Annotated in this window: 50 protein-coding genes, 1 pseudogene and 1 riboswitch (1 of these 52 only partly in view); of the genes and pseudogenes, 28 read left to right on the plus strand and 23 right to left on the minus strand. The window is 71.0% G+C overall.

Annotation, left to right across the window (positions count from 1 at the left end; translation table 11 throughout):
- Positions 1-143: 143 nt before the first annotated feature.
- Complete coding sequence (locus ACFV57_RS37280) at positions 144-1,010, minus strand: NmrA family NAD(P)-binding protein (protein ID WP_385241987.1); 867 nt, start codon at positions 1,008-1,010, stop codon at positions 144-146.
- Between the two features lie 189 nt (positions 1,011-1,199).
- Between ACFV57_RS37280 and ACFV57_RS37285 the strand changes: the two genes are divergently transcribed.
- A complete protein-coding gene (locus ACFV57_RS37285; protein ID WP_385241856.1) occupies positions 1,200-1,976 on the plus strand; it encodes a TetR/AcrR family transcriptional regulator in 777 nt (258 codons plus the stop codon).
- Between the two features lie 252 nt (positions 1,977-2,228).
- Here the strand turns inward: ACFV57_RS37285 and ACFV57_RS37290 are convergent, their stop codons facing one another.
- A complete protein-coding gene (locus ACFV57_RS37290; protein ID WP_385241859.1) occupies positions 2,229-2,681 on the minus strand; it encodes a GNAT family N-acetyltransferase in 453 nt (150 codons plus the stop codon).
- Between the two features lie 24 nt (positions 2,682-2,705).
- A complete protein-coding gene (locus tag ACFV57_RS37295; RefSeq protein WP_385241990.1) occupies positions 2,706-3,194 on the minus strand; it encodes a MarR family winged helix-turn-helix transcriptional regulator in 489 nt (162 codons plus the stop codon).
- Between the two features lie 304 nt (positions 3,195-3,498).
- Here ACFV57_RS37295 and ACFV57_RS37300 point away from each other — a divergent pair, with 304 nt between their 5' ends.
- Positions 3,499-4,785, plus strand: a complete 1,287-nt coding sequence (locus ACFV57_RS37300; protein ID WP_385241862.1) for an MFS transporter — start codon at positions 3,499-3,501, stop codon at positions 4,783-4,785.
- Between the two features lie 339 nt (positions 4,786-5,124).
- Positions 5,125-5,553 carry a heme-binding protein gene (locus ACFV57_RS37305; RefSeq protein WP_385241865.1) on the plus strand — a complete coding sequence of 143 codons (429 nt, stop codon included), beginning with the start codon at positions 5,125-5,127 and terminating at the stop codon, positions 5,551-5,553.
- Here ACFV57_RS37305 and ACFV57_RS37310 read toward each other — a convergent pair.
- Positions 5,546-6,100 (minus strand): DUF2269 domain-containing protein, encoded by a 555-nt coding sequence (locus tag ACFV57_RS37310; protein ID WP_385241868.1) that lies wholly within the window; start codon positions 6,098-6,100, stop codon positions 5,546-5,548. The genes ACFV57_RS37305 and ACFV57_RS37310 overlap by 8 nt on opposite strands.
- Positions 6,101-6,314: 214 nt before the next feature.
- Between ACFV57_RS37310 and ACFV57_RS37315 the strand changes: the two genes are divergently transcribed.
- Positions 6,315-6,947 carry an HAD family hydrolase gene (locus tag ACFV57_RS37315; protein WP_385241871.1) on the plus strand — a complete coding sequence of 211 codons (633 nt, stop codon included), beginning with the start codon at positions 6,315-6,317 and terminating at the stop codon, positions 6,945-6,947.
- A gap of 115 nt (positions 6,948-7,062) precedes the next feature.
- On the opposite strand, the gene ACFV57_RS37320 is transcribed toward ACFV57_RS37315, so the two are convergent.
- Positions 7,063-7,977 carry a hypothetical protein gene (locus ACFV57_RS37320; protein WP_385242000.1) on the minus strand — a complete coding sequence of 305 codons (915 nt, stop codon included), beginning with the start codon at positions 7,975-7,977 and terminating at the stop codon, positions 7,063-7,065.
- Positions 7,978-8,040: 63 nt separating this feature from the next.
- Between ACFV57_RS37320 and ACFV57_RS37325 the strand changes: the two genes are divergently transcribed.
- Positions 8,041-9,969, plus strand: coding sequence for a globin domain-containing protein (locus ACFV57_RS37325; RefSeq protein WP_385241993.1), 1,929 nt, complete (start codon positions 8,041-8,043; stop codon positions 9,967-9,969).
- 327 nt (positions 9,970-10,296) lie between these two features.
- Positions 10,297-10,875 (plus strand): annotated as a pseudogene (locus tag ACFV57_RS37330) (pyridoxamine 5'-phosphate oxidase family protein); the annotation flags it as partial.
- Between the two features lie 1,049 nt (positions 10,876-11,924).
- Here ACFV57_RS37330 and ACFV57_RS37335 read toward each other — a convergent pair.
- The 5 genes from ACFV57_RS37335 to ACFV57_RS37355 form a co-directional block, all read right to left on the minus strand.
- Positions 11,925-12,404: an NUDIX domain-containing protein gene (locus tag ACFV57_RS37335; RefSeq protein WP_385241874.1), complete on the minus strand. Its 480-nt coding sequence runs from the start codon at positions 12,402-12,404 to the stop codon at positions 11,925-11,927.
- A gap of 244 nt (positions 12,405-12,648) precedes the next feature.
- Complete coding sequence (locus ACFV57_RS37340; protein WP_385241877.1) at positions 12,649-13,545, minus strand: LysR family transcriptional regulator; 897 nt, start codon at positions 13,543-13,545, stop codon at positions 12,649-12,651.
- A gap of 380 nt (positions 13,546-13,925) precedes the next feature.
- On the minus strand, positions 13,926-15,065 hold the full coding sequence (locus ACFV57_RS37345; RefSeq protein WP_385241880.1) for a cystathionine gamma-lyase: 1,140 nt from the start codon (positions 15,063-15,065) through the stop codon (positions 13,926-13,928).
- A 62-nt stretch (positions 15,066-15,127) separates the two neighbouring features.
- Positions 15,128-15,826, minus strand: coding sequence for a low molecular weight protein-tyrosine-phosphatase (locus ACFV57_RS37350; protein ID WP_385241883.1), 699 nt, complete (start codon positions 15,824-15,826; stop codon positions 15,128-15,130).
- A 94-nt stretch (positions 15,827-15,920) separates the two neighbouring features.
- The gene (locus tag ACFV57_RS37355; protein ID WP_385241886.1) at positions 15,921-16,301 is read right to left on the minus strand and encodes a phage holin family protein; all 381 of its coding nucleotides are present in this window, start codon (positions 16,299-16,301) and stop codon (positions 15,921-15,923) included.
- A gap of 48 nt (positions 16,302-16,349) precedes the next feature.
- On the opposite strand from ACFV57_RS37355, the gene ACFV57_RS37360 reads away from it, so the two are divergent.
- The 4 genes from ACFV57_RS37360 to ACFV57_RS37375 all read left to right on the plus strand — a co-directional run bounded on the left by ACFV57_RS37360 (position 16,350) and on the right by ACFV57_RS37375 (position 19,090).
- Positions 16,350-16,667 (plus strand): cupin domain-containing protein, encoded by a 318-nt coding sequence (locus ACFV57_RS37360; RefSeq protein ID WP_385241889.1) that lies wholly within the window; start codon positions 16,350-16,352, stop codon positions 16,665-16,667.
- A 248-nt stretch (positions 16,668-16,915) separates the two neighbouring features.
- Positions 16,916-17,140 carry a DUF5326 family protein gene (locus ACFV57_RS37365; RefSeq protein ID WP_385241891.1) on the plus strand — a complete coding sequence of 75 codons (225 nt, stop codon included), beginning with the start codon at positions 16,916-16,918 and terminating at the stop codon, positions 17,138-17,140.
- Between the two features lie 649 nt (positions 17,141-17,789).
- Positions 17,790-18,560 carry an IclR family transcriptional regulator gene (locus ACFV57_RS37370; RefSeq protein ID WP_385241894.1) on the plus strand — a complete coding sequence of 257 codons (771 nt, stop codon included), beginning with the start codon at positions 17,790-17,792 and terminating at the stop codon, positions 18,558-18,560.
- 104 nt (positions 18,561-18,664) lie between these two features.
- Positions 18,665-19,090 carry an SsgA family sporulation/cell division regulator gene (locus ACFV57_RS37375; RefSeq protein WP_385241897.1) on the plus strand — a complete coding sequence of 142 codons (426 nt, stop codon included), beginning with the start codon at positions 18,665-18,667 and terminating at the stop codon, positions 19,088-19,090.
- 252 nt (positions 19,091-19,342) lie between these two features.
- Here the strand turns inward: ACFV57_RS37375 and ACFV57_RS37380 are convergent, their stop codons facing one another.
- Positions 19,343-20,797 carry a YibE/F family protein gene (locus tag ACFV57_RS37380; RefSeq protein ID WP_385241900.1) on the minus strand — a complete coding sequence of 485 codons (1,455 nt, stop codon included), beginning with the start codon at positions 20,795-20,797 and terminating at the stop codon, positions 19,343-19,345.
- A 71-nt stretch (positions 20,798-20,868) separates the two neighbouring features.
- Positions 20,869-21,027, plus strand: a riboswitch (TPP riboswitch).
- Here ACFV57_RS37380 and thiC point away from each other — a divergent pair.
- Entirely contained in the window at positions 21,021-22,802 is a 1,782-nt protein-coding gene (thiC, locus tag ACFV57_RS37385; protein ID WP_385241903.1) for a phosphomethylpyrimidine synthase ThiC, read from the plus strand. (Overlaps the previous riboswitch by 7 nt.)
- Before the next feature lie 67 nt (positions 22,803-22,869).
- Here the strand turns inward: thiC and ACFV57_RS37390 are convergent, their stop codons facing one another.
- Positions 22,870-23,280, minus strand: coding sequence for a YybH family protein (locus ACFV57_RS37390; RefSeq protein ID WP_385241905.1), 411 nt, complete (start codon positions 23,278-23,280; stop codon positions 22,870-22,872).
- Between ACFV57_RS37390 and ACFV57_RS37395 the strand changes: the two genes are divergently transcribed.
- Positions 23,272-23,718, plus strand: coding sequence for a winged helix-turn-helix transcriptional regulator (locus ACFV57_RS37395; protein ID WP_385241908.1), 447 nt, complete (start codon positions 23,272-23,274; stop codon positions 23,716-23,718). The two genes, ACFV57_RS37390 and ACFV57_RS37395, sit on opposite strands and share 9 nt — an antisense overlap.
- A gap of 17 nt (positions 23,719-23,735) precedes the next feature.
- On the opposite strand, the gene ACFV57_RS37400 is transcribed toward ACFV57_RS37395, so the two are convergent.
- The 4 genes from ACFV57_RS37400 to ACFV57_RS37415 form a co-directional block, all read right to left on the minus strand.
- Entirely contained in the window at positions 23,736-24,671 is a 936-nt protein-coding gene (locus ACFV57_RS37400; RefSeq protein WP_385241911.1) for a Bro-N domain-containing protein, read from the minus strand.
- A 189-nt stretch (positions 24,672-24,860) separates the two neighbouring features.
- Positions 24,861-25,769, minus strand: coding sequence for a hypothetical protein (locus tag ACFV57_RS37405; protein WP_385241914.1), 909 nt, complete (start codon positions 25,767-25,769; stop codon positions 24,861-24,863).
- 204 nt (positions 25,770-25,973) lie between these two features.
- Complete coding sequence (locus ACFV57_RS37410) at positions 25,974-27,125, minus strand: metallophosphoesterase (protein ID WP_385241917.1); 1,152 nt, start codon at positions 27,123-27,125, stop codon at positions 25,974-25,976.
- 526 nt (positions 27,126-27,651) lie between these two features.
- Positions 27,652-28,752 carry a LacI family DNA-binding transcriptional regulator gene (locus ACFV57_RS37415; protein ID WP_385241920.1) on the minus strand — a complete coding sequence of 367 codons (1,101 nt, stop codon included), beginning with the start codon at positions 28,750-28,752 and terminating at the stop codon, positions 27,652-27,654.
- Between the two features lie 529 nt (positions 28,753-29,281).
- Between ACFV57_RS37415 and hisC the strand changes: the two genes are divergently transcribed.
- Positions 29,282-30,361, plus strand: a complete 1,080-nt coding sequence (hisC, locus tag ACFV57_RS37420) for a histidinol-phosphate transaminase (RefSeq protein WP_385241923.1) — start codon at positions 29,282-29,284, stop codon at positions 30,359-30,361.
- Between the two features lie 178 nt (positions 30,362-30,539).
- Here hisC and ACFV57_RS37425 read toward each other — a convergent pair whose 3' ends face one another.
- Positions 30,540-30,914 carry a cyclophilin-like fold protein gene (locus ACFV57_RS37425; protein ID WP_385241926.1) on the minus strand — a complete coding sequence of 125 codons (375 nt, stop codon included), beginning with the start codon at positions 30,912-30,914 and terminating at the stop codon, positions 30,540-30,542.
- 231 nt (positions 30,915-31,145) lie between these two features.
- Here ACFV57_RS37425 and ACFV57_RS37430 point away from each other — a divergent pair, with 231 nt between their 5' ends.
- The 5 genes from ACFV57_RS37430 (at position 31,146) to ACFV57_RS37450 (ending at position 40,853) form a co-directional block, all read left to right on the plus strand.
- Positions 31,146-32,654 (plus strand): cytochrome ubiquinol oxidase subunit I, encoded by a 1,509-nt coding sequence (locus ACFV57_RS37430; protein WP_385241929.1) that lies wholly within the window; start codon positions 31,146-31,148, stop codon positions 32,652-32,654.
- 9 nt (positions 32,655-32,663) lie between these two features.
- On the plus strand, positions 32,664-33,665 hold the full coding sequence (cydB, locus tag ACFV57_RS37435; RefSeq protein ID WP_385241932.1) for a cytochrome d ubiquinol oxidase subunit II: 1,002 nt from the start codon (positions 32,664-32,666) through the stop codon (positions 33,663-33,665).
- A gap of 71 nt (positions 33,666-33,736) precedes the next feature.
- On the plus strand, positions 33,737-37,399 hold the full coding sequence (gene cydD, locus ACFV57_RS37440) for a thiol reductant ABC exporter subunit CydD (RefSeq protein ID WP_385241935.1): 3,663 nt from the start codon (positions 33,737-33,739) through the stop codon (positions 37,397-37,399).
- Between the two features lie 270 nt (positions 37,400-37,669).
- Complete coding sequence (locus ACFV57_RS37445) at positions 37,670-39,349, plus strand: GAF domain-containing protein (protein ID WP_385241996.1); 1,680 nt, start codon at positions 37,670-37,672, stop codon at positions 39,347-39,349.
- 337 nt (positions 39,350-39,686) lie between these two features.
- Positions 39,687-40,853 (plus strand): M23 family metallopeptidase, encoded by a 1,167-nt coding sequence (locus ACFV57_RS37450; protein ID WP_385241938.1) that lies wholly within the window; start codon positions 39,687-39,689, stop codon positions 40,851-40,853.
- 34 nt (positions 40,854-40,887) lie between these two features.
- Here the strand turns inward: ACFV57_RS37450 and ACFV57_RS37455 are convergent, their stop codons facing one another.
- Positions 40,888-41,907 carry an HAD hydrolase family protein gene (locus tag ACFV57_RS37455; RefSeq protein ID WP_385241941.1) on the minus strand — a complete coding sequence of 340 codons (1,020 nt, stop codon included), beginning with the start codon at positions 41,905-41,907 and terminating at the stop codon, positions 40,888-40,890.
- A gap of 493 nt (positions 41,908-42,400) precedes the next feature.
- Between ACFV57_RS37455 and ACFV57_RS37460 the strand changes: the two genes are divergently transcribed.
- The 3 genes from ACFV57_RS37460 (at position 42,401) to ACFV57_RS37470 (ending at position 45,042) form a co-directional block, all read left to right on the plus strand.
- Entirely contained in the window at positions 42,401-43,294 is an 894-nt protein-coding gene (locus ACFV57_RS37460; protein ID WP_385241944.1) for an LLM class flavin-dependent oxidoreductase, read from the plus strand.
- 137 nt (positions 43,295-43,431) lie between these two features.
- The gene (gene htpX, locus ACFV57_RS37465; RefSeq protein ID WP_385241947.1) at positions 43,432-44,331 is read left to right on the plus strand and encodes a zinc metalloprotease HtpX; all 900 of its coding nucleotides are present in this window, start codon (positions 43,432-43,434) and stop codon (positions 44,329-44,331) included.
- A 138-nt stretch (positions 44,332-44,469) separates the two neighbouring features.
- Positions 44,470-45,042 carry a hypothetical protein gene (locus tag ACFV57_RS37470; protein ID WP_385241949.1) on the plus strand — a complete coding sequence of 191 codons (573 nt, stop codon included), beginning with the start codon at positions 44,470-44,472 and terminating at the stop codon, positions 45,040-45,042.
- Positions 45,043-45,137: 95 nt separating this feature from the next.
- Here ACFV57_RS37470 and ACFV57_RS37475 read toward each other — a convergent pair whose 3' ends face one another.
- Complete coding sequence (locus ACFV57_RS37475) at positions 45,138-45,851, minus strand: PadR family transcriptional regulator (RefSeq protein ID WP_385241952.1); 714 nt, start codon at positions 45,849-45,851, stop codon at positions 45,138-45,140.
- 103 nt (positions 45,852-45,954) lie between these two features.
- On the opposite strand from ACFV57_RS37475, the gene ACFV57_RS37480 reads away from it, so the two are divergent.
- The 4 genes from ACFV57_RS37480 (at position 45,955) to ACFV57_RS37495 (ending at position 49,286) form a co-directional block, all read left to right on the plus strand.
- Positions 45,955-46,545 carry a hypothetical protein gene (locus tag ACFV57_RS37480; protein WP_385241955.1) on the plus strand — a complete coding sequence of 197 codons (591 nt, stop codon included), beginning with the start codon at positions 45,955-45,957 and terminating at the stop codon, positions 46,543-46,545.
- Positions 46,542-47,906 (plus strand): carotenoid oxygenase family protein, encoded by a 1,365-nt coding sequence (locus tag ACFV57_RS37485; protein WP_385241958.1) that lies wholly within the window; start codon positions 46,542-46,544, stop codon positions 47,904-47,906. The genes ACFV57_RS37480 and ACFV57_RS37485 overlap by 4 nt, the downstream gene beginning before the upstream one ends.
- A 121-nt stretch (positions 47,907-48,027) precedes the next feature.
- Positions 48,028-48,444, plus strand: a complete 417-nt coding sequence (locus ACFV57_RS37490) for a hypothetical protein (RefSeq protein WP_385241961.1) — start codon at positions 48,028-48,030, stop codon at positions 48,442-48,444.
- 215 nt (positions 48,445-48,659) lie between these two features.
- A complete protein-coding gene (locus ACFV57_RS37495) occupies positions 48,660-49,286 on the plus strand; it encodes a hypothetical protein (protein WP_385241964.1) in 627 nt (208 codons plus the stop codon).
- Here ACFV57_RS37495 and ACFV57_RS37500 read toward each other — a convergent pair.
- The 4 genes from ACFV57_RS37500 to ACFV57_RS37515 all read right to left on the minus strand — a co-directional run bounded on the left by ACFV57_RS37500 (position 49,257) and on the right by ACFV57_RS37515 (position 54,109).
- Positions 49,257-50,426 (minus strand): MerR family transcriptional regulator, encoded by a 1,170-nt coding sequence (locus ACFV57_RS37500; RefSeq protein WP_385241967.1) that lies wholly within the window; start codon positions 50,424-50,426, stop codon positions 49,257-49,259. The genes ACFV57_RS37495 and ACFV57_RS37500 overlap by 30 nt on opposite strands.
- Before the next feature lie 11 nt (positions 50,427-50,437).
- Complete coding sequence (locus ACFV57_RS37505) at positions 50,438-51,361, minus strand: metal-dependent hydrolase (RefSeq protein WP_385241970.1); 924 nt, start codon at positions 51,359-51,361, stop codon at positions 50,438-50,440.
- Positions 51,362-51,455: 94 nt separating this feature from the next.
- Positions 51,456-53,234, minus strand: a complete 1,779-nt coding sequence (locus tag ACFV57_RS37510) for an SDR family oxidoreductase (RefSeq protein ID WP_385241973.1) — start codon at positions 53,232-53,234, stop codon at positions 51,456-51,458.
- Positions 53,231-54,109: a M24 family metallopeptidase gene (locus tag ACFV57_RS37515; RefSeq protein ID WP_385241976.1), complete on the minus strand. Its 879-nt coding sequence runs from the start codon at positions 54,107-54,109 to the stop codon at positions 53,231-53,233. Before ACFV57_RS37515 ends, ACFV57_RS37510 begins: the two co-directional genes overlap by 4 nt.
- Before the next feature lie 252 nt (positions 54,110-54,361).
- Between ACFV57_RS37515 and ACFV57_RS37520 the strand changes: the two genes are divergently transcribed.
- The 3 genes from ACFV57_RS37520 to ACFV57_RS37530 all read left to right on the plus strand — a co-directional run.
- On the plus strand, positions 54,362-55,516 hold the full coding sequence (locus tag ACFV57_RS37520; RefSeq protein WP_385241998.1) for an ABC transporter ATP-binding protein: 1,155 nt from the start codon (positions 54,362-54,364) through the stop codon (positions 55,514-55,516).
- Complete coding sequence (locus ACFV57_RS37525; protein ID WP_385241978.1) at positions 55,506-56,417, plus strand: ABC transporter permease; 912 nt, start codon at positions 55,506-55,508, stop codon at positions 56,415-56,417. The genes ACFV57_RS37520 and ACFV57_RS37525 overlap by 11 nt, the downstream gene beginning before the upstream one ends.
- 70 nt (positions 56,418-56,487) lie before the next feature.
- Positions 56,488-56,523 carry the 5' end (the start) of an ABC transporter ATP-binding protein gene (locus ACFV57_RS37530; RefSeq protein WP_385241981.1) on the plus strand. 876 nt of this gene lie beyond the right edge of the window, so 36 of the gene's 912 nt are visible here — the first part of the coding sequence; it begins with the start codon at positions 56,488-56,490; the stop codon falls past the right edge of the window.

Raw genomic sequence — 56,523 nt, forward strand, 5'->3', positions numbered from 1 at the left:
CACCTGCCCCCGGGCACGCCCCCCCCGCGGCCCGACCCGCCCGACGCCCCGCGGCCCCCCTGCCGGGGGTGCCCTCACACGGCCACCCCCACCCCCAACTGCTGTCTGGCTGAAGCTGTTTCACGTGAAACAGACGTCGTCGGCTACCGGGGGGGGGCCGACGACGAGCGGGGATCGTTTCCCGATCGCTGGTCGAGCAGGCGCTTCAGAAGGGTGGTGCCGCCTTGATGCAGCCAGGCTTCGAAGGTCAGCAGGCCGGGATGGAGTGCGCGTAGGGCGTCGATGTCCACGGCGAAGCTGCGGCGGTCGTTGAGCCATTGGATGCCTTCCGCCGCCTCGGGGCTCAACTCTCGCAGCGTGTCCATCGGGATGCGGACATAGGGCACCGTATGGCCGGTGGCCCGGCTGATGGCGGACGCGTTTTCCACGGGCGTCAGCGCGTCACCTGCCAATTCCAGAGCCTGGCCTGCGAATCGCCCGTGGTTGGCGAACGCCAGGGCGGCCAGGGCGGCAATGTCGTCCAGGGCGATCAGCTGCTGCGGGACCTCAGGGGCGATGGCCGAGGGCAGGGTGCCGTCGCGCAGGCCCCACACCGGATGCGCGTAGTTCTCCATGAAGGACGTGGGGCGTAGCACGGTGGCCGGTATGCCGAGGGTACGGATGTGCGCTTCGATGGCGCCCTTGCTCTCCAACACGCTTACTGATGAATGTAGTTGAGCGCTGTTGGCGGACGTGTAGACGAGTAGCCGCGCGCCGGCTGCGAGGGCCGCGTCCGCGACGCTGCGGCCATGGCGGATCTCCTCCTGTCGGCCGTACTCCGGTGGCAGGCCGGGTGTACCGGGCGCAGGCTGGACGCTGAAGACCCCGTACGGCCCCTCTAGGGCAGCTCCTAACGCGATGGGGTCGGCCATGTCGGCGGCCCGTACGTCCGCTCCGGCGGCTGCCAGGGAACGGGCTGCGGGGCCTGCCGGATTCCGGGTGAGCGCCCGGACGGACCAGCCGCTCGTCAGGCCCGGACGGACCGGCCGTTCGTCAGCAGGTGGCGCGCCACCGCGCCGCCTTGCTGTCCCGTCGCCCCGGTCGCCGCGATGACGCGGTCGTTGTCGATCATGATTTGAGGCTCCCGTAGAATCGGAACGAGTAACCCGTTTGAAAGTACGGAACGCTCTATCCGGAAGTCAACGGTTTCAGGAGGCTCGATGATGGCGAGCGGTGGTCCGGTCCCTGCGCGCGCGGACGCGCGACGCAACAGGGCGCTGGTGCTGCAGGCGGCTCGAACTGCGTTTGAGGAGCAGGGGTTGGGGGTCCCGCTCGGGGAGATCGCGCGGCGTGCCGGAGTCGGTGCGGGGACCGTCTACCGCCATTTCCCGTCCAAAGAAGCCCTGTTCAGGGCGACGATCGCCGATCGGATCGAGCTTTTCACCGACACCGCACGGGACTTGGCACATGCTGCCGACCCCGTCGGAGTCTTCTTTCGCTTCCTCGCCTCGGTGATACGGCTGGCGTCACGGAACAAGGCGTTGTGTGACGCGCTGGAGGCGGTCGGCGAGGGCGGCTTCGAGCCTTCGCCGGAGGTCGAGCGGGACTTCGGTGAAGCCCTTGCCGTGCTGCTGGCGCGGGCCCAAGAGGCGGGCGGCGTAAGGAAGGACGTCGACCTCGACGATGTCCGGGCGTTGCTGGTCGGGTGCCTGTCGATGGAGCAGCGGCGGGCGTCCTCGGGGGTGCCGCAAGGCCGGATGACGGCGCTGATGTGCGACGGATTGCGGGCAGGCAGAGACGTAACGAAACTGCCCCATCAAGCGTCGGCGCGTAACGAAACTCGCTGCGAGGTGTGTGGCGGGCCGGTTCCTCCGGCTCGCACGGGGCGGCCCGCCCGGTACTGCGGTGGGGCGTGCCGGCAGAAGGCGCACCGGGCCAGGGCCCGGGCGGCGCGGGAGCCCGTGCGCGTGCGGGACGGAAGCGGTGAGGGCGACTGAGGGGAGAGGGCGAAGGGCGTAGGGCGGAGGGGTGGGGTGTTATGGGCGTTCAGCGGGCGGCCTGGGCACGGCGGGCGGCCTGGACATCCAGGTGCTGGAACGTCTCGGAGCCCGAACGCTCCGGAGGCCGGACGCCCAGACGCCGGAACGTCTGGGTGTCGGAACGTCTGGGTGCTGGATCGCCTGAGGGCCGGAGCGTCTGAGCTGTTCGCGCGGGCGCGAGGGGGCGGGCGTGGTCAGAAGGCCCGCAGGTCAGAGCTGGAGCTTGAACCCCAGGTGGGACGCCTCGAAACCCAGACGCTCGTAGAAGCGGTGGGCGTCGATGCGCGTCGCGTCGGAGGTGAGCTGCACCAGGCGGCAGCCGAGGGTGCGTGACTCGGCCACCGCCCACTCGATCAGGCGAGTGCCCAGGCCGTTGCCCCGCTCGTCGGCGTGGATGCGTACCGCCTCGATGATCGAACGGCTGCTGCCGCGCCGGGAGAGCCCCGGAACGACCGTGAGCTGAAGCGTTCCCACCGGGCGGGCGTCGCGTACGGCGACGACCAGGTGCTGGTTGGGGTCGGCGGCCAGCAGCTCGTACGCCGCTTGGTACGGGGCCAGATCGTCGGGGGTCTCTCGGGTGGCGCCCAGCTCGTCGTCGGCCAGCATCGCGACGATGGCCGCAATGTCGTCCCCGGTCGCGGGGCGGATCTCGATGTCGCTCATGGGCGGGACCCTACGCACCCCCGCTCAGGCGGGCCGAGCGAGGGTTTCCACCGCGGTTACCAGAGGGGCCAGTTCGGGACGCTTTGCGGCGTCCTGGAGTGCTTCGCGCAGCGCCGCGTCGTGGGTGGGCCGGGCCTCTTCGAGCAACTGGAGGCCTTCGTCGGTGACGTTGGTGTAGATGCCGCGCCGGTCGTCGGGGCACAGATAGCGGGAGAGCAGCCGGCGCTCTTCCAGCCGGGTGACCAGCCGGGTGGTGGCGCTCTGGCTGAGCACGACGGAGTCCGCGACCTGGTGCATCCGCAGGTGGCCGCCCGGGCCGTCGTGCTGCTCGCTGAGCACGTTCAGTACGGAGAACTCCCGGACGCTCAGGTCGTGCCGGCCCTGCAACGCGCGCTCGATGTGCGACTCGATGCGGCCGTGCAGGGCGGAGAGGGCGCACCAGCCCTGGGCGAGGGCCGGGGCGCTTCCGGAGTCGGCCGGGCAGCCCTGGGTGGGCGGGGCCGGGTTCGTGATGTCGGTGCCGGAATCGGCATCGGTGCTGGTGCCGGAAGCCGTGGTGGCGGCCGTTTCGGGGTCCGTGCTCGTGCTCGTGCGCTGGTCCGTTGCCCGCTGCTGACGGTGCCGGCTGCCCTGTCCCGTCCGCTGCTGGTCCTGCCGCGGCGCCTGCCGGGTCTGCTGCGTCATCGAAGGACCTCCTTACAGGTCGTACGAACCAGGATAGGACACAAACGAAATAGCCCGCGCTTGCAAGTAAGTGCGCATGCAATTATTGTCGACGCTTGTTAAAGGTTGATGCAATCGTTCGAAGGGAACCGTCATGCCGCTCGCTCTCCTGGCGCTCACCATCGGCGCCTTCGGGATCGGGATGACCGAGTTCGCGGTGATGGGGCTGCTGCCCGACGTGGCCGCGGGCTTCGGCGTCTCCATCCCCCTGGCCGGGTACGCGACCACCCTCTACGCGCTCGGCGTCGTCGTCGGCGCCCCGCTGATGACCGTCCTCGGCACCCGCATGACCCGTAAGCAGATGCTGGTGCTGCTGATGGGGCTGTTCGTGGTGGGCAACCTGCTCACCGCCGTGGCACCGGTCTTCGCGGTGATGCTGGCCGGGCGGATCGTTTCGTCCTTTGCCCACGGCGCGTTCTTCGGCATCGGGTCGCTGGTGGCTGCCGACCTCGTCGCGCCGCACAAGCGGGCCGGTGCCATCTCGATGATGTTCGCCGGCCTCACCGTCGCCAACGTCGTGGGCGTACCGACCGGAACCCTGCTCGCCCAGCAGATCAACTGGCGCGCCACCTTCGTCGCCATTGCCGCCCTGGGCGTGCTCGGCCTCCTCGGTGTCGCCAAGCTGGTCCCGGCGCAGCGCGTGAAGGCGGCCTCCCCGATCGGCCAGGAGATCGCGGCATTCCGAAACCCCCAGGTCGGGCTGGCGATGCTGATGACCGTCCTCGGGTTCGGCGGCGTCTTCGCGGCCGTCACCTATCTCGCCTCGATGATGACCGAGGTGACCGGGTTCGCGCCGTCGTCCGTCATCTGGCTCACGGCCGTCTTCGGCCTGGGCATGGTGGCCGGCAACCTGGTCTCCGGACGGTTCACCGACCGCCACATGATGCCGATGCTGTACGTGTCACTGGTCGGGCTCGCGCTCTCGCTGGCCGCGTTCAGCTTCGCCGCGCACAACAAGATCGCCGCTACCGTCACCATCGCTCTCATCGGCGCGTTCGGGTTCGCGACCGTACCGCCGCTACAGAAGCGGATCATGGACCAGGCGGCGACCGCGCCCACCCTCGCCTCGGTCGGCAACATCGCGGCCTTCAACTTCGGCAACGCGCTCGCCGCCTGGCTCGGCGGGATCGTCATCGCGGCGGGCCTCGGGCTGACCTCGCCCAACTGGGTCGGCGTGGCGATGACCGTGCTGGCGCTGGGCGTCGCGGTCCTCGCTGGAGCGCTGGAGCGCAAGAACGGCCGGAGGGGCGGGGGAGGCCGAGGTCGCGATGGTCGGATCGTTGCGGCTGGGGCTGGGGCTGGGGCTGGGGCTGGGGCTGGGGCCGGCGGGGCTGGGGTCGGCGGGGCTGGAGTGGGGTCCGGGGCCGGGGCCGTGGGGTGAAGTTGGCCGGGGGGTGTGGGGCTGTACGCGGGTGAGGTGGGTGGGGCGTCTGGTTCCGATCCGGGGCGTCGCCCCTCCGCTCCCGTAGTTGATCCGGGACCGCATCCGGTCAAGAGCCGCGACCTTCCCGCCCTGCGCCCGGATCAATGGCCACCGCTCGCCGCTCACCGGTCATCTCTCGCCGTTCATGGCTCACCAACCACCAACCACCAACCACCGACCGCATACAGACCCCGCCCGCGCAGAGCCGGGCGCCACCCGTGACACCACACACCCGTGACACCGCACACCCGTAACACCCACATACCCGAAACACCCATACACACAGGAGCACCACACATGACCACCACCCCCTCGGTCCGCCCCCTCACCACCCACGACGCGGACGCGCTCATCGACGCCGCCCGCACCGCCGCAGTCGGCCTCGGAGTCCTGGGCAGCGTCACCGTCCTGGACGCGGGAGGCCACCTGCTCGGCTTCCGGCGCGAGGACGCCGCCGTACTGATCTCGGGGGAGACCAGCACCCGCAAGGCGTACACCGCTCTGCAACTGGACGCGCCGACCGCCGATCTCGCCGACGCCGTACGGCCCGACGGCCTCTTCCACACCCTGCCCACCGCGCTCGACCGGCCGCTGCTGTTCATCGCGGGCGGCGTGCCGGTCCACCGCGACGGCCAGCTGATCGGGGCGATCGGCGTCGGCGGCGGGGCCCCGGAGCAGGACGACCGCATTGCCCGTACCGCCATCGAAGCCGCGGGCCTCAACTGACGACGTCACTCGGGCGCTTACGTGCCCGCGCCTGTTCGCGGACCCCGGCCGACTGCGCGGCGCGCAGTCGGCTGCCGCGTTTGGTCGGGCCCCAGGGCTTGAGTACGGAAATGGCGGTCACGAAGAGGTACGTGGCTGTGGCCACGGATGGGGCGGAGACCATGCTCAGCCCCGTGTCGGGTGTGCCGGCCACGGCATCGGCGGCGAGTTGGTCGATGCCCGGGCGCAGCGAGAAGGCCGTCAGCAGCACGGTCGTCACGGTCAACCAGAACTTGACGACGACCCAGCGGTGACGGGCCAGGCCCCAGGGCGTACCGAAAGACAGCACCAGCCCGCTGACCAGCGACGACAGCGCCACCGGGATGAGCAGCCAGTCGCTGAAGATCTTCATGGCGCGGTAGGCGGCCACCGTGGTGTCCGGCGATTTCGAGGTGTACCCGGCGACGCTGAGGGTGAGCAGACCGAGCGTGAGTCCGAGCCAGCCGACGGAAACCGCGACATGGACGACGAGGAAGGCCCGTCGCGCGGGCCGGCTGAGCTGCTTCATGAGATCCACGGTCGCGCCCGGTGGGCCGCGGGGCATCTGACGGCGGGAGTATTCGGTCGTACGCGCGCCTGAGTAGCGGCGGTGGCGGCGCTGGCGGTGGCAGTGGTAGCGCTGGCGGCGGTGCGGGACGGAGCCGACGCGGCGCACGGGAACTGGCGAGTGATCGGTGCGACACATGGGACGTGGGCGGTCGTCTCGTCCTACGCTCCCAGGTATGGGGAAGCTACATCTTTTCGACATGGACGGAACGCTGCTCTACGGTTCGGCCGCGGCCGTCGAGATATCCCGGCAGCTCGGGCTGGACCGGGAGATCGCGGAGCTGGAGCGGGCCTTCAGTGCCGGTGAAGTCACGCCGCCGCGCTTCGCGGAGTTGGCGTGCGCGCTGTGGGCCGGGCTGACCGAGGAACTGGTGACGGCGGCCTTCGACGGCGCGCCGTGGCTGGCCGGCATCCGGGAGGTGTGGGCCGACATCCGGAGGCGGGGGGAGCGGTGCGCGGTGATCTCGTTGTCACCGGGCTTCTTCGTGGAGCGGCTCTCGGGCTGGGGAGCGGATGCCGCGCGCGGCTCGCGCTGGCCCGCGTTGCCTTTCCGGGAACCGGTGGAACCGGACGGCATACTTTCCGCGTCTGCAAAGGTGAGGATTGCGGATGAACTGTGCGCCGAGTTCGGGCTGAGCCGGTCCGACTGCGTGGCGTACGGCGATTCCATGTCCGACACTGCCCTGTTCGCGGCCGTTCCCGCATCCGTGGCGGTGAATGCGGACCACCATGTCAGTGGCCTGGCCTCATATGTGTACGAGGGCCGTGACCTGCGCGAGGCGTACGAACTCGTACGGGCCGACGGGTAATTCCCTGCTGCCTTCGGCCGTTTCGTGCTTCATGCCCGATGAATTGTGTTCTGTGGGAAGGATCACGGAAATGGCGGAACCCGGAGGAAGCGTTCTCAGTTCGGGGGTTGTGGATTCAAGTACTGCGGGTATGGTCTAGTCCGGTCGAGGCGGGATGAGTGCTTCCGCGACTGGGACCGTATGGCGGAGCGGTGCGTGAAGTCCGCCAGCCTAGTGGCAACACGGCCTGTGGCGCCCGGATTTCCAGCTGTTCGACCGGGGTGCCGGGGTCGGGTGGCACGCTGCGGAGACGGGATCCGCGTGCCGTGCCGGAGGAACGTGAGATGTGTCCGCTTTGGAGGGTGTTGCCGGGATAGCGCTGATCGATTAAGAATTCCGAAGCGGTGCGGGGGAATTCCGGGCACATTCCGAACTGCGGAAGTGCGTAGACGATCGAAAGACGTTCGAGGCGAGGCAGACCATGGACGCTCCGACCACCACGACAGCCGATAACGGCTCTTCTGGCGGCAGCAGTGGCGATTGGGGATGGTTCACTCCGTCGAAGAAGTCCAGCGAAGATCATCAAGAGCCCGCGGCTGACCGGAACGACGAGAGCGGCAACGGGAGCCGTGCCGAGCGCGGCCGGGACGGTGCTCAAGGGAGCGAGCCGGGCGGCAGCCGGGGAAACAGCCAAGACGGCCAAGGCGGCCGTGGCGAGTGGGAACGGGTAAATGCCCGCGATGGCCACGATGGCGGCGCTGTTCTCGGTGGCCGTATCGATTCCGAAGGCCGTCGCCCCGATTCCGGTACCCACGCCCGACACGCATCCGGTGGCCACGACGAGTGGAACCCGCGCGGCGACTACGGACAGCAGCCGGACGACGGTCAGTGGTCCGGCGCAGGACAGCGATCCGATGACGGTCAGCGGTCCGATGACGGTCAGCGGTCCGACGACGGCGCTCCGGGCAGCCGCACACAGGGGCGCTACGCGCAGGGCGGCCACGCCGAAGACATCCACGTCATGCGGGATGACGTCCAGCATGGCGGGCACGAACGATACGGTCGGTACGACGGATACGACCGGGAACGGATACCCAGTCGGCCGGTCAGCTCCATAAGGCCCGTAGGCACGGCGGCGGAACGCGAGCGGGCACCGGAGCGCGGCGGCGGGGGCTGGTCCGAGCGTGGCCATGCGCCCGAGAGCGATCCGGGGGCTGGGCACGGGCGCAGGCGCGGTCCCGAGCGTGACCATGTGTCCGCGGGTGACCATGCGTTTGAGCGTGCTCATGAGGCTGAGCGAGCCGCTGAGGCTGAGCGTGACCGTGCGTCGGAGCGTGAGCAGGAGCGGGCGTCCGAGCGCGCCTATGGCTCTGAGGACGCCCATGGCTCTGAGGGCGCCCATGGGGCTGAGCGCGCCTATGGCTCTGAGGACGCCTATGGGGCTGAGCGCGCCCGCGGGGCCGGCTTCCCTTCCCCCCTCCCCCTTGCCCACCCGCCCACCTCCACCTCCACCTCCGTCGCCAACGCCACCCCCGCCGCCAACGCCACGTCCGGCGCGGCGCCGACAACTCCGGTCGCGCCGCCCGCAAGTGGCGCTACCGCACCCAACACACCCGCCTCGGCGAACGCCGCCACCGGCGCACCGGCACCCACGGCCACCGCCTCGGCCAGTGCGGTCACCGGCCCGGAGGCAACGACCACTGCCTCAGCGAGCGCGACCACCGCCCCGACCCGCTCGGCCACCAGCGCCGAGGCTGTGTCCGCCACCTCGGGGCGCTCAGCGACCGGCGCCGAAACTCTGTCCCCGGTCTCGGCGCGCTCTGCCACCACCCCGGGAACTGCGGCGGTTGCCTCAACCCCCCCGGCTGGGGGCGCAGCCGTTGGTGGTCAGGCTTCCGGTGGCGCCTCTCCCGATGCGATCCTGATCCGGCGGACCCTGGACGAGATCGAGCCCGTGGCGGACAAGGTCACCTCGTACTTCTACGCGCTGCTGTTCGTGCACCACCCCGACCTGCGCGCGCTCTTTCCCGCCGCTATGGACGCCCAGCGCGACCGGTTGTTCAAGGCGTTGCTCACCTCCGTCAAGAACGTCGACGACACGGACTACCTCACCGAGTACCTCTCCCACCTCGGGCGCGGGCACCGTAAGTACGGCACTCTGCCCGAGCACTACCCCGCCGTCGGAGAGAGCCTGTTGGCCGCTCTCGCCCGCTACGCCCCCGGCACCTGGCACCCGGAGGCCGAAGCCGCCTGGGTACGGGCGTACACCAGGATTTCGCAGCTCATGATCGACGCCGCTGCCGAGGACGAGGCGGTGGCCCCCGCCTGGTGGCAGGCCGAGGTCGTCTCGCACGAGCTGCGCACGCCGGACATCGCTGTCGTCACCGTCCGGCCCGACCAGCCGTACCCCTTCCTGGCCGGGCAGTACACCAGCGTGGAAACCCCCTGGTGGCCGCGCGTGTGGCGGCACTACTCCTTTGCCGCGGCGCCCCGCTCCGACGGCCTGCTCTCCTTCCATGTGAAAGCCGTACCGGCCGGCTGGGTGTCCAACGCCATGGTCCATCGAGCCCGCCCCGGCGATGTCATCCGGCTCGGCCCCCCATCCGGTTCCATGACCGTAGACCACACCACTGACAACGGCCTGCTGTGCCTGGGCGGCGGTACCGGTATCGCGCCGATCAAGGCCCTGATCGAGGACGTCGCCGAGCGTGGCCACCGGCGCCCGATGGAGGTCTTCTACGGCGCCCGCAGCGACCACGACCTCTACGACCTCGACACCATGCTGCGGCTCGAACAGAGCCTCCCGTGGCTTTCCGTACGCCCGGTCGTCGCCTCCGGACGGCCCGGCGGGCAGGCCAACGGCCTCAGCGGTCAACTCCCGGACGCCGTGCGCCAGTATGGCCCTTGGTGGGAGTATGACGCCTACTTGTCCGGGCCGCCCGGAATGATCCGCAACGGCGTGGACGCATTGGTGGGGGTCGGTATTCCCTCCGACCGCATACGGCACGACTCCGTGGAAGAGCTGGTCGCGGCGGGAGGCTGAGCATTGACAACACATGGTGATCACGGCAGTAGTGCGGCACATGGTGGAGTCGGTTTGACGGCATATGGGGATCTCGGCGCGACCGGTGGCACTGATACACGCGGTAGTGCTGATGCATCCGGTAGTGCTGGTCTGTCCGGTGGTTCGGATGTGACCAATGGTCTGAGTACGTCTGGTGGCTCAGGTGGTGGTTCTGGTGCGTCCGGTGGGTCTGGGGCGTACGGGGAGTCGGCTGCGTACGGGTTGGCTGGGCCAGGTGTGGACGTCGAGGCCGAGGGCGCGCCCGACGGGCGGGTGGAGCGGCCGGGGAGTGACGGCGAGCACCTGGTGCAGCAGCGGCTGGGTACGACCGAGCGCGCCGACCGTTTCTACGACGACCAGGTGCTGGACCATCTCAACGAGCGGATGCGGGAGTTCGTCGGCCGTCAGGAGATGTTCTTCCTGGCCACGGCCGACCGGCACGGCGAGTGCGACTCCACGTTCCGGGCCGGGCCGCCCGGGTTCATCCAGGTACTGGACGAGCGCACGATCGCGTACCCCGAATACCGGGGCAACGGGGTCATGGCGTCCGTCGGCAACCTCTCCGAGAACCCGCATCTCGGCATTCTGATGATCGACTTCACGCGGGACCGCATCGGCCTGCACGTCAACGGCCGTGCCCGGGTGGTCATGGACGACGAGATGCGGGGGCGGCACCCACACCTGCCCGTCGATCCGGTGCCCGGCCGACGCGCCCAGCTGTGGGTGGAGGTCGAGGTTGAGGAAACGTATATCCACTGCTCCAAGCACATTCCGCATCTGCAGAAGGTGCCCCGGCAGGCGAGCGGATCGCGCGCCTGGGGCACGGACGACGCCAAGCGGAAGGGTGGCGACTTCTTCGGCGCCGCGGTGGAGGCCGCAGCTCGTAAGGAGGCTGATGTCCGGCGGGAGGTCGGCGTCCGGCGGGAGGCCGGTGACGGTCGGCAGGCCGAGGACGGCCTTCGGAAGGCCGGCACACGTCGGGAGGCTGTGGCCGGGCGGAGGAACGCGTCGGGCAGGGGGGCCGTGACCTCCTCGGGGACGGATTCTTCGCCGGTGGCCGGGTCGCGCTCAGAGGTTGCCTCGCACTCAGAAGTTGCCTTGCGCTCAGAGGATGCCTCGCGCTCTGAGGTCGTCTGTCGGGCTGAGGTTGGCTCAGGCCCTGCGGTCGGGGAGCGTTCCGAGCCGGACTCTCGGGCTGAGGCCGGCACCCGGCCCGAGACCGACAGCCGTACGAGGGTGGCCCCCCGCGCCGGGACCGACAGCCGTACGGGGGCGGCCCCTCGTTCCGGGAACGACAGCCGTACGGGGACGGTCCCCCGCGTCGGGAGCGACAGCCGTGCCGGGGCAGATCGGGAGCCGGGCTCGCGTCCGGAACCGCGGCCCCGCCTGGAGCCCGTACCGCGTCCGCAAGTCGGCCCGCGTCCAGTCGTGCCTGTGGCGCGCTCGGAAGCCGGCTCGTGCCCGCCGGTCCCCGTGGCGCGGCCGGAAGCCGGCTCGTGCCCGCCGGTCCCCGTGGCGCGGCCGGAAGCCGGCGGCCTTCAGGAGGCGGTTTCACGGCCACGTAGCCGGGAGGTGCGGGAGGAAGTGGAGCGGGAGGTCGAGCGGGTGCTCGCACGGGCGCAGTCGCGGGCCTCGGCGGGCACCGAAGCGGGCGATTTCCGGGGCTGGTTCGGGTAGGGCGCGGCCGGGGCGTGGCCAGCCGGGGAGTAACCGGCGGGCTTGTCGCCGACGCAGCCCGCCGAGCCGTGCGGTGCCGCCGAGCCGGGCAGCGCCGTCAAGCCGCGTAGTGCGGTAGGCCGTGCGGTGCCGCCAAGTCGGGCAGTGCGGATGAGCCGGGCAGCGCCGCCGTGCCCCCGGTCAGCGCCGCTGAAGCAGGCGCTGCCGCTGGGCCTCGCGCCGCAGCCGCTCAGCCGGGCTCCGTCGGTGCCCCCACGTCACCCCAGGTCAGGCGCGTGCATGGCCCGTACGCCCTCGATGTTGCCGTCGAGGTAGTGGCGCAGGGACAGCGGGACGACCTCGGCCATGGCGATGCCCACCCGAGTGAACGGCACCCGGACGATCTCGTACTGGCCGCAGGGCTCCTCCACCTCCGGCCCGTGCCGTAGCGAGGGGTCCATCGACTCCAGACGGCAGACGAAGAAGTGCTGCACCTTCACCCCGTCCACCCCGCCGTCGCTGATGTGCTCGACGGTGTCCACGAAGACCGGAACCACGTCGGTGATCTTGGCACCCAGTTCCTCGTGCAGTTCCCGGTGGAGGGCGTCCACGACCGTGGCGTCCTCCGGCTCCACGCCGCCGCCGGGAGTGATCCAGTACGGGGCCCGGCCCGGCTTGGTTCGCTTGATCAGAACGATGTCCGCACCGTCGAGCAGGATCGCGCGAGCGGTACGTTTCACGACTGGCCGTACGGTCATACGGGACAGATGCCGCAGCAAGGGCTCCGCGAAACCACCGTCCCACCAGCCCGTCGAGACGCGCCCCGGGCGGACCGGAACCGGGCCCCGGACCGAACTCCCGGCCCGGACCACAAGCCGGACCCTCGGATTCCGCCCCCGCCCCGCCCCCTGCACGCTCCACGCCGCCTTCACCTCACCGCTCCCCTCCACCGCCTCTCACCGCTCCCCTCCACCCCCGCTCACCGCTGCACCCGCCCACCCCTCACCAATCCACAGCCGCCCGCAGCAACCACTCATGCGTCCGTGCGATGTGCGGCAGCGACAGCGTCCCGGCCCGTGTGACCAGGAAGTACGTACGCAGGGGCGGTACCGGCGGGTCGAGCAGGGCAACGGCCTCGCCGCTGTCCAGTGCCTCGGTACACAGGTAGCGGGGCAGCACCGCCAGGCCGGCGCCCGCCGTCACGCACGCCAGCACCGCCCGTAAGTCCGAGGCGATGACGGCGGCCGAGGCCGTGGGCGGGGTCTCGAAGACCGCGGTCCAGTAGCGGGAGATCAGCGGCAGGCTTTCATGCACCTCGACGAGCGGTACGGGGGCGAGCGCGCGCACGCCCCTCGCCTGGACGACCGCGGGGCCGCCGAGCCGGGCCGCCCACCGCGGCGCGGCTATCAGTACGTGCTCCTCGTCGCACAGCGGCGTAGCGGTGAGCAGGGCGCCGCGCGGCCGGGTGGTGGTGATCGCGAGGTCGTGGTGGCCGTCGGCGAGGCCGGCGAGCAGTTCTTCCGCGGGGCCGAAGGAGGTCCGCAGACAGAGGCCCTGATCGATGAGCGGGGCCAGGGCCGGTAACACGCGCTGCGAGGTGAACTCCGGCGGGCCCGCGAGGTGCAGGGTGCGGATGGTGGACTCCTGGTCGAGTCCGGCTTCGGTGATCTCGGTGAGCGCGTCCAGGTGGGGGGCCACCTTGTGCGCGAGTTCGTCGCCGACGGTGGTGGGGGTGACGCCGCGGGCCTTGCGGAGGAAGAGCGGGCGCCCCAACTGCCGCTCCAGGCTGCGTATCTGGCTGGTCACGGCGGGCTGGGAGAGGCCCAGCAGAGCGGCGGCGCGGGTGAAGGAACCCGCTCGGTGCACCGTGACGAACGTGCGTAATAAAGCGAGGTCCATCCGTACCTCCCTCCGTTCCCGCAAAGTCGGCGACCGCCCAACTATAAATTTGTCGATAGGGCTGTGTCGCCAGCGTGATTGGACACTGACGCTGAGTCAACTAGCCTTGTCTGCGCGGTTCGTGGTGCTGCGAACCGGGGCTGGCAGGGTGCCGAGGGGGGATACCCTGCCAGCCTGCTTTGCGTAGCGGCATCGGTACGGGCTGATGTGCCCTGGTATGGGGCGATACGTAACGACGTGGGTGGATTGGCCCGGTACGGGTGCCGGAAGCTACTGGACGAACCAATCGGTAGCGGTATCGGCTACGACAGCCGCCCTCGCCGCACCCCCACCCTCATCCGCGCCGCTCACGTCCGTCCGCCCGAGCCCGTCGCCCCCGGCTACGCCCCGCCCGTTGCTTCCAGCGCGGCGTCGAGCGCCCCCAGCACGTCCGTGATCAGGTCCGCCGGCTCCTCCACGCCGACCGAGAAGCGGATGAAACCTTCCGGCACCGCGTCGCCGCCCCACCGTCCGCGCCGCTCGGCGGTCGACCGTACGCCGCCGAAGCTGGTCGCGTCGTCCACGAGCGTCAGCGCCTCCAGGAAGCGTTCCGCGTGCTCGCGGCCGGGCAGCGTGAAGGAGACCACGGAGCCGAAGCGGCCCTCGCGCATCTGCCGTACGGCGACCTCGTGCGCGGGATCGGACGGCAGTCCGGGGTGCCGCAGGCCCGTCACCTCGGGCCGCGTACGCAGCGCCTCCGCGAGTGCGAGTGCCCCGGCCGACTGCTGGCGCACGCGCAGCGCGAGCGTCGCGAGCGACCGGTGGGCCAGCCACGCCTCCATCGGGCCGGGAATCGCGCCGACGGTCTTGCGCCACAACCGCACGGAGTCGGCGAGCGCCGCGTCGCGGGTCGTGACGTAACCGAGGAGTACGTCACCGTGGCCGGTCAGCGCCTTGGTGCCGCTGGCCACCGAGAGGTCGGCGCCGAGGTCGAGGGGGCGCTGTCCGAGCGGCGTGGCCAAGGTGTTGTCGACGGCGACCAAGGCGCCACGCGCGTGTGCGGCGTCGGCGAGCCGCCGGATGTCGCAGACGTCCAGGCCGGGGTTGGAGGGCGTCTCGATCCACAGCAGCCGGGCGCCGTCCAGCACGTCGAGCTGCGCGTCGTCGGCGGTGGGGGCCGTACGGACCTCGATGCCGTAGCCCTCCAGGCGCTCGCGTACGGCGGGCAGCAACTGGTAGCCGTCGCTCGGCAGCACGACCGCGTCGCCGCTGCGCAGGCAGGAGAAGAGGACGGCCGAGATGGCGGCCATCCCGGAGGCGAAGGTCACGGTCTGTGCGGGCGCGTCCGGGGACTCCAGCTCGCCGATGGCCGCTTCGAGCCGGGTCCAGGTGGGGTTGGAATCACGGCCGTACGTGTACGGGCCGGTGGGGTCGCCGGGCAGGTGGTAGTGCGCGGCGAAGGCCGGGCCGGGCAGGGACGGTTCGTACGCCTCGGCCGCCGGGAGACCCGCCCGTACGGCCCGTGTGCTGTCACCTGTCATGCGGGTTTCTCCTCGGTGGGTGCGGGTGGGGGCCGTGGTGTGGTGCGGATCGTGGCTTCGCTTTACGACAGGCTCTCCGTGACGGACCCGGCTGTTGCCCCGGACCCGGCTGTTGTCCCGGCCTCGGCTGCGGTTCCGGCCCCGACTGTGGCGGATGCCAACGCCCCGTTCAAGGCCTTATCGGCAGAGGTGCCCTCCCCTTCGAGGGCGGTCCGTACGGCCGCGAGCAGTCCCTCGCTCGCGGCTTCGACCATCTCCAGGCACTCCTCGAACCCTGCCATGCCGCCGTAATAGGGGTCGGGGACGTCCAGATCGTGGGCGCGCGCCTCGTGGGAAGCACCGCCGGCGGACAGGGCCGCGTCGTACGAGCGCAGCAGCCGCACCTTGTCGGCGTCCTGTGCGGAGGGTGCCAGCCGCCGTAGCGCGCGCACGTGCCCGTCGTCCAGCGCGATCACCAGGTCCAGCGCGCCGAACCACTCGGCCCGGAACTGCCGGGCGGTGTGGTCCTCCTCGTAACCGGCGGCACGGAGGACGGCGACGGTCCGGGGATCGGCCCCGTCGCCTTCGTGCCAGCCACCCGTACCGGCGCTGTCCACCGCGACCAGGGCGTCGAGTCCGGCCTCCTCGACCCGGGCGCGGAAGACGACCTCGGCCATCGGCGAGCGGCAGATGTTGCCGGTGCAAACGAAACAGACGCGGTACGGGCCGGCCGTGCGCGGGTGGGGCGGGTTCGGGTTCGGAATCGGGCTCGGGGTCGTCATTCGGTCCGCTGTCGGTGTCGAGGTCACTGTTGTTGTTGCTGTTTGTGCCGGTGCCGGCATGGGCGTGGGAACGGGAGCCGGCATCGGCATCGGATCAGTCCCTCTCGTCGGGCAGCACCATGTGCATCGCCCAGGAGACGATCGAAATGATCACGCCGCCCAGTACAGCCGTCCAGAACCCCTCCACGTGGAAGGCAAGCTGGAGTTTGTCCGCCAGCCACGAGGTGAGCAGCAGCATCAGCGCGTTGATGACCAGCGTGATGAGGCCGAGCGTGAGGATGAAGAGTGGCAAGGACAGCAGCTTCACCACGGGTTTGACGACGAAGTTCACCACGCCGAAGAGCAGCGCGACCAGCAGCAGTGTCAGTGCCTTGCGGCCGGTGTTCTCACCGGTCAGCGTGATGTCCTTCAGCAGCCAGATGGCCACGGCAAGCGCCGCGGCATTGGCGATCGTCTTGACCACGAAATTCTTCATGGTGAGATCGTCGCAGACGACACGGACACTCCGAGGAGTACGAACGGCATGAAGGCTTTCAGGCTCGACGAACTGGAGGCGGAGCGGGCCGCCAACGACGGCGCGTATCTGCAGTTCCTGCGGGAACGGAACATGTCGGTCGGGCTCTACGCCCTCGACGCCGGCAGCGTCGACCCGCAGACCCCGCACAAGCAGGACGAGGTGTACTTGGTGGTCAGCGGCCGGGCGGCGATCACCGTCGGTATGGAGACCACGTCGGTGGCGCGCGGCAGCGTGGTCTACGTGCCTGCCGGAGTGCCCCACAAGTTCCACCACATCAGCGAGGACCTGCGGGTCATGGTGGTCTTCTCTCCGCCCGAAAGCTGAGGTGGGCACCCCCGGACCCGTAGGGGACGGTTCAGGGGAGGGCCGGGGCCGCACGGCCTCCGTTTCGTCCGGCGCCGCCCTAGCATCGATGGTGCAGGGGGGAACAGAGCTTCGGCCCCCGGCGCCGCACGGCGAGTACGGCCGACGGGACACGCACGACACACGATGCACGACCCGCGTGATCAAGGCACAACATCGACGACAGACGACCGCAAACGCGCAGTACACGCAGAAAGCAGGGCAGAGCAATGGCCGGCAAGGGGACGTTCGCAGGACTTCCGTGGTGGGTGACGTGGGTCGCCGTGCCCGTCGTCCTCCTGGTGGTGTTCGGCAGCCTGATCGCCAGCGCGGTCGGCTTCCTGATCGGCCTGCTGTTCAAGGTCCTGATAGCGGTGGCGCTGATCGCCGGTGTCGTCTACCTGGCCCGCAGGCTCATGGGTTCCTCGTCATCCTCCTCGAAGAGCGAGTGGTGACAGACCGGTACGCCGGGGCCCGGGCCTGATCCGACCGGTCGCGCACGTCCCTCCTGGGGCGGTGGCTTCCGTCCCGTCGGCCCCGGCTGTTCGGTGGCTCGGGAGCCCGGCGGCCCGGCGGCCCGGCCCGTCTTTGGCCTGATCGCCCGGTCACCCGGCCGCCCGTGGCTTCCGTAATACCCGTAACTTCCGTAAAGCCCGTAAAGCCCGTAAAGCCCGTGAAGTACGGAACGCGCGGATCACCCGCGACGCCCCGCCCCGCCCCACCTGGGAGCGGGGCGTTCCCGTTTCCCGGTAGCTCCCGGCGGGTCGGCTCCCGGTAGAGCGCCTTTCGGCAGGTCGGCTCCCGGCAGGTCGTCCGCGCATCCGCCGACGGACCGGTCGCGCGCGGTGCGCCGTCCGCCCCTCCCCCTTGCGTACCGGGTAGGTCAACTCGGCGGTCAAACCCCCTGCCGCCCCGAGTTGCCAAGTTAGAGTGCGGTTCGCAGGCGTCTTCCGGATGGTGACGTTCCGGAAAATACCGAGTGAGGCATGGCCGGGCCGGGCGTCGACGATGGGGCCCCCTGGGAGACGCGGGCGGAGCGGGAGCGGCTCCCGCCATCGGGGCCGGACCGCCCCGGTGACCCGACCAGGGGGGTTGGCGTTGGCAATGGTGAACGGTGAATCCGTTTCGCACCCGACTTTGATCGGGTCGGTGCAGCGGGCGCTGCGCCTGCTGGAGGCGGTGGGCGCGCACTCCGCCGGCGCGCCCGCCAAACAACTGGCCAGGGAGGCGGGGTTGCCGCTTCCGACCACGTACCACCTGCTGCGGACCCTCACACACGAGGGCTATCTGCGGCGCGAGAACGGCGTGTTCGTCTACGGTGAGGCCGCCGATTCCATCGGGAGGGCGGGCGCCGAGCGCCGTCGCCGCACCGAGATAGGCGACGCGCTGGCCGCCGTGGGCAAACGGCTCGACGCCGCGGTCTACTTCGCCGTCTACCGTGAGGGCGAGGTGGAGGTGGTGGCCGCCACCGGGGACCCGCAACGGCCGCCGGTGGAGGAGTGGGTGGACTTCCGTACCACCGCGCACGCGCACGCGATCGGTCAGTGCCTGCTCGCGCAACTCGACGAACAGTCCAGGAAGGACCACCTGGCCCGGCACCCGGTGCGGTCGCTGACGCCCTACTCGGTGCGCTCCGAGGACGACCTGCGGCACCGCCTGGACTCCGTGCGGCGCGCCCAAGTCGCGTATGAGCAACAGGAATATGCCCTGGGCACAGTATGCTCGGCGATTCCGATCCAGGTGGGTTCGGCGGCCGCGACCATGGCGATTTCCCTTCCCGCGAGCGACGCTCAACGCCTACACTGCGTTACCGATCGACTACGCAGAATGGCGGAGGCGACGTTAACGACACTCGCATTCTCTATCAGTATCTGAAAAATCACTCCTTGTGATCCGCTTGCACGTGACAGACGATGGCGTCAATGGGGCCAAGAGGGACGATTCCTGGCCATCTCCGACCAAGTACGGGGCAGAGGCTGATGACCGACACAGTTCAGGCAGAAGTGATCATGAGCTTCCTCGTGTCCGAGGAGCTCGCCTTCCGTATCCCGGTGGAGCTGTACTTCGACTGCGCGGACCCCTATGCGGTCAGCTTCACCTTCGACCTTCCCGGCGATGTGCCCGTGACCTGGGCGTTCAGCCGGGAATTGCTGCTGGACGGGCTGAGCAAGCCGTCCGGTGAGGGTGACGTGCGCATCGAGCCGTCCTCCTCCGAACACCTCAGCGACGTCTTCATCGGCCTCCAGGTGGGCGACGAACGGGCGTTGTTCCGCGCCGGTGCGCCGCCGCTGGTGGCCTTCCTCGACCGTACGGACCGACTGGTACCGATCGGGGAGGAAGAGGTGTGCGACACGCTCGAATCGACATTGGACCGCATTCTTTCGGAGGCCCAGAAGGCAGGGTGACCGGCGGCTGTACGGGGATGGCTCGGCACGGCTTCTTCCGGGCCCGTCGCGGCCTCAGCCGCGGCTCCCAGGTGGCGGCGGCGGACCGCTGTCGGCCCGGCCGGGATCTCCGGCCCGCCCAGCCCGCGCGGTCCGCCAAGCCCCCTGACCTTCGCCAGGCCCCATGGTCCGCCCAGTCCCTGCGGTCCACCCGGCCCTTGCGGTCTGCCCGGCCCCGCGGCCCCTCGGGTCCATCCGCCGCGCCTGCCCCGCTCAGCGTTTGCGCCGCCGCCTGCCGCTTCCGGCGCCCCGACCGGCACGCCGTCCCGGACTCCGGCCCGTCGCCCCCCGGTCCGCGGAGACGACCAGCGCGGCCAGCAGCGTGGTCAGCGGTACGGACGCGACCAGGCCGATGCTGCCCACCAGCGTCCGTACGACCTCCTCGGCGACCACCTCGCTGGAGGCGACCGTACCGACACTGCTCTGTGCGATCGAGAACAGCAGGAGCAACGGCAGCGCCGCGCCCGCGTAGGCGAGCACGAGCGTGTTCACGACGGACGCGATGTGGTCGCGCCCGATGCGCATCGCCGAGCTGTAGAGCTTGCGCCAGCCCGCCGACGGGTCGGCCTCCTTCAGCTCCCAGACCGCGGCGGTCTGCGTGACCGTCACGTCGTCGAGCACGCCCAGCGAGCCGATGATGATGCCTGCCAGCAGCAGGCCGCGGATCTCGATGTCGGGGTACAGCCCGTGCACCAGCCCGGTCTGGTCGTCGGTGTTGCCGGTCAGCAGCGCCCACCCGATGAAGAGAGAGCCGAGCAGGCCGATCAGCAGCAGCGAGACGAGCGTGCCCAGTACGGCGACGGACGTACGGGCCGTGAGTCCGTGACACATGTAGAGGGCGACCAGCATGATCGCGCTGCCCCCGACGATGGCGACCACCAGGGGATTCGACCCCTGAAGGATGGCGGGGAGGATGAACAGCGTCAGGACCGCGAAGCTCACGACCAGCGCCACCAGCGCGAGCACCCCGCGCAGCCGTCCGACCACGACGACCGCCGCCGCGAAGATGGCGGCGAGCACCCACATCGGGAAGGTCCGGTCCACGTCGGCGACCGAATACTGGAGATCCTTGGGCGCCTTGGGCGCATAGGCGACCACGACCCCCTGGCCGGCCGTGTAGTGCCGCGTGGCGTCGGGCGTCACGATCGACTCGAACCGCCGGCCCGTGTCCTTGCCGGTGGTCACCTCGATTATCGCCCGTTCGCAGTGCTGTGCCTGGCGTTGGCGTGGGTCCGCGGGGGAGGACGGTTGCTGCTGCGACGGTTGCTGTTGCTGCTGGGCGTGCACGTCCGCGCAGTTCACCTCCTCCACCTTCACCACCTTCGCCTTCTCGGTCTGCTGGTCGAAGCCGACACCGGACGGCTTGTGCCCCGGCGCGCCACCCGGCCACAGGACGACCAGCCCGGCCAGGACCGCGGCGGCGAAAGGGATCAGTACGGCGGCGATGACCTTGCGCAGATGGCGCGAGACGGGGGCGGCGGGGCCGTGGCCATGGCTGTGACTGTGGCCATGACCGAGTCCTGGGCCGGGTCCGGGACCGTGGCCTCCGGGACCATGGCCGTGCGTGAGGTCGGGCCCGTGACGGCCCTGCTCCTGATCGGGCCCGTGCGCGTGCGCCGGGCCGTGAACGGGGTGGTGCGCGGAGTGCGGGGGCTCGTTGCTGGTCACCGCCCGATCATCGCAAGAACTGGCAGGGCCCCCTGTTCACCGCGCCACGACGGCCGCTACCGTGGTGGCACCTTTGCAATCGCGGGAGCTCGGAGCACCGGGCTGAGAGGGCGCTGACCCCCGTACGGAACGTCCGGCCGAAGCCGGGAACGCCGTCACGGACATCGCTGCGTCGACCGCCGAACCTGTTACCGGGTAATGCCGGCGTAGGGAGTGGGTCTTCATGACTCTGCAGGATGCACGCACGCCCGAAAACGGCCAGGGCTCCGCCAAGGAGATCGGCTGGCACAAGGGCTACCTCACCGGATCGCGCCCCGACCTGCGGGTCCCGGTCCGCCGTGTGCACCTCACCAACGGCAAGGACGTGACGCTCTACGACACGTCAGGGCCGTACACCGACCCCAACATCGAAAGCGACGTCCGCCGCGGCCTGGCGCCGCTGCGGGAGAACTGGATCATCGGCCGCGGGGACACCGAGGAGTACGCGGGCCGTCCGCCGCGGCCCGAGGACGACGGCCTCAAGCACACCTCGCCGCGCGGCGGTCTGAAGAACCTCGACGCGGTCTTCCCCGGCCGTCCCCGGCAGCCGCGGCGGGGCCGGGACGGCGCCGCGGTCTCCCAGCTCGCGTACGCGCGGCGCGGCGAGGTCACGGCGGAGATGGAGTACGTCGCGATCCGCGAGAACGTCTCCCCCGAGTTCGTACGGGACGAGATCGCGGCCGGCCGGGCCGTACTGCCCGCCAACGTCAACCACCCGGAGATCGAGCCGATGATCATCGGCAAGAACTTCCTGGTGAAGGTCAACGCGAACATCGGCAACTCCGCCGTCACCTCCTCCATCGAGGAGGAGGTGGAGAAGATGACCTGGGCGACCCGCTGGGGCGCCGACACGGTCATGGACCTGTCCACCGGCCGCAACATCCACACCACCCGTGAGTGGGTGCTGCGCAACTCCCCCGTCCCCATCGGCACCGTCCCCCTCTACCAGGCACTGGAGAAGGTGGACGGCAAGGCCGAGGAGCTGTCCTGGGAGGTGTACAAGGACACGGTCATCGAACAGGCCGAACAGGGCGTGGACTACATGACCGTGCACGCGGGCGTTCTGCTGCGTTACGTCCCCCTGACGGCCCGCCGCAAGACCGGCATCGTCTCGCGCGGCGGGTCGATCATGGCGGCGTGGTGCCTGGCGCACCACAGGGAATCGTTCCTCTACACCCACTTCGAGGAACTCTGCGAGATCCTCGCCTCCTACGACGTCACGTACTCCCTCGGCGACGGCCTGCGCCCCGGCTCCATCGCGGACGCCAACGACGAGGCGCAGTTCGCGGAGCTGCGTACGCTCGGTGAGCTGAACTCGATCGCCAAGCGGCACGGCGTACAGACGATGATCGAGGGGCCGGGACACGTCCCGATGCACAAGATCAAGGAGAACGTCGACCTCCAGCAGGAGATCTGCGAGGAGGCCCCGTTCTACACGCTGGGCCCGCTGACCACCGACATCGCGCCCGCGTACGACCACATCACCTCCGGGATCGGCGCGGCGATGATCGCGTGGTGGGGCACCGCGATGCTCTGTTACGTCACGCCCAAGGAGCACCTGGGCCTGCCGGACCGCGACGACGTCAAGACCGGCGTCATCACCTACAAGATCGCGGCCCACGCGGCGGACCTGGCCAAGGGCCACCCGGGCGCCCAGGAGTGGGACGACGCGCTGTCCGACGCGCGCTTCGAGTTCCGGTGGGAGGACCAGTTCAACCTGGCCCTCGACCCGGACACGGCCCGCGCCTACCACGACCAGACGCTGCCCGCGGAGCCGGCGAAGACGGCGCACTTCTGCTCCATGTGCGGCCCCAAGTTCTGCTCCATGAAGATCAGCAGGAGTATCACGGAGCAGTTCGGTGGCGAGGAGGGCTCGTCCCCGGAGGAGATCGAGGCGGGGATGCTGGAGAAGTCGAAGGAGTTCGCGGCGGCGGGCAACCGCGTCTACCTCCCCCTCGCCGACTGAGGTCACCTGCCCGGCCCTGCCGGGCGACTCCGGCCGCGCCCGTTGTCGCCCGGCAGCGGGCCGGGGTTCAGGGAGCCCCCACGTGGTGCGCCACCCCGAACGGGTTGTCGATCACGTAGCGCCAGTATCCGTCCGGCCCCCGGCGGGCCACGTCCGTCGCGGTGCCCGGGATGTGCACGTGCTCGCCGTCCGCCGCGATCCCGTCGATGACGAAGTCCACGATCAGCAGCGCCAGGTCCCCGACGACGTACGTGTGGCGTGGCGTCACCCGGATGGGCACCCGGAGCCGGAGGAACTCTCCATTGGCCCGGAGCCGATCAGCCCCGGTCACCAAATGGCCAGGCCGGGGCACGAAGCCCGCGTCCGGCTCGTAGAGCTGGTCGAGAACGTCCGGGTCGAAGGTGTTGAACGCTCGCGCGAAGGCGTACGCGTGGTCGGCAGCGCTGCGCGCCAGCGGCACACTGGTGGAATGCGACATGCGGCCAGCGAACACTCCGCCGACGTGGGTCACCAAAGGGAAACCCACACCAGTTGGGACACGGAGTTGGTGCCCGGCCCACAGGGCCGCACCCATCGGCCCGAGGCCGACTGCCCCGTCGAGGTCGCCCTCACGGCGGTATCCGGCCGCTGGACCACATTGCTCCTACGCGAGCTGATGGGCGGCCCTCGCGGGTTCACGGAACTGCGGAAACTGCTGCCGGAGCTCTCCGCCAAGGTGCTCAGCGATCGGCTGCGGGCCCTGCAGGAGAGAGGCTTGGTGGAGGTGGAGCGCCAACGCGCGTTCCCCGTCCGCACCCGGTACGCGCTGACCGGGGCGGGCCAGGCGCTACGACCGCTGCTGGTCGAGTTGTACGCCACCGGGGAGGCATTGCTGCGGCTGGCCGGTCACGGGGGCGGGAGTCCGCCCGCTCCGTAGGCGCGGGGCGCCATCCGTCAGCGACGCAACGCGTACTCCGGCGCGCCGTCGTTGCCGACCCCGACCTGGCGGATGCAGCCGCGCTTCAGCAGCATCCGCAGCGCGTCGTGCACGCGGTGCTCGGTGAGGCCGGTCCGCTGGGCAATCACTCGCAACGGGTAACTCGCGACACTCGAGTTGACGAGCGCGGGAGCCAGGTAGGCCGCTACGGCCCAGATGTCACCGGTGACGACCAACTGGCGTGCCTTCCAGTCGGCGAGCAGTCCGTCAGCGGTCAGGGCCGGTTCTTCGCAGACGTGTGAGGCTCGTCGATGGCCGGTTTCCAGCTTGTCCGCGATCCGGTCCAGCGAGTCGGCCATGCGGCCGAGCGAGTCGGTCATCTGGTGGAGAAGCCGCATCTCCTGCTGGCGCAAAGCGGCGTACGCCTCGTCCATACGGAGATTGTGTTCCTCCAGGCGGACGATGGCTTCGGCTACCTGAGGGGGCATGGTGTGGGCCGGGGGCGGGTCGGTGTGCGTACTGGTGGGCTGCGCCTCGGCGTTCCGCATGGTGTACGAGCCGTCGCGCTGGATGGCGACGATCACCTTGGACACCCACTGCTTGAAAGGCTTGCAAGAAGGCTTCGTGCAGGCGTTCACCAGCAGGATCAGGCCTTGGAGATCCACCATCTGCAAGTCTCTGCGCCACTCACGACCTGCGGGAATGCTGAGACTGTGACTTCCAGTCACAGTCTCAAGAGACTCTCGTCGCGGTTCCGGGACATGGTCCAGGAGAGCCTTGCGGGTGGTCGTGTAACCCAGTTCCCGGCAGACGTCCGATGCGGGGAACCAGTGCTCGCCGTTGGGCAGAGTGATCCTTCGTACGCGTGCCCCTGTAGCCGCGTATACGAAGTCGCCGATGTCCATCGCGTCCTTCTGGACCACGTGGTCCGGCGCGGTGTCGTTGTCGCTCATGGCGCATCACCTCCACCCCGAACATAAGTCCCCCTCACCCCCAACGCCGGTCCGATCAACCTCCTTTCACCCCATCGGGGCGCACGCCACCCAGCCCCGCCACCCAGCCCACGACACCCAGCACACATACGCCGCGGGGCCGGTGACTCGGCCCCGCGGCGCGGTGGCGTTGCGGGTGGTGCGTGGGCGCTATTCAGGGTGGTGGTCCGGCCCGCCGTAGTCCGGGCTGGTGAAGTCCGGACTGGTGAAGCGGGGCCGGGGAGCGGCGGGCGGGCCGCCGTCCGGGCTGGTGAAGTCGGGCCGTGAGTAGCCCAGGGACGGGATACGGCTGCCGCCGTCGACGCCGCGGCGCGGTACGTACCGGGCCGTTTCGCGGCCGTTGACGCCGGCCGGGTCGGCCAGGGCCTCGCGCAGGAACGGCAGTATGCCGCGCTCCAGGAGCGCCTGCCGCCAGGCGTCCCGGGCGGCGTCCACCTCGCGGGCCCGCCCGCCCCGGCCGTCGCCGGCGCGTGGTGCGCGAAGCGAGGTGGAGCCGTTGCGCACGGCCGCGTGGACCAGGCTCGCCATGGCGACGAGGGCCCCCGCGGCGGTGATCGCCGCGAAGACCCAGCCGACGCTGATCATGGGCTGGGCGGCGGCCGGGTCGGTCCCGACCGTCCGCAGGACGTATCCGATGACCAGGAACAGGACGGCGGCGATGCCCGCCAGTACCGGTGCGAGCACCGCGAGCATCGCGGCGAGCCCGGCACCGGCCGGTTCCGCCACCTCTCCCACGGTCGTGGCGAGGTCGATGCCCTGACCGCCCGCCGATGCGCCTTTCTCCTCACGGCCTTCCACGCCGCCGGCGTCCGGTGCGGGTGCCGGAGCGCGCAGCTCCTCGCGGAGCCGTACATAGTGTCGGTATTCGGCCGTCGCACACGCGGCGATGGCTGATGTGGCGCTGAGCGCCATGGTGCGCAACTGCTCGGTGTTGAGGTGCTTTCCCGCCGCGGAGGTCATTTCCGGTCGGTATTCCGCGGTGCGCAGCGCCTCGTCGAGGAGCCGCGCGAATTCCGCGCGATCCTCGCTCAGCAGGTGCGGAGCGCTGTTCATGTGCATCCCCCGATGCTCCGTAGGGCCGTACAGGCCGGCGTGGGCCGGGCAGTGGGCGGAAACGGAGGAGAGCCTGCTACGGATAGACCGATGGTAGAGCGCCTCCGGCACGGGGTGACAGGGTGTTTGCGGAAATAGGGACCGCTCCTGCCTAGCTCGGACCCCGCTGCGCCACTTCCCTACCTGCCGCTACCCCTGCCCGGATAACGGTCAGCCAGTCAGGGGAAGTTGGACCACCAGTAGTTTTCCGGCCATGGTGATCCCGCCGTCCATGGCGATGGCCAGCCCGTCGGCGTAGACGTGCGGTCCGTCGACGGCGACGCCCTCGCCCTCGTCGTCCTCGCCGCCGACCTCGCCCAGGAGGTACGGGATCGGGCTGTGGCCGTGCACGACGCGCTCGCCGCCGTAGGTGTCGAGGAGTTCGCGTACGGCCATCGGGCCCGCTTCCTCGTCGCGGAAGGCGAACCGCTTGGTGAACTTGCGGAACAGGTCCCAGACCTCGTCGGCTTCGCTGCGCGTGAGCACGTCGTGGACGGTGTCGTTGACGTCCTCGATGGAGTCGCCGTACTCCAGATAGGCGGTGGTGTCGGAGTGCACGAGCAGGTGCCCGTCCTCCTCCGACACGGCGTCCAGGCGGGCCATCCACTGGAGGTGATGGTCCTGGAGGCGGTCCATGTCCGACTTCTGGCCGCCGTTGAGGAGCCAGGCGGCTTGGAAGGACGCGGTGCCGGCGCCGGACTGGACCGGGGTGTCACCGAACCGCTTGGCCCCGAGGAGCAGCAGTTCGTGGTTGCCCATCAGGGCCTTGCAGTAGCCGCCGGCCGCCGCGGCCTCGGCGGACAGCTGCATCACGAGGTCGATGACGCCGATGCCGTCCGGGCCGCGGTCGGTGAAGTCGCCGAGGAACCACAGACGGGCGTTGCCGGCGGACCACTGGCCGTCGGCGTCGATGAGGCCCTCGGCTGCGAGCGCGTCGCGCAGTTCGTCGTAGTAGCCGTGCACGTCGCCGACGACGTACAGGGGGCCGCCGCCCTCCTGCTGGTCGGTGGCCGGTACGGCCGACTCGGGCACCGCCGTCAGGTCGACGGTCGGGCGGTCGATGAGGGTGTCCGTACGGGTGACCGGCGGCAGGTCCGTACGGCTCTCCGGGCGGCCGGGGCCACCGGCCGGGGCGCCGGCGCCGATGACCGGCAGGGCGCGCTCGGTGGGCGTGTACTCGGGAGGCATGCCGTGCGGCGCGTGGGGGGTGCCCACGGACATCGGCGGTGCCGTCGGCTGCGGGGGGACCGCCGGCGCCGGGATCACCGGCGGGGCAGGCGGTCGTGCCGGAGCCGGAGGTTGTGCCGGCATGGTCCGCACCATGGGTCCCACACTGGCCCCCTGAGTCATCGACCCCTCCACCGTCGCGCCGCCGTGCACCTCGCGGACCTTGCCTGGTCGACGGCGGTCCGTGGTGTCGTGCGCCCATCATAGGAATGCCGCTCGCGGGTTGTGACGCACCCGGGGGTGGTCAATCGCTCGGCGCCCGGTGTTCACTGCCGTTTACTCCGGGATTCTCCCGATTTTATCCCGGGCGACGGGATGCCGGGCGGGCGGCACGGCGGAGGTGCGACGTGGCGAAGTGGCCTGGGAGCGGGCATCGGCGTGGCGGGCCGGGGGTGGTGCCGTACGGGGCCGTGGCCGTACGGGAAAGCTGCCCCGGCTCGGAGGGCCGGTCGCGCCCGGACCGCCCCCACACAAGCCTCCGGCCGTGCGGACGCGACAAGCGCGTCCGCACGGCCGCTCGAACGTGTGACGGGCGAACCCCGGACGGTCCCGCGGTGGTCCGGCAGACCGGCAGACCGATGGCCCGTTGGGCCGGTGGTCCGGCCGTCCGGCAATCGGTCGTTCAGTTCCCGGACGGCCCCCGCGGCGGACTGACGGTCGTACGCGTGGACCTGCGCTGGGAGGAGGTCCGCACGATCAGGTCCGTCGGTATCACCTGCTCGACCGGCCGTCCGCTGTCCAGCCCTTCGATGGCGTCGATGAGGAGCTGGACGACGGCGGTGCCGATCCGGCGGGGTTTGAGGGACAGGGTGGTGATCGGCGGCTCGGTCGTGGCGTAGACCGTGGACTCGCTGCAGCAGACCAGCAGCAGGTCCTCGGGGACGCGCAGCCCGTAGCGTCTGGCCGCCGCGAGCAGGTCGGTGCCGTTCGGGTCGAAGAGGCCGTACACCGCGTCCGGCCGGTCCGGTCTGGCCAGCAGCCGGTCGGCGGCCACCGCGCCCGCGCACGGGTCGTGGGCGGGGTAGGACTCGTACACCGGGTCCTGTCCGACGCGCTCGCACCAGCGCAGGTACGCGGTGGTGGAGAGCCGGGTGTAGGTGTCGGTGGTGGTGCCGGTGAGCAGGCCGATGCGGCGGGCGCCGGCGTCGGCGAGGTGGTCGAGGAGGCCGAGGACGGCCGCCTCGTGGTCGTTGTCGACCCAGCCCATCACGGGGAGGGTGCCGCCGGGACGGCCGTCGGAGACGACGGGGATGCCGTGCCGGACGAGTTCGGTGACGACGGGGTCGCCGTCGGCCGGGTCGATGACGACGGTGCCGTCGAGGGCGACGTTCGACCAGACGTCGTGACGGGAGGTCGCGGGCAGGATGACGAGGGCGTATCCGCGGGCGAGCGCCGCCGAGGTGGCGGCTCTGGCCATTTCCGCGAAGTACGCGAATTCGGTGAAGGTGAAAGGTTCATCCCCGTACGTGGTGACGGTCAGGCCGATGAGCCCTGACTTGCCGGTACGGAGCGTGCGGGCGGCGGCGGAAGGGCGGTAACCCAACCGGTCGGCCACCTCGCGGACGTGGCGACGGGTGGCATCCGGAAGCCGGCCCTTGCCGTTGAGCGCGTCGGAGACAGTCGTGATGGATACCCCGGCTGCGGCGGCCACGTCCCGGATGCCTGCCCGCCCCAGCCGGCGACCGGTAGACCGGCTCACCTGGTGCTTCCCTGCTGCTGTCATGGCGAGCCGATAGTAGGGCTCGGGCGGTCCTTTCGCGGGGCGCTTCGTACAGGAGTGGAAAGGCACGTTTCTGCATGGCTAAGTCACCCTAATGAGCTGCGAAAGAAAGGCAGTTGGGGGTGTTCGCCGGTGACTGGTTGAGGAAGGTTGGGAGTCGCCTGCTGAATGGTCCAGGTCTCGAAGAGGTCTCAAGTCACCTTCACGAGGGATGCGCGCCACGGCGCGAGCCACCGGCGCGTGACGCAGGGAGGAGCGCTCCCCAAGGGCTTCACGCGGCCGGGACGGAGCGCGGGGCGATCTTCCCGGCGGCCCGGGAGGCCCGCCGGGTCCGGGAGGGGGGCCGGCCGACGGCCCGATCCGGTTGCCGCCCGTCGCGGCCCGGCCGCCGCCGCGCCGTCACCCGGCGGCATGCGTGCCGTACGGGCGCCCGCGACGGCATCCGTCACGGACAGGGCCTACGCCTGACGGGGCAATCCTCATAAGGTGTGCAGTATTGGAGACGGACGGCACGGTCGAGGAGGAACCTGCGGTGAGCGAGAAGAGCCCGAAGCTGCGCGCTGCGCTGGACGGCGTCCCCACCTACAAGCCGGGCAAGCCGGCTGAGACGGGCGGCCCGGTCGCGTACAAGCTGTCCTCCAACGAGAACCCCTATCCGCCGCTGCCCGGCGTGCTGGAGAGCGCGGTGGCCGCGGCCGGGGCCTTCAACCGTTACCCGGACATGGCCTGTACGGGCCTGATGGCCGAGCTCTCGGAGCACTTCTCGGTGCCCGTCGAACATCTGGCGACGGGCACCGGCTCGGTGGGCGTCGCCCAGCAGCTGGTGCAGTCGACGGCCGGGCCGGGCGACGAAGTGATCTACGCGTGGCGCTCCTTCGAGGCGTACCCGATCGTCACCCAGGTCGCCGGTGCCACCTCCGTCCAGGTCCCGCTGACCTCCGGTGAGGTGCACGACCTGGACGCCATGTACGAGGCGATAACCGACCGCACCCGGCTGATCTTCGTCTGCAACCCCAACAACCCCACCGGCACCGTCGTCCGCCGGGCGGAGCTGGAAGCCTTCCTCGACCGGGTGCCGAGCGACATCCTGATCGTCCTGGACGAGGCGTACCAGGAGTTCAACCGCGACGCGGACGTACCGAACGGCCTCGACCTGTACCGGGACCGCCCCAACGTCTGCGTCCTGCGGACCTTCTCCAAGGCGTACGGGCTCGCCGGGCTGCGCATCGGCTTCGCGGTGGCCCACGAGCCGGTGGCGGCGGCGCTGCGCAAGACGGCCGTGCCGTTCGGCGTGAGCCAGCTCGCCCAGGAGGCGGCGGTGGCGTCGCTGCGCAGCGAGGGCGCGCTGATGGAGCGGGTGGACGCGCTGGTCACGGAGCGGGCCCGGGTCTGCGAGGCGCTGACCGCGCAGGGCTGGACGGTCCCCGAGACGCATGCGAACTTCGTCTGGCTGCGGCTGGGCGACCGTACGCTCGACTTCGCCGCGGCGTGCGAGAAGGCCGGCGTGGTCATCCGTCCCTTCCCGGGCGAGGGCGTGCGCGTGACGATCGGCGAGACGGCGGCGATGGATCTGTTCCTGCAGGCGGCCGAGCAGTTCCGCAAGGAGCTGTGACCGGCTCCGACCTCCGTAAGGGGCTGTGACCAGCTCCGACCGGCGGGCAGCCGTGACCGGGGCCGGTGCGCGGCGCGGAGCTGTGCTCGGCAAGGGGCTCTGACCGGCGGCGGGCTGTGGGCCGAGTGGGCGGGGCGTGCGTCCGGTGGGCGCGCGCCGGTCCAGCCGACTCGGCGGATCACGCGCGCTCGACCCGTACGGGATCACCGTCCCGCACCGTGTCCAGCGCGCGCGGGTCGCCGTCCAGGCGGCCGAGGATGTTGCAGGGGGAGGCGAGGCGGGATTCCGTCCCCCTCGATATGGGTGTGGGGCCGTAGGGCAGTGCCAGTGCGCTGCCCTCGGGCCAGAACGCGACGGTGCCCGGTTCGACGACCTGCTGTGCGTCGTCCTCCAGGGCGAGGGTGAGTCCCGTGTCGAAATAGACCTCTTCGCCCCAGGTGCGGGCGGTGGCGGCGAGCGGCAGGGCGGCGACGAGCGCGGAGACGGACGGGGTCTCGTCGAGGGTGGCGGTCAGCCTGCCGGCCGGCCATGAGAGGCGGATACGTATCTCCATGGCGCTGGATACAACAACTCGTTGATGCGCGCGGGAAGGGGTCCCGTGCGCTTTTTCCGGGCGTGACCGTAGTCACGCACCCCCAGGGAAGGTCGGGAATCAGCCATGGGTGATAATTGCTTGTGAATGTGAACGCGTTCACAAGCGCGTCCCTTATGTCCCGCTTCCATCGGGGCAGACTGGGGCGAATCGGCCGTAGACAGCACACGGCGACGTAAGGAGAGACCCGACGTGGACCTGGCGTTGGCGCCAGAGACCCTGGCGCGATGGCAATTCGGCATCACGACCGTCTACCACTTCCTCTTCGTCCCCCTCACGATCTCCCTTGCCGCGCTGGTGGCCGGGCTGGAGACCGCTTGGGTGCGGACGGGCAAGCAGCAGTACCTCAAGGCCACCAAGTTCTGGGGCAAGCTGTTCCTGATCAACATCGCGATGGGTGTCGTCACCGGCATCGTCCAGGAGTTCCAGTTCGGTATGAACTGGTCCGACTACTCGCGGTTCGTCGGTGATGTCTTCGGCGCCCCGCTCGCGTTCGAAGCGCTCATCGCCTTCTTCTTCGAGTCCACCTTCATCGGCCTGTGGATCTTCGGCTGGGACAAGCTGCCCAAGAAGATCCACTGCTTCTGCATGTGGATGGTCTCGATCGGCACGATCCTGTCGGCGTACTTCATCCTCGCCGCCAACTCCTGGATGCAGCACCCGGTCGGCTACAAGTACAACGCCGCCAACGGCCGTGCCGAGCTGACCGACTTCTGGAAGGTGCTGACCCAGGACACCACGCTCGTCGTCGTCTTCCACACGCTGACCGCCGCCTTCCTGACGGGCGCCGCGTTCATGGTCGGCATCGCCGCGTACCACCTGATGCGCAAGAAGCACGTCAAGGTGATGCGCACCTCGCTGCGGCTCGGCCTGGTCACCCTGGTCATCGCCGGCGCGCTCACCGCGATCAGCGGCGACCAGCTCGGCAAGGTCATGTTCCGGCAGCAGCCGATGAAGATGGCCGCAGCCGAGGCCCTGTGGGACAAGGAGGGGCCCGCGCCGTTCTCCGTCTTCGCCTACGGGGACGTGGACAAGGGCCACAACAAGGTCGCCATCGAGATCCCCGGCCTGCTCTCCTTCCTCGCCCACAACGACTTCTCGACGCCGGTCCCCGGCATCAACGACGTCAACCACGCCGAACAGCAGAAGTACGGTCCCGGCGACTACCGGCCCAACATCCCGGTCGCCTATTGGGGCTTCCGCTGGATGATCGGCTTCGGTATGGCCTCGTTCGCCATCGGTGTGGCCGGGCTCTGGCTCACCCGTAAGAAGTTCTGGCTCGCGCCGGGGCTGCGTACGGGGGACGAGGAACCACCCCACCTGGCGCTGACCAGGAACAGGGTGCTCGGCGCCCGGCTGAGCAAGCTCTACTGGTCGCTGGCCTTCGTCACCCTCGGCTTCCCGCTCATCGCCAACTCCTGGGGCTGGATCTTCACCGAGATGGGCCGCCAGCCCTGGGCCGTCTACGGCGTCCTGAAGACCTCCTCCGCGGTCTCCCCGGGCGTCTCGCAGGGCGAGGTGCTCACCTCGATGACCGTCTTCACCCTGCTGTACGCGATCCTCGCGGTCATCGAGGTCAAGCTGCTGGTCAAGTACGTCAAGGCCGGGCCGCCGGAGCTGACGGACGACGACCTCAACCCGCCCACCAAGATCGGCGGCGACCACACGGACGCCGACCGGCCGATGGCCTTCTCGTACTAGGAGGCGACCGTGGAACTCCATGACGTCTGGTTCGTACTCATCGCCGTGCTGTGGACCGGGTACTTCTTTCTCGAAGGATTCGACTTCGGCATCGGCGTCCTGACCAAGCTGCTGGCCCGGGACCGCAAGGAACGGCGGGTCCTGATCAACACCATCGGCCCGGTCTGGGACGGCAACGAGGTGTGGCTGCTCAGCGCCGGCGGCGCGACCTTCGCCGCCTTCCCCGAGTGGTACGCCACCCTCTTCTCCGGCTTCTACCTGCCGCTGCTGATCATCCTGATCTGTCTGATCGTGCGCGGGGTCGCCTTCGAATACCGCGTCAAGCGGGACGAGGAGCGCTGGCAGCGCAACTGGGAGCACGCGATCTTCTGGTGCTCGCTGCTCCCCGCGTTCCTGTGGGGCGTGGCCTTCGGCAACATCGTGCGGGGTGTGCGGATCGACGCGCACAAGGAGTACGTCGGCAGCGTCCTGGACCTGCTGAACCCGTACGCGCTGCTCGGCGGTCTGGTCACGCTCAGCCTGTTCACCTTCCACGGCGCGGTGTTCGCCTCGCTCAAGACGCTGGGCGGCATCCGCGAGCGGGCCCGCCGGACGGCCACCGTCCTCGGTCTGGTCACCGCCGTGCTGGCGGTCGGCTTCCTGGGCTGGACCCAGCTCGACAAGGGCGACACCGCGAGCCTGGTCGCGATGGCCGTCGCGGTGGTGGCGCTGGTCGCGGGCCTGGTGATGAACCGGCTCGGGCGTGAGGGCTGGTCGTTCGCGTTCTCCGGCGTCACCATCGTGGCCGCGGTCGCGATGCTGTTCCTGACGCTCTTCCCGAACGTGATGCCGTCCTCGCTGAACGAGAGCTGGAACCTCACGGTCTCCAACGCCTCGTCCAGCGCCTACACCCTGAAGATCATGACGTGGTGCGCGGGCATCGCCACCCCGATCGTCCTGCTCTACCAGGGCTGGACCTACTGGGTCTTCCGCAAGCGGATCGGTACGCAGCACATCGCCGAAGCCCACTAGGAAGGCTCCACCCGGTGGGGCCCCGCTCGGGGCCCCACTGATCAACTTCCGCTGAGGAAGGGTTGTTTCACGTGAAACCGGTCGACCCGCGCCTGCTCCGTTACGCCCGCGCCACCCGCTTCTTCCTTGCCGCGGTGGTGGTGCTCGGCCTGGTCGGCGCAGGTCTGGTCATCGGCCAGGCCATGCTCATCGCCGAAGTCGTCGTCGGCGCGTTCCAGCGTGACCTCGACCTCGGCGATCTGAGCACACCGGTACTGCTGCTCGCGCTGGTCTCCGTCGGCCGTGGTCTGGTGTCCTGGCTGACGGAACTGGCCGCGCACCGGGCGAGCGCGGCGGTCAAGTCCGAGCTGCGTACCCGGCTGCTGACGCGGGCGGCCGCCGGCCTGGGGCCGGGGTGGCTGAGCACCCAGCGTTCCGGGGAACTCACCACCCTCGCCACCCGCGGCATCGACGCCCTCGACGACTACTTCGCGCGCTACCTGCCGCAACTGGGCCTGGCGGTCGTCGTCCCCGTCGCGGTACTGGCCCGGATCGTCACCGGCGACTGGATCTCGGCCGCGACGATCGTCGTGACGCTGCCGCTGATCCCGCTGTTCATGGTCCTCATCGGCTGGGCCACGCAGAACCGCATGGAGCGCCAGTGGCAGCTGCTGTCGCGGCTGTCGGGACACTTCCTGGACGTCGTCGCCGGGCTGCCCACGCTGAAGGTCTTCGGCCGGGCCAAGGCCCAGGCGGCGTCGATCCGTGCCATCACCGACGAGTACCGCCGGGCCACCCTACGCACCCTGCGGATCGCTTTCCTCTCCTCCTTCGCGCTGGAACTGCTCGCCACGATCTCGGTCGCGCTCGTCGCGGTCGGCATCGGTATGCGGCTGGTGCACGGCGACCTGGACCTGTACACGGGGCTGCTGGTGCTGATCCTGGCGCCCGAGGCGTATCTGCCGCTGCGGCAGGTCGGCGCGCAGTACCACGCGGCCGCGGAGGGCCTGGCGGCCGCCGAGGAGATCTTCGCGGTGCTGGAGACACCGCTGCGTACGACGGGCGACGAACCCGCCCCCGACAGCACCGCGCTGTCCGTCGAGGGACTCGTCGTACGCCACCCCGGTCGCTGCGAACCCTCCCTCCCCGAGACGACCTTCGAGGTGCGGCCCGGGGAGACGGTGGCTCTCGTCGGTCCCTCCGGCGCGGGCAAGACGACCCTGCTCAACGTCCTGCTCGGCTTCGCGGCGCCCGCGGCGGGACGGGTACGGGTCGGCGGCCGGGACCTGGCCGCCGTCGACCCCGAGGACTGGCGCCGGCGGATCGCGTGGGTGGCGCAGCGCCCGTACCTCTTCGCGGGCACCATCGCCGACAACGTCCGGCTGGCACGCCCGGAAGCGGACGACGCGGCGGTACGCGCCGCGCTCCGCGACGCCGGTGCCCTGGACTTCGTCTCCGCGCTGCCCGACGGGCCCGGGACCGTGCTCGGCGAGGGCGGCTCGGGACTGTCGGCGGGTCAGCGGCAACGCTTGGCACTGGCTCGCGCGTTCCTCGCCGACCGCCCGATCCTGCTGCTCGACGAGCCCACCGCGAACCTGGACGGCGAGACGGAGGCGGGCATCGTCGAGGCGGTACGCCACCTGGCGGCGGGGCGCACGGTGCTCCTGGTCGTCCACCGGCCGGCGCTGCTGGCCGTGGCGGACCGCACGGTGCGGCTGGCCGCACCGGCGGACATGGAGGGCACCGATGCCGCCCGCGGCGCGGCGGCGCCGGAACGTGCCGCGCAAGCAGCCGGAAGCAGCGCCGAGACGGTACGGAGCGGCGCCGCGGAAGCCGTACGGGACGAAGCCGCCGAGGCCGCACCGGGCGACGATCCGTACACCGCGCCTGACGCCGTGCCTGGAGCCGTTCCGGACGCTGCGCCCGGCGAGGGGCCGGATGTCGTGCCCGGCAGCCGGGGCTCCGCGCTGGCACGCCTCCGTGGCCTGGCACGGGCCCGCTGGGGCCGGCTCGGGCTGGCGCTGCTGCTGGGGAGCCTGGCGCTGGGCAGCGCCGTAGGGCTCATGGCGACGTCCGGGTGGCTCATTTCGCGGGCGGCGCAGCACCCTCCCGTGCTGTACCTGATGGTGGCGGTCACCGCGACGCGGGCCTTCGGCATCGGCCGGGCCGTGTTCCGGTACGCGGAGCGGCTGGTGGCGCACGACGCCGTGTTCAGGATGCTCGCGGACGTACGGGTGGCCGTCTTCCGGCGGCTGGAGCGTCTGGCGCCCGCCGGGCTGCGGGTGCGCAACAGCGGCGATCTGCTGTCGCGCCTGGTGGCGGATGTCGACGCCGTGCAGGACTACTTCCTGCGGTGGCTGCTGCCGGTCGGGGCGGCCGTCGTGGTCGGCGCGGGTTCCGTCGGCTTCACCGCCTGGCTGCTGCCCGAGGCGGGCGCCGTCCTCGCCGCCGGGCTGCTGCTGGCGGGCGTGGGCGTACCGGCGCTGTCCGCCGCGCTCGCCCGCCGCGCCGAGCGGCAGCTCTCCCCCGCGCGTGGCGTGCTCTCCGCCCACGTCCTGGACCTGCTCACCGGGGCGGCCGAACTGACGGTGTCGGGCGCGCTCGCCTCCCGCATCGACCGCACCCGGCGCGCCGACCGCGACCTGACGCGGATCGCGTCCCGCTCGGCGGCGGCCGCCGGCGCCGGAGCGGGGCTGTCCGCGCTGCTGTGCGGCCTGACGGTGGCCGCGGCGGCCGTCGTCGGGGTCCAGGCCGTGCACACCGGGCGACTGGAGGGCGTGTGCCTGGCGGTCGTCGTGCTCGTGCCGCTCGCCGCGTTCGAGGCTGTCGCGGGACTGCCGCTCGCCGTGCAGTACCGGCAGCGCACGCGCCGGGCCGCCGAGCGGGTCTTCGAGGTGCTGGACGCCCCGGAGCCGGTCCGCGAACCGGTCGAGGCGGCGGCCGTACCGGTGCCGGACACGCCGTTCCCGCTGGTCGTCGAGGGTCTGACCGCGCGGTATCCCGGGCAGCGGGTCCCCGCGCTGGACGGTGTCGGTTTCACGCTCCCCGCCGGACGGCGCCTGGCGGTCGTCGGCCTGTCCGGCTCGGGCAAGACGACGCTCGCCCAGGTGCTGCTGCGCTTCCTGGACCGGGAGACGGGCGCGTACACGCTGAACGGCGTGGACGCGGCGGCTGCGGACGGGGACGCCGTACGGCGTCAGGTCGGCCTGTGCGCGCAGGACGCCCACATCTTCGACAGCTCCATTCGGGAGAACCTGCGGCTCGCCCGTACGGGAGCCGACGAGGACGCGCTGTGGGACGCGCTCGGGCGGGCCCGCCTGGCCGACTGGGTGCGGTCGCTGCCGGACGGGCTGGACACGCTGGTCGGCGAGCACGGCGCCCGGCTCTCCGGCGGTCAGCGGCAGCGTCTCGCGCTGGCCCGTGCGCTGCTGGCCGACTTCCCCGTACTGGTGCTGGACGAGCCGGCCGAGCACCTCGACCTGGCCACGGCCGACGCGCTGACCGCCGACCTGCTGGCCGCGACCGAGGGGCGTACGACCGTGCTGATCACGCACCGGCTGGCGGGGCTGGCGGCTGTCGACGAGGTGCTGGTGCTGGACGGGGGGCGGGCCGTTCAGCACGGTACGTACGCGGAGCTGGCGGCGGCGGACGGCCCGTTCCGGCGCATGGGGGAGCGCGAGCGGGCGGTGGACGCGCGTGCGGTGGACGCGCCCGTGACGGACGGGCACCTGGCGGGCGTGGGGCCGGTCCGATGAACGGCTGAAGAACGACGGGTGCGGGCGGCCGGTGCGTACGGTTTGCGTCGGACGTCCGGACCGGGGTGACGTGGCAGCCCGGGGCGGTCCGGGGTGGTCCGGTCCGGCGTCCGAATTGCCGTATAGAAGGCTTTCCGTAGAAAAAGCGACTATTAGGCTCGTCCCATGGCAGTCACGACAGGACCCTCCGACCCCATGGGCACCGGGGCACGTACCGGCGCGGCGACGCGCAACGGCTCCGGCGGCGCGGCCGCCCCCACGCCCGACCCCATGAAAGCGGCCACCGAGGCGACCCGCAGCCTCCAGGGCCTGTCGACCGAGCTGACCGCACGGGTCCCCCAGCTGCTGGAGGCGATGCGCACCGTAGGCGCCGGCCTCGATCTGCACATCACCCTGGACCGCATCGTGGAGACCGCCGCCGAGCTGGCCGATGCCCGCTACGCCGCGATCGGGATCATCGACGAGACCCGCGAGGGCCTGTCGGACTTCGTGACGTACGGGGTCAGCGCCGAGGAACGGGCCCGGATCGGTGCGCTGCCCGATGGTCACAAAGGCCTGCTCGGCGCGCTCATCCACGACCCGAAGGCGCTGCGGCTGGCCGACCTCACCCAGGACGTGCGGTCGTCGGGGTTCCCGCCGGGGCACCCGCCGATGCGGACGTTCCTCGGGGTGCCGATCCGTGTCCAGGGGGAGATCTTCGGCAACCTCTACCTGACCGAGAAGCGCGGGGGCGGCGAGTTCAGCGAGGGCGACCTGCACATGGTGCGGGTGCTCGCCACCGAGGCCGGCATCGCGATCGGCAACGCGCGGATGTACGCGGCGACGCGGCAGCGGGAGCGGTGGATCGACGGTTCGGCGGCGGTGACCACCGCCCTGCTGGCCGGCAGCGACGTGGACGACGCACTCGCGGTCGTCGCCGAACAGGCCCGCAAGCTGGCGGAGTCGGCGGCCGGCATCGTGCTGCTGCCCGCGGAGCGCGGCGGCCTGGAGATCGTCGTGGCGTCGGCGGACGACCCCGCCGGCCTCATCGGCACCCATATGCCGGCCGAGAGCCCGGTGGCCGCGCAACTGCTCGCCGGAGAGCCGGTGTTCGTCGAGGACTCGGCCACCGATCCGCGGATGGTCACGGAGGTCGCCTCGCGGTTCGGCCCCAGCATGCTGCTGCCCCTCAAGAGCGGTGGACGGGTGCTGGGCACGCTGGCGACGCCGCGGGCGCGCGGCGCGCGGCCCTTCAGCGCCGCCGAACGCACGCTGGCCACCCAGTTCGCGGCGCAGGCCGCCCTCGCGCTCGTCCTGGCCGACGCACAGCGCGACCGCGAACGGCTGGCCGTCTTCGAGGACCGCGACCGGATCGCCCGCGACCTGCACGACCTGGTCATCCAGCGGCTCTTCGCGACCGGGATGATGCTGGAGAGCGCCCAGCGCAGGTCGGTCGTGCCCGAGGTGCAGGAGGGCATCGGCAAGGCCGTCGACGAACTCGACGTCACCATCCAGGAGATCCGTACCGCGATCTTCGCACTGCAACAGGGGCCGGCCGAGGCGCCGTCCGGGCTGCGGACCCGGGTCCTGCGGGAGATCGGCACCGCCGCCGTACCGCTCGGGTTCCAGCCGTCCGCGAACTTCGTCGGCCCGGTGGACGCGCGCGTCGGCGAGCTGGCGGGCAAGAACCTGATCGCCGCGCTCCGCGAGGCGCTGTCCAACGCCTTCCGGCACGCGGAGGCCTCCCGTATCGAGGTCGTCGTCGACTCCACGGCCAAGCTGCCGGACGGCCGGGACGGCGTGCGGCTGACGGTCGCGGACGACGGCGTGGGCATCCCGGCCGGCGGGCGGCGCAGCGGCCTGCGCAATCTCGCGAAGCGGGCGGAGTCGCTGGGCGGCTCCAGCACGTACGGCCCAGGGCTGGGCGAGGACGGGGCCGGGACGATGGTGACCTGGGAGGCGCCGCTCTGACGCACCGGGCGACGGGGCCCGCGCCGGGGTGCGTCCATATGGTTCAGCCGGTATTCGAGTGATCTGTCGCAGTTGCCGGAGGGGCTGATTCCGGCCATTCCGTGAGGGGCGGGCTGCTCCGTTCGGGGCGTTGCGAGCGGGGGTGGCGAAACGTTTCCGTGGTTTTTGTGGCGATGCGGGAAAGAATTTCACCATGCATCCAGGTATGCCTGATTGGCTGAGTGAGGCGGTACGGAGGCGGCGGCGCCCTGCCCGGCGTATCTGCGGGCGAGCCCCGCGCCGGGCTCCTCAGCGGTGCGGAGCCCCGCCGCGCGCGGTGCGGCTGACATTGACGCTGGTGGTGGCGCTGGCAACGGCCGCCGGAACCGCGCCCGCCATCGGCGGGACGGCCCACACCGAGGTGACGGCCGCGGTGTCGCCCACCGCGGAACCGGGCGCTGTCGCGCACATACCGTCGTCTCCCTCGTCCCGCCAGGGCCGTCAGCACCACCAGCACCACCAAAGACGCGGTCGTGGCGCCGACCGGCTGGCCGACGTGAGTCTCGAAGTGCTCCGGCTCGGCACGGCCGCCCACCGGACCGGCCGGTCGTACGCGAAAACCCTGCGCGCGGTCCGGGCCGGCCGGGCCCGAGCCGCACAGCTGCGCACGGCGCTGGACCGGGAACGCCGCAGAACCGGCGAACTGCACCGGCTCGCGGGACGGATCGCCGACGCGCAGTACCGCACGGGCGACCGGCTGCCGTTCGCCCGGCGTGCCGGGGTCCTGGACGGCGCGGAGGCCGTAATGCGCGCCTACCGGGCAGCCGACCGCCGCCAGCTCCGTCTGGCCGCGCACCTGCGCGACGCGCTGCACGCCAGCCGTTCCCTGGCGGCGGACGACGCGGCCGAACACGCCCGTTCCGCCTCGCTCGACGCCCGGCGGTCCCGGCTCGACGCCGAGCGTCGGCGCATCAGCCGCAATCTGGGCGCCGCCCGCGGCCGTCTGCAGGAACTGTCCCGGCAGGCCTCCCGGAGCGGGCGGTGCGGCGGACTGCCCGGCAGGGTGGCCGCGGCGACACGCACCGCGCCCGAGGAGCCGCCGGTGACGGCTTCGGGCGCCAGGTGGACCCGGCCGGTGGAGCGCTACGAACTGTCCGCGGGCTTCGGCGGCTCGGGCAGCCGCTGGGCGCACGGCCACACGGGCCAGGACTTCGCGGTGCCGGTCGGCACCCCCGTACGGTCCGTGGGCGCCGGTCGCATCATCCGCCTGACCTGCGGAGACGGCTTCGGGATCAGCATGGTCGTCCAGCACGGCGCCGACGCGTTCTCGCAGTACGCGCACCTGTCGGCAGCGGTGGCCCGCCCCGGGCAACGGGTACGGCCCGGTCAGCGCATCGCGCTGTCGGGTACGACCGGCAACTCCACCGGCCCGCATCTGCACTTCGAGGTACGCCGCACACCGCAAATGGGATCGGGGATCGACCCGGTGCCGTGGCTGGTGAGGCGAGGGGTGCGGTTGCGGTGAGAGGTGGTGCGGCGCCGGCCGGGACGGCAGTGGGTCAGCGGTGTTCCAGGATGCGCTCGATGACGGCCGCGACGCCGTCCTCGTTGTTGCCGGCCGTGTGCAGACGCGTCGCGGCCAGCACGGCGGGGTGCGCGTTCGCCATGGCGTACGAGGTGCCGGCCCAGGACAGCATCTCGATGTCGTTGGGCATGTCCCCGAAGGCGACGACCTGATCGGGGGTGATGCCGCGCTGGGCGCAGAAGCGCGCCAGCGTGCCGGCCTTGCTGACGCCCAGCCCGCTGATCTCCAGGAGCGCGGTGGGGCTGGAGCGCGTGAAGGAGGCGTACGCGCCTGCCCGCGCGCGGGCGAGGTCCAGGAAGGCGTCCGGGTCCAGGTCGGGGTGGTAGGCCAGGAGCTTCAGCACGGGCTGGTCGGCGCCGATGTCCTCCGGGGTCAGGGGGGAACCGTTTTTCTGGGGCAGCGGAGGTTGTGGGGACTGCGGGTCCTGCCGGGACAGCGGAGTCTGCGGGGGCAGAGGGGGCAGTGAGGGCTGCGTGCTGTCCGAGGCCGGATGGGAGTGGGCGTCCTCCGTGGGCTGCTCGGCGAGGAGTTTTTCCGCGGGCGCGATGACGGCGGCCGGGTCGAGATGGAACGGCGGGTAGTCCGGCTCGTAGTTGATACCGCTGGTCCGCTCGACCGCGAACGTCGTACCGGGTGCGGCGGCGCGCAGCGCGTGCACGACCGCGAGCGCCTCCGGCCGCTCCAATGCGCTGAGTTCGATGATGCGGCGGCCGTGGTGGAGATCGACGACGGCCGCGCCGTTCGCGCAGATCGCCAGCCCGTGGCCGTGCACATGGTCGCTGACCACGTCCATCCAGCGGGCCGGGCGGCCGGTCACGAAGAAGACCTCGATGCCCGCGCGTTCGGCGGCGGCCAGCGCGGCGACCGTACGGCCGGAGACCGTCTTGTCGTCGCGCAGCAAGGTGCCGTCGAGATCGGTGGCGATCAGCCGGATCGTTTCGGCCGACCGGGGAGTCAGCGGTGGCTCTGCGGAGGCATCGGTCACGCCGTCCATCTTCGCGCATATGCGCGCACAGGCGTGCGGCGGGTTGCGCGCATGAGCTTGACGGACACCGGGCCGATGTCCAGCAATCGGTCCCCTGCGCCGATGACGGACGAGCGACCGTACGCGAACACGTACCGGGCCGTACCCGGCACGAGCGCCGCACCGTATCCGGCCGGGTGCCGGGCGGTCACACCGAAGGGCTGAGCGCACGTGCGCAGATTCGGCTCCGTCCCGTACGGGCACGGGTGCCGGCGGTGCGACGGCCGGAGACCTGCTCGTGCACACAGCGTGCGCACCTGCGCGTACGGCGTGCGATCCCCGCGCGTCGGGGCACTACGGGGCTCCGAGGCCATGGGGCTTCCTGGAGCTTTACCCGGGCTGCCCGGAGCTTTACGGGGCTCCAGGGGGCCGTGGGGCTCCATGGGGTCCTACAGGGCGTACAGGTTTTACAGGTCCAACGGGGCTCGCGGAGCCGCCGCTGCCCCGCCGTAGGCTCGTACCCATGCGACTGAGCACCGTGATCCTTCCTGTCCGCCGCTGGTCCGAGGGTGGCCGGGAGGTGTGGCAGCGCGCCGAGGAGCTGGGCTTCCACACCGCGTACACCTATGACCACCTCTCCTGGCGGAGCTTTCGCGACGGGCCGTGGTTCGCGGCGGTGCCGACGCTGACCGCGGCCGCGGCGGCGACCTCCCGGATGCGCCTGGGCACGCTCGTCACCTCCCCGAACTTCCGGCATCCGGTCACCCTCGCCAAGGAACTGATCTCGCTGGACGACGTCAGCGACGGGCGGATCACCCTGGGCATCGGCGCCGGCGGCTCCGGCTTCGACGCCACGGCGCTCGGCCAGGAGCCGTGGACGCCCCGGGAGCGCGCCGACCACTTCGAAGAGTTCGTACCGCTGCTGGACCGGCTGCTGACGCACGACGTGGTCTCGTACGAGGGGACGCACTACCGCGCCCACGAGGTGCGCAACATTCCCGGCTGTGTGCAGCGGCCCCGGTTGCCGTTCGCGATCGCGGCGACCGGGCCGCGCGGGATGAGGCTGGCGGCCGGGTACGGGCAGGCGTGGGTGACCACCGGCGACCCGAAGGTCTCCGCGACCGGCACCGCGGCCGAGTCGCTGGAAGCGGTACGTGGCCAGGTCGAGCGCCTGGACAAGGCGTGCGCCGACGCCGGGCGGGACGCCGGGACGCTGCGGAAGACCATGCTCACCGGCTTCACGCCGGACCGCCCGCTCGCCTCTTTGGACGCCTTCGTGGACTTCGCTGGCGCACACGCCGAGGCGGGTATCGACGAGATCGTGCTGCACTGGCCGATCGCCGACTCGGTCTTCGAGGCCGACCGCACGGTGTTCGAGCGGATCGCGACCGAGGGGCTCGCGCAGCTCGGGCGGTAAGCCGTCGGCGAAGCGGGCACATCCATGGCCTGCGTTTTACGCCGTAAAGAGCGGACAAGAGGGAGAATCGGGTCAGAGGCACCTGCGCGGTTCCTCGGGTGGACTCTGCGGACTCTGCGGTTTGGAGGACTGAGAGCATGGCACGAACCCGATTCGCCCCCGACCGCGGTCTGACATCACGCATGGTCACGACGATGTTCTTCATCGGTCTGCTGTACGTGGTCGTGGTGGGCGTGCTGGTGGTGCTCCTCAAGGGCGCGTGGATCGTGGTGCTGCTCATCTCGGGCGCCATGTTCGTCGCGCAGTTCTGGTTCAGCGACCGGATCGCGGCCTTCAGCATGGGCGCGCGCGAGGTCACCCCGGAACAGGCGCCCGAGCTGCACGGCGCCGTGGACCGGCTGTGTGCGCTGGCCGACATGCCCAAGCCGCGTGTCGCCGTCGCCGAATCCGACGTACCGAACGCCTTCGCGACCGGGCGCAACCAGAAGAACGCGATGGTGTGCGCGACGACCGGCCTGCTCAGGCGGCTGGAGCCGGAGGAGCTGGAAGGCGTACTGGCGCATGAGCTGTCGCACGTCGCGCACCGCGATGTCGCGGTCATGACCATCGCCTCGTTCCTGGGCGTACTGGCCGGGATCATCACGCGGGCCGCGCTGTGGAGCGGCGTCGGCCGCAACAGCCGGGACAACAACGCGGCGATCGCCGTACTGGTCGTCACGCTGGTCAGCGCCGTGGTCTACGCCGTCAGCTTCCTGCTGACCCGGCTGCTGTCGCGCTACCGGGAGCTGTCCGCCGACCGGGCCGCGGCGATCCTGACCGGGCGGCCGTCGGCGCTGGCCGCCGCGCTCACCAAGGTGACCGGACAGATGGCGCGGATACCGACGCGGGACCTGCGCAAGGCCGAACCGTTCAACGCGTTCTTCTTCGTGCCGGCGTTCACGAAGGAGAGCTTCGGGCGGCTGCTGTCCTCGCACCCGACGCTGGAACAGCGGCTGGAGCAGCTGGGACGGATCTCGGCGCAGCTGGGGCGGCCGTAGGGCGGGGGGCCGGCGGCCTTCGGTGTGGCGTGGGGGCATCTGGGGGCGTGGGGGCTCTGGTGCCCTGAAGGCCTTCGCGGACCCGAGGCGACGACGGACGCGGAGAAACACAGGAGCCGTATCAAGGAGAGGACACGTATGGGATTCCTGGACACCATCCTCGGACGCAGCAAGCCGGTACGACCCGACCTCGACCGGCTCTTCGCGCTTCCTTCCGCGGCCGTCACCCTCCAGGCCGCCGCCGGTTTCCGGCCCACCGGCCTGGGGTCGGTGTGCTTCGCGAGCGTCGAGGGCGGCGCGTTCCGAGGCATCCAGGAGGAGGTACGCGGCCTCCTGGGCAGCCCGGCCGAGTTCAGCCAGGACGAGTACGGCTACACTTGGATGCTCGCGCGGCACGCTCCTGAGGACACTGCGGGCCTGGTGAACGACCTGCACGCGGTCAACAGTTCCCTGGAGAGCGCCGGATTCGGCCCGCAACTGCTGTGCTCGCTGATGGGCTTCCAGGACGACCGGGACCGGTCACTCGCGCTGGTCTACCTCTACAAGCGCGGTACGTTCTATCCTTTTGCCCCGCAAACGGGTCCGGACAAGGCAGCCGAGAAGCGTGACAACCCGCTGGAGCTGGAAGTCCGGGCGATGCTCGGCGACGACCTGGAGATCGAGCAGGATGTGAGCCGGTGGTTCCCGGTTTGGGGCGCGCCGGGGCTGTGACGACGCCGGCCGGCCGCTCGCGTACGTCGGCCGCACGGCCACTGAGGCAGCGGAGGTGGCGGTGGTGCAGGGACGGCGCCGTCGTGCGCCGGAACTCACCGCCTGCTGGTTCGTCTACCTGAGGCCCTGTTGCCGCGTTGCTGCTGGGCTTGTTCTTGAGCTTCGGTCTGGTCCTGGGCTCGATCCGGAGCCTTTGCCTGATCTTCCGTCTGTGCCTGCGTCTGTGCCTGTGCCTGCGTCTGTGCCTGCGCCTGCGCCTGTTCGCCGACCGACTCCCGGGCCCTTCGGGCCTGTTCGGACGTGATCTCCCTGGCGGCCCAGTTGGCCCAGTCCTCCACCATGGCGGTCTGCCGCAGGCCGTATTCCAGGGCGATCCGCCCGTACACCGCGATCATTTCCTCCTCCCAGACGCCGGCGTCCGCCAGGTCCCGGTAGAGAGTGTGGGCGCGGGCGGCCCGTTCGGCCTGTTGCAGGAGGTACGTACGGGCCTCCAGAGGCGTCAGCACGCCGAGGAAGAAGACGCGCAGCAGGCCGTCGTGGCGCTGCGGGCCGACGGGTTCCACCTCGGTGAGCCAGTGGTGCAGTTCGGCCCGGCCCGCGTCGGTGATGGCGTACTCCTTGCGGCCGCGCGGGCCGTGGGAGGCCACCTCGATGAGGTGCGCCGCGGTGAGTTTGTTGAGCTCTCCGTAGACCTGGCTCTGGGTGGCCGGCCAGACGTGCGCGAGCGACAGGTCGAACGTCTTCATCAAGTCGTAGCCGCTGGCGGGCGATTCGGCCAGCAGGCCCAGAACGGCATGGCGGAGGCTCATGGCCGTCACTTTACCTTCCAGTCTTGACACGTCAACGCGACACCTTCTAGCTTTGACATGTCGAAGTTGGAATGTCGCCGGATCGACGGGGGAGTCGAGGGTCATGACCTACTTGCGGGGGTTCGCTCCGTGGATCGCTTACGGAGCCGTTGCCTGGGCGTCGTGGCAGTGGGGTGCGCTGGCGGGCCTGGTGCTCGGTTGCCTCGTGCTCTATCTGGACCGCGCCGAGGGCCTGTCCCCGTCGCTCCGACTTCTTGATTACGGCACCCTCGTGTTCTTCGCGGGGATCACCGTGGTGTCCTTCCTCCGGCCGGACAGCGGCCTGCGGGCCTACGACGGCGCCCTGTCCTCGGGCTGGCTCGCGCTCGTCACATGGGGCTCGACAGCGGCCCGCCGGCCCTTCACCCTCGCCATAGCCCGCCGCAAGGCACCGCCCGAGGTCTGGCGGACCTCGCTGTTCCTGCGGATCAACTACGTGCTCAGTGCGGTCTGGGCGTTGTCCTTCACGCTCGCCGCCGTGGGGCAGGCCCTGGTCACGGCCTACGGGCTCGGCCTGACCGCCATGATCTGCATCCACGTCGGCGTCTTCGTCATCCCGTTGCGTTTCACCGCGAGCTATCCGGAGCGTGCGCGAGCGCGTTTCCTGGAGAAGGCCGGCGGACGCCCCTACGTTCAGGAGGCTCGTCCCGCATGACAACGACAAACGCTCCCGGACCCGCTGCCCAGGCGCCCGGCACCGCTTCCGCGCCGGCCCCGCACCTGGCGGGAAACTTCGCCCCGGTGACGGAAGAACTCACCGCGTACGAACTGCCCGTCACCGGCGTGATACCGCCCGAACTGTCCGGGTGGTATCTGCGCAACGGCCCCAACCCGCGCGACGCCGCCTCGGCGCACTGGTTCTTCGGGGACGGCATGGTCCACGGCGTGCGCCTGGAGGGCGGCAAGGCGCGCTCGTACCGCAACCGTTGGGTCCGCACCTCGACCTTCACCGACGGCACCCCGGCCCGTGACGCGCGGGGGAGGGCCAATCTGACCGCCGGCGTCGCCAACACCCACGTGGTGCGCCACGCGGGCCGCACCCTCGCCCTGGTCGAGTCGTCCTTCCCGTACGAGATCGACTGCCGCCCGGGACACGAACTGGAGACCGTCGGCCCGTACGACTTCGGCGGCCGTCTGACCACCGCCATGACCGCTCACCCGAAGACCTGCCCGACCACGGGCGAGCTGCACTTCTTTGGATACGGCGCCGCGGAGCCGCCGTATCTGACCTACCACCGTGCCGACGCCTCCGGCGCCCTGGTGGTGAGCCGCCCCGTCGACGTGCCGGCGCACACGATGATGCACGACTTCCACCTGACGGCGGGCCACGTCGTCTTCATGGACCTCCCGCTCGTCTACGACCGCGGGGCGTCCGGCATGCCGTACGTGTGGGATGCGGAGTACGGCGCCCGGCTGGGCGTGCTGCGCCGCGACGACCCCCATGGCGAGGTCCGGTGGTTCACCATCGACCCCTGCTACGTCTTCCATTCCATGAACGCCTACGACGACTTCCTGGGGCGCATCGTCCTCTACGTCTCGCGTTATCCGGCGTTCGAGCTGAAGTCGCTGCCCACGCTGTGGCGGTGGACCATCGACCTCGCGTCGGGCAAGGTCGTCGAGGAGCAGGTGGACGACCAGTCGGGCGAGTTCCCGCGGGTGGACGACCGGCTGGCAGGGCTGGACGCCAGGTACGGGCACATCACGCGGTCCGAGGGTCCCGGCTCCGGCCCGGTGCCGGGCGCGCTGATCCGCTACGACCTGCACACCGGCACCGGCACCCGGTACGACTTCGGGCCCGGCCGCACCCCCGCCGAAGCGGCCTTCGCCCCGGCGGACGACCGGCCGGGCGGGCCGGGTTGGCTGATCGCGTATGTGTACGACGCCGCGCGTGACGCCAGCGACCTCGTCATCCTCGACGCCGACGACATAACCAAGGGGCCGGTGGCCACGGTCCACCTGCCCCAACGGGTGCCCTACGGCTTCCACGGGAACTGGCTACCGGACCCCGCAGCGTAGCCGTCCAGGTGGGGCCGCCGCCCCGGTACTCCGAGTGCACGCGGCCAAATGGCGACCAGGGGCGGGCCGGTATCGGATGAGGGTGTCCACTCCGGACGGCTCCGACGAGGAAAGAAGCCCCATGCGCATACGTACCGCCACCACCCTCGGCGCACTCGCCCTGACCGCTGCGGCCGGTCTGCTCACCGCCGGCCCTGCCGTCGCCGCCAGCCACGACGGCAGGGCCGGACAGCCGGACCCACACAGCCAACCCGGCCACCACGGCCAACCGGGTCACCATGGCCGACCCGGCCATCACAGCCAACCGGGCGGTTACGGCCAACCCGGCCAGGTGGGCGGGCTCGGCCCTGTCGGCTCCCCCGGCGCTCCCGGCCTCTTCGGGCGGGACGGGCGAACCGGGCGGGACGGGCGCGGCGGCCGTGACGCCGGTGCCGTCAGCATCGACAAGCACACCCACACACCATCCGACGCCTCGTACAACTGGGGAGGGAACAACTGGAACAGCAAGGTCGTCTTCGGCGACATGATCCTCGACTGAGTCGCCACGGACGCTTCGCCTACGGCGGACACCCCGAATACGACGGGCGACTCGAATAGGAGGGGCGAACGCGCGACGACGCGCACCACGGGCACGACGCGCACCACGGGCACGACGGGCACCACGGGCACCGGGGTGAGTATCGGGGGCTGCTCAGGGGGGTGTCCGGGTGGTCCCGGAGGGCATGGCACCCTCCGCCACCCGAAGCTCGCCATATGACACAGACAACGGGGACGACGTGGGGGCGGGCGGCTCTCGTGGCCGGGCCGGGATGCATGGCGGCGTACGGGGTGGTCCGGCTGGCGGACACGGAGCGGGGGCCGGGGCCGGCGTGGTCGGTCGGACACCTCTTCCTGCTGGCGGGGGTCCTGCTCTTCGTGCCGGTGCTCCTGGGACTGCGGCGGGCGGTGGCGCGGCGGGACAGGGCGCAGCGGGCGGTGGCCACCGTGTTCGCCGGGTTGGGGCTGGTCGGGGCTGCGGCGGTGGCGGTGCAGGCGGGCATCGACCTGGCGGTCGCGTACAGCGCGGCGGATCACGAGGCCATGGGGGAACTGTTCGACAGGGTGCAGAGCGTGCCCGGGGTCATGCCCGTCGTCTACACGGTCGTGCCGGTGCTGTTCCACGTCGGTTTGATCTTGATCCTCGCTCAGTTGGCCATGCTCCGCGTGATCAGCTTCTGGCGGCCACTGGTCGTTCTGGCGGGCACGGTGGCCATGTCCGCCACCCTCGACCTGCTCCCCGTAACCGGCCTGCTCTTCCTCCTCGCCCTGGCCCCGCTGGCGCGCCTCGTTCCCGAGGCGCGGGCGGGGCGGTCAGCGAGGTGGGGTGCGGCGGGCGGTTAGCTCATCCATGGTGCGGGCGTGGACCTCGCGTTGGGCGGCGGCGGTGATGAAGGCAGCCACGTTCGCCTGACCGACCAGGTCACTCACGGCCTGGAAGGTCTCGGCGGGCAGGGCGATCATCATCGGCCCGGACTCGATGCCGGTGCCGGAGCTAGCCCCAACCTCAACCCCTGCCCCGGCACCGGTGCCAGCAGCGGCGGCTGTGGTTGTGGTCGTAAGGGCGGGTTCGGTAACTGAACCTGGCCCCGCGCTCGGGGCACCGCTGTCGGGAACACTGGTGCCACTGGTGCTAGCGGGATCACCGGGATCACCGAGACCGCCAGGTCCGCCAAGGCCACTGGTGCCACCATGATCACCAAGCTCTCCGGTACCCCCGATACCGCGGAACTCGCCGATATCGCCCAGGTGACGGTGTATATACCGGGTCGCCAGTGTCCGCATCGCGCGGGCGAGTTCGGCGTCGACGGTTTGCTGGGCCAGGGGGCGGAGACGGCGTACGAGGTCGGCGGCCTCTGTGGCTTCGGCGTCGGTGGGCTGGTGGTCCAGGTAGGGGTGGAAGACGTACTCGGTGGTGAAGTCGAGGAAGCGGGCCGCGATGTGCTCGACCTGGCCGCGCAGTTCGCGCAGGTGGCCGGAGATGGCGGTGAGGGGGACGCCGGCGGAGTGCAGTTCGGCGGCGACGGCCAGTTCCTGGGGGCTGGGGACGCGGAAGGCGTCCTCGCTGCCGGGGAGGCGCTCCAGGACGCCCAGTTCGACGGCGTCGGCCAGGGCCTGCTCGTCCGGTGATCCGCCGAACGCGGCGTCCAGCTCGGCGCGGGTGATGCGGGCCGCCTCCTCGTCGCTCCAGGGGCCGTCGATCTCGGCGACCAGGCCCAGGACGCCGCCGAGGCCGCGGCCCGTGTCCCAGGCCTCCAGGAGTTCCTTGATGCTGGCGAGGGTGTAGCCGCGGTCGAGCAGGTCGGCTGTGCGGCGCAGGCGCTCCAGGTGCTCGTCGCCGTAGACGTTGGCCCGGCCGCGGCGCTCCGGCTTGGGGAGCAGGCCGCGGTCCTGGTAGGCGCGGATCGTGCGGACCGATGTGCCGCTGATGTGGGCCAGGTCCTCGATGCGGTACTCGGCCGGGGGCGGCGGCTGGTCGGTCAATGCGGTGCTCCTTACGAGATGGCCGCGCGGCCCACCGCGCCCGCCGCGGCGCGGGCTGCCGGGGAGGACGCCAGGTATGCGACGGCCTTGCGCAGCGACCCTTCCTGCGAGGGATGGTACGACCGCTTCAGGTAGCGCGGTACGGCGGCGCCCAGCTCCCGCCAGGTCGGCAGGAGCTGGGCCCGTACGGCCCGGTTGTGCTCGCGCAGGGAGTAGCGCAGGCGGCCGGCCAGCTGCGGGTCGTGGCGGATCAGGTAGGCCGCGCCCCAGGCCCACAGGTAGAGGAGGACGGGCGCGGTGACGGCCATGCCCAGGGCGCGGCGGGCATAGCGGGGCAGGCCCTCGCCGCCGGTGTGCTGGTACATGTCGAAGGCCACCGCGCGGTGCTCGACCTCCTCCGCGCCGTGCCAGCGCAGCAGGTCGAGCATGACCGGGTCGGGCCCGGCCCGGTCCAGGCCCTCGGCGTGCAGCACCCAGTTGCCGAGGACGGCCGTGAACTGCTCTATGGCGGGGATCAGGGCGAGCCGGAAGCGTAGCCACTCCTGGGTGGGGACGGGGGCCGCGAAGGGGGGCCGCTCGCCGAGGAGGTGTTCGAAGAGGAAGCCGACGTGCTTCGTGTAGGCGGCGGTGTCCAGGCCCTGGTGGGCGAGGTGTTCCAGGACGTAGGCGTGCTGGACGCTGTGGGTGGCCTCCTGGCCCATGAAGCCCTTGACGTCCTTGAGGAGTTCCGGGTCGCGGACCAGCGGCAGGGCTTCCTTGAAGACCTTGACGAACCAGCGCTCGCCCGCGGGCAGCAGCAGGTGCAGCACGTTGATGACGTGGGTGGCGGTGGGTTCGTCCGGTATCCAGTGCAGCGGGGTCTCGCGCCAGTCGAACGAGACCCGGCGGGGTGCGATCGTGTGGTGCTCCTCAGGGTCGGTGGGGTTCGTGCTCACGCTGGGGCTCCTGACGTGTGACGTGAGGGGGGGCGGGGCCGGGGCGGCGCGGTGGTGCGCTCGCCCCGGCCTGCCCGAGCCGTGGCGCACGCGGCTACACGGGCGGCTCGACGCGGGCGAGCGCGCGCAGCGCGCGCGGGGAGAAGCGGGATATCAGGTGGGCGCCGCGCGCCTCGGGCGTGACGGGGACGACCGCCTCGTTGCGGGCCACGGCGCGCAGGATCGCGTCGGCGACCTTCTCCGGCGGGTAGTTGCGCCGGCCGTATGCCCGGGACGTGCTGGTCCGGCGGCGCTTCTCCTCGTCGGCCGAGACGCCGGTGAAGCGGGTCGTCGCGGTGATGTTGGTGTTGACTATGCCCGGACAGACGGCCGTGACGCCGATGTCCTGGCCGGCCAGTTCGGCGCGCAGGCACTCGCTGAGCATGAGCACCGCCGCCTTGGACGTGCCGTAGGCGGAGAGGATCTTCGAAGGCTGGAAGGCGGCCGCGGAGGCGGTGTTGACTATGTGCCCGCCCTGCCCGCGCTCGGCCATCTGCCGGCCGAAGAACCGGCAGCCGTGGATGACGCCCCACAGATTGACGTCCAGGACCTTCTTCCAGTCCTCGGCGGTCGTGCTGAAGAAGGAGCCGGACAGGCCGATGCCGGCGTTGTTGACCAGGACGTCGAGGGTGCCGTACTCGGCGGCGACCTTGTCGGCCAGCTTCTCCATGGCGGCCTCGTCCGAGACGTCCACCGTCTCGGCCCACGCCTGTGGGGCGCCGACCAGCCGGGCCAGGTCGGCCGTACGGGCCGCGCCCTCGGCGTCCCGGTCCACGGCGACGACGCGCGCTCCCGCCTCGGCGAAGGCGAACGCGGTGGCCCGCCCGATGCCGCTGGCCGCGCCCGTGACCAGCACCAGCCGGCCGCCGAACCGGTCGGCGTACTTGCCGGCGGCGACGATCTCCTTGGCCGGGTCGCCCTCCTCCTTGGACGTCACGAATTCGCCGATCCAGGACACCAGTTGGTCGGGGCGCGTACGCGGCACCCAGTGCTTGGCCGGGAGGGTGCGCCGCACGAGCTGCGGAACCCAGTGGCCGAGGTCGTCGTAGAGCCGCTGGGACAGGAAGGCGTCGCCGGTGGGGACGATGAGCTGCACCGGGCAGTGGGCGTAGGCGTCGGCGCGCGGGCGGCGCAGCCTGGCGCGGACGTTGTCGCGGTAGAGCCAGGCGCCGTGTGCGGCGTCCGTGGGCAGGGACGCCGTCGGGTAGGGGCCCGGCGGTACCTTCTCCACCCGCTGGAGGATCTTCGGCCAGCGCTTGCCGAGCGGCCCCTTCCAGGCCAGCTCGGGCAGGACCGGGGTGTGGAGCATGTAGACGTACCAGGACTTGGCGCCCTGGCCGAGGAGTTGTGCGGCGCGGCGCGGGGTGGGGCGGGACGCGCGCTTCTTGATCCAGTGGCCGAAGTGGTCCAGGGACGGGCCGGACATCGAGGTGAAGGAGGCGATCCGGCCCTCCGTGTGCGGGACCGTCGCGAACTCCCAGGCCTGCACCGATCCCCAGTCGTGGCCGACCACGTGGACCGGCCGGACCGGACTCACCGCGTCCGCGACCGCGAGGAAGTCGTCCGTCAGCTTCTCCAGGGTGAAGCCGCCGCGCAGCGGCTTGGGCGCCGTCGAGCGGCCGCAGCCCCGGACGTCGTACAGCACCACGTGGAAGCGGTCGGCCAGGCCGCGGGCCACCTCCGACCACACCTCCTTGCTGTCCGGATAGCCGTGCACCAGCACCACCGTGGGGCGCTCGACGTCGCCCAGCTCGGCGACGCACAGCTCCACACCGCCCGTACGGACCCAGCGCTCCCGCGCGCCTTCCAGCCCGGTCTCCGCTCGCGTGGTCATGCGGCCTTCTCCTCCTGCCAGCGCCGCACGTGCGGCAGATCGTCGTCCAGCCAAAAGGCGCTTTCCTGCGGGTCGGCGGAGTCCGTCACGACCAGCAGCTCCTCGAACTTCGCGCCCGTGCCCCGGAAACCGAGGTGTGGTTCGACCGCCCACAGCCCCGGCTGCGGCGGGTGGTCGGAGAACCTGTACGGGCTCCACAGCGGCGACCAGCCGTCGCGGTGGCCGTGCAGCGCGTCGGAGGCCAGGCCCTTGAGCGACTGCGTGCCGAACCCGAAGAGGGTGGGCGACCAGCGGCGGGGCTTCACCCGGTCGACCTTGTGGGCGATGACGCCGAAGGGATAGGCGCGGTGCCGGTTCGCGTACCCCTGGCGGATCATGAGCCGCTCGACGTCCTCGTATATCTCCCGCAGCGGGCGGCGCTCGCGCACCTCGCGCAGGATCAGCTCGCGGTGCGCTTCGAGGTCGGCCAGCAGCCGGTCGTGGACCGGGTTGAGCCCGAGGCAGCCGGAGTAGCCGATGTCGGCGGTGAAGCCCTCGTGGACCGGTGCCATGTCGAGGATGAAGGCCATCCCCGGCTCCAGGCGCCGGTTGGTGGGGAAGAACTGCAGCGGTATGCGAAAGCCCGCGAACGCCGTGCGGTCGCCGAACCAGGCGAAGGGGAGGTGGAACCAGTCCCGTACGCCGCGCTCGCGCAGCCACTCGCGCTGCATCCGCGCCGCGTCGCGCTCCGTCACCCCCGGCCTGAGCTGCGCGGCGACCGCCTCGGCGCAGGCGTACGCCAGTCGCTGCACCTCCTTGAACCCCCGCAGCCCGGCGGCGGGTTCACGCGCCCCGCCGCTCCTTCGGGCCAGTGCGGCCCCTGTCGCTGAGGTCATCGCCAACCGTCCGTCCCGTAAACCGACCATCGCGGTACGTGCCCGTAACTTGACACTGATGAATGTGACAATGCTCGGCGGCGACGTCAAGGGGTCGGTCCGAGCCTGTGGAAAACCCTCCCGGGCCCCCGGCTCCAGGGGGCCGAAAGCGGGAGCTCCCCTACGGGCCCCTACACCTGTGGTCGGACTCCGATCCAGCCGCCAGGTCTGACGACCGGTGTGGTGCGCGCCACTACCGTCGTTGACGTGACTGTGATCGTGACCGAAAGCCTGAGCAAGCGGTACCCGAGGGTGACCGCGCTGGACCGGCTCACCGTTGACATCGGCCCCGGGGTGACCGGTCTGGTCGGGGCCAACGGCGCCGGCAAGTCCACCCTGATCAAGCTGCTGCTGGGCCTCGCCCCGGCCAGCGAGGGGTCCGCGACCGTCCTCGGCCTCGACGTGGCCGAGCAGGGCGGCGCCATCCGCGAGCGCGTCGGCTACATGCCGGAGCACGACTGCCTGCCGCCCGACGTCTCGGCCACCGAGTTCGTCGTCCACATGGCACGCATGTCGGGCCTGCCGCCGACCGCCGCCCGCGAGCGCACCGCCGACACGCTGCGGCACGTCGGCCTCTACGAGGAGCGCTACCGCCCCATCGGGGGCTACTCGACGGGCATGAAGCAGCGGGTCAAGCTCGCCCAGGCCCTCGTCCACGACCCGCAGCTGGTCTTCCTGGACGAGCCGACCAACGGCCTCGACCCGGTGGGCCGCGACGAGATGCTCGGCCTGATCCGCCGCGTGCACACCGAATTCGGCATATCGGTCCTGGTCACCTCACATCTCCTGGGCGAGCTGGAGCGCACCTGCGACCACGTCGTGGTCATCGACGGCGGCCGGCTGCTGCGCTCCTCCGCCACCGACGACTTCACCCAGCTCACCGCCTCCCTGGCGGTCGAGGTCACGGACACCGACGAGCACCCGGACGGCACGGCGGCGCTGCGCGCGGCCCTGGCCGGCGCCGGTGTCGCGGTGACGACCGCGGCTCCCGGCTCGGAGAGCGGCGCCTCCGCCGCGCACGTGCTGTACGTGGAGGCCACCGGCGAGGAGACGTACGATCTGCTGCGCGACACCGTCGCCGGCCTCGGCCTCGGCCTGGTGCGCATGGAACAGCGCCGGCACCGCATCTCCGAGGTGTTCCAGAGCGCCGACGAGACGACCGGCACGCAGAACACCGGCGGCGCCGCGAGCGCCCCGAACACCGACCAGCCGGCGGGCGCCCGGAACACCCACCACGCGGCGAGCGCCCCCGGCACCCACGACGCGCCCCACCCGGACGGCGCGCAGCCCGCGGCGGCCCGCCCGGCCGCCCCCGCGACGACCGCCCACCGGGCCGGCAAGGACGGAGGCGCCCCCGATGCCGCCTGAGACCAGGAACCCCGCCACCGCCGGAGCGGCGCAGGACGTCATCCACGACATCGGCTACCGCCACTTCGACGGCCCCCGGCTCGGCCGTGCCTACGCCCGCCGCTCCCTGTTCTCGCAGAGCCTGCGCGGCGCCTACGGACTCGGCAGGTCCGCCAAGTCCAAGGTGCTGCCGATGCTGCTGTTCGCCGTGATGTGCCTCCCGGCGGCCATCATGGTGGCGGTCGCGGTGTTCACGAAGATGAACGACCTTCCGGTGGCGTACACCCGGTACGCGATCTATCTCCAGGCGGTCATCGGCCTCTACCTGGCCGCCCAGGCACCGCAGTCCGTCTCCCGCGACCTGCGCTTCAAGACGGTGCCGCTGTACTTCTCGCGTCCCATCGAGCGCGTCGACTACGTGGTCGCGAAGTTCGCCGCGATGGCGAGCGCCCTGTTCGTCCTGACCGCCGCCCCGCTGCTGATCCTGTACGTGGGCGCGCTGCTGGCCAAGATGGACTTCGTCGACCAGACCAGGGGGATGGCCCAGGGCCTGGTCTCGGTGGCGCTGCTCTCGCTGCTGTTCGCCGGCGTCGGTCTGGTGATCTCCGCGCTGACCCCGCGCCGCGGCTTCGGCGTCGCCGCCGTCATCGCCGCCCTGACGATCCCGTACGCCGCGGTGAGCGCCGTACAGGGCATCGCCGCCGTACAGGGCCAGGAGGGGGTCGTCGGCTGGCTCGCCCTGTTCTCGCCCGTCACGCTGATCGACAGCGTGCAGGCGACGTTCCTCGGCGGCACCGCGTCCTTCCCCGACCAGGTCCAGCCGTCCACGGCCGCCGGGCTCGTGGCACTCCTGGTCACGCTGGGCGCCGTCGCGGGCTCGTACGCCCTGCTGATGCGCCGCTACCGGAAGGCCGGACTGTGACCGCCCGACCCGCGCCCCCGAAGGCGCACCCGAAGCCCGCCACCAGCTCCCGAAGGAACGGGCCGCGCCCATGACGACCATCCAGATCGACCACGTCTCCCGCTGG

The sequence above is a fragment of the Streptomyces sp. NPDC059788 genome, from assembly GCF_042732265.1.
Classification (GTDB): domain Bacteria; phylum Actinomycetota; class Actinomycetes; order Streptomycetales; family Streptomycetaceae; genus Streptomyces.

Bases quoted from the DNA above. Each gene is read 5' to 3' on its own strand.
- ACFV57_RS37360 (WP_385241889.1), top strand. From the start codon at position 16,350: ATGAAGGCTTTCAGGCTCGACGAACTGGAGGCGGAGCGGGCCGCCAAC.
- ACFV57_RS37345 (WP_385241880.1), bottom strand. From the start codon at position 15,065: ATGACAGGTGACAGCACACGGGCCGTACGGGCGGGTCTCCCGGCGGCC.
- ACFV57_RS37395 (WP_385241908.1), top strand. From the start codon at position 23,272: ATGCGACATGCGGCCAGCGAACACTCCGCCGACGTGGGTCACCAAAGG.
- ACFV57_RS37400 (WP_385241911.1), bottom strand. From the start codon at position 24,671: ATGAGCGACAACGACACCGCGCCGGACCACGTGGTCCAGAAGGACGCG.
- ACFV57_RS37375 (WP_385241897.1), top strand. From the start codon at position 18,665: ATGACCGACACAGTTCAGGCAGAAGTGATCATGAGCTTCCTCGTGTCC.
- ACFV57_RS37390 (WP_385241905.1), bottom strand. From the start codon at position 23,280: ATGTCGCATTCCACCAGTGTGCCGCTGGCGCGCAGCGCTGCCGACCAC.
- ACFV57_RS37495 (WP_385241964.1), top strand. From the start codon at position 48,660: ATGACACAGACAACGGGGACGACGTGGGGGCGGGCGGCTCTCGTGGCC.
- ACFV57_RS37365 (WP_385241891.1), top strand. From the start codon at position 16,916: ATGGCCGGCAAGGGGACGTTCGCAGGACTTCCGTGGTGGGTGACGTGG.
- ACFV57_RS37305 (WP_385241865.1), top strand. From the start codon at position 5,125: ATGACCACCACCCCCTCGGTCCGCCCCCTCACCACCCACGACGCGGAC.
- ACFV57_RS37510 (WP_385241973.1), bottom strand. From the start codon at position 53,234: ATGACCACGCGAGCGGAGACCGGGCTGGAAGGCGCGCGGGAGCGCTGG.
- ACFV57_RS37285 (WP_385241856.1), top strand. From the start codon at position 1,200: ATGATGGCGAGCGGTGGTCCGGTCCCTGCGCGCGCGGACGCGCGACGC.
- ACFV57_RS37425 (WP_385241926.1), bottom strand. From the start codon at position 30,914: ATGGAGATACGTATCCGCCTCTCATGGCCGGCCGGCAGGCTGACCGCC.
- ACFV57_RS37355 (WP_385241886.1), bottom strand. From the start codon at position 16,301: ATGAAGAATTTCGTGGTCAAGACGATCGCCAATGCCGCGGCGCTTGCC.
- ACFV57_RS37290 (WP_385241859.1), bottom strand. From the start codon at position 2,681: ATGAGCGACATCGAGATCCGCCCCGCGACCGGGGACGACATTGCGGCC.
- ACFV57_RS37410 (WP_385241917.1), bottom strand. From the start codon at position 27,125: ATGGTGCGGACCATGCCGGCACAACCTCCGGCTCCGGCACGACCGCCT.
- ACFV57_RS37415 (WP_385241920.1), bottom strand. From the start codon at position 28,752: ATGACAGCAGCAGGGAAGCACCAGGTGAGCCGGTCTACCGGTCGCCGG.
- ACFV57_RS37310 (WP_385241868.1), bottom strand. From the start codon at position 6,100: ATGAAGCAGCTCAGCCGGCCCGCGCGACGGGCCTTCCTCGTCGTCCAT.
- htpX (WP_385241947.1), top strand. From the start codon at position 43,432: ATGGCACGAACCCGATTCGCCCCCGACCGCGGTCTGACATCACGCATG.
- ACFV57_RS37525 (WP_385241978.1), top strand. From the start codon at position 55,506: ATGCCGCCTGAGACCAGGAACCCCGCCACCGCCGGAGCGGCGCAGGAC.
- ACFV57_RS37470 (WP_385241949.1), top strand. From the start codon at position 44,470: ATGGGATTCCTGGACACCATCCTCGGACGCAGCAAGCCGGTACGACCC.
- ACFV57_RS37340 (WP_385241877.1), bottom strand. From the start codon at position 13,545: ATGGACCTCGCTTTATTACGCACGTTCGTCACGGTGCACCGAGCGGGT.
- ACFV57_RS37455 (WP_385241941.1), bottom strand. From the start codon at position 41,907: ATGGACGGCGTGACCGATGCCTCCGCAGAGCCACCGCTGACTCCCCGG.
- ACFV57_RS37485 (WP_385241958.1), top strand. From the start codon at position 46,542: ATGACAACGACAAACGCTCCCGGACCCGCTGCCCAGGCGCCCGGCACC.
- ACFV57_RS37475 (WP_385241952.1), bottom strand. From the start codon at position 45,851: ATGAGCCTCCGCCATGCCGTTCTGGGCCTGCTGGCCGAATCGCCCGCC.
- ACFV57_RS37405 (WP_385241914.1), bottom strand. From the start codon at position 25,769: ATGCACATGAACAGCGCTCCGCACCTGCTGAGCGAGGATCGCGCGGAA.
- ACFV57_RS37460 (WP_385241944.1), top strand. From the start codon at position 42,401: ATGCGACTGAGCACCGTGATCCTTCCTGTCCGCCGCTGGTCCGAGGGT.
- ACFV57_RS37445 (WP_385241996.1), top strand. From the start codon at position 37,670: ATGAAAGCGGCCACCGAGGCGACCCGCAGCCTCCAGGGCCTGTCGACC.
- thiC (WP_385241903.1), top strand. From the start codon at position 21,021: ATGACTCTGCAGGATGCACGCACGCCCGAAAACGGCCAGGGCTCCGCC.
- ACFV57_RS37350 (WP_385241883.1), bottom strand. From the start codon at position 15,826: ATGACGACCCCGAGCCCGATTCCGAACCCGAACCCGCCCCACCCGCGC.
- ACFV57_RS37370 (WP_385241894.1), top strand. From the start codon at position 17,790: ATGGTGAACGGTGAATCCGTTTCGCACCCGACTTTGATCGGGTCGGTG.
- ACFV57_RS37335 (WP_385241874.1), bottom strand. From the start codon at position 12,404: ATGACCGTACGGCCAGTCGTGAAACGTACCGCTCGCGCGATCCTGCTC.
- ACFV57_RS37315 (WP_385241871.1), top strand. From the start codon at position 6,315: ATGGGGAAGCTACATCTTTTCGACATGGACGGAACGCTGCTCTACGGT.
- ACFV57_RS37490 (WP_385241961.1), top strand. From the start codon at position 48,028: ATGCGCATACGTACCGCCACCACCCTCGGCGCACTCGCCCTGACCGCT.
- ACFV57_RS37300 (WP_385241862.1), top strand. From the start codon at position 3,499: ATGCCGCTCGCTCTCCTGGCGCTCACCATCGGCGCCTTCGGGATCGGG.
- ACFV57_RS37515 (WP_385241976.1), bottom strand. From the start codon at position 54,109: ATGACCTCAGCGACAGGGGCCGCACTGGCCCGAAGGAGCGGCGGGGCG.
- ACFV57_RS37480 (WP_385241955.1), top strand. From the start codon at position 45,955: ATGACCTACTTGCGGGGGTTCGCTCCGTGGATCGCTTACGGAGCCGTT.